The following is a 57,203-nucleotide window of genomic DNA, read 5'->3' as shown; positions in this document are numbered from 1 at the left end:
TAAAGCACGGTGCCGATAATCTTGTTGTCCTTCAGCACCAGGCGCTTGTAGACGCCGGCGCTGGCATCGCGCAGCACGATCTCCTCGCGGTCGTCACCATCGGCGAAATCACCGAGCGAATAGAGTTCGATGCCGGTGACCTTCAGCTTGGTCGGCGTGTCCGCATGCACGAAAGCCGGCGAATGGTCGTCCGAGAGATGTGCTGCGGCAATGCGGGCCATCTCGTAAAGCGGGGCGACGAGGCCGTAGACCATGCCGCCCACCTCGGCGCATTCGCCGAGCGCAAAGATATCGCCATCCGAAGTCTGCATGCCGGCATCGACGACGATGCCGCGATTGACCGCAAGGCCGGCGTCCTTCGCCAGGCCGACACTCGGACGAATGCCGACGGCCATGACGACGAGGGTTGCCGGGATGATGCGGCCGTCGTCGAGTTCGATGCCTTCGACCTTGCCATTGCCGATGATCGCCTTGGTATTGGCCTTGCAGATGACCTTGATGCCGCGTTCCTCGACCGCCTTCTGTAACAGATAGCCGGCGGCGGGATCGAGCTGGCGCTCCATCAGCGTCGGCATGACGTGCAGGACGGTGACGTCCATGCCGCGCTGGGCGAGGCCAGCTGCCGCTTCGAGGCCCAAAAGACCGCCGCCGATGACGACCGCCTTTTCGCGCGACTGGGCGGCAAGCAGCATGGCCTGCACGTCGTCGAGATCGCGATAGGTAATGACGCCGGGCAGATCCTTGCCGGGAACCGGGATGATGAAGGGCACGGAGCCGGTGGCGATCACCAGCTTGTCGTAGCTTTCGGTTACGCCGTGGTCAGAGGTGACCGTCTTGGCATCGCGGTCGATGTTGACGATCTTGTGGCCCTTGTAGAGCATGATGCCGTGCTTGATGTACCAGCCGTCACCGTGAATGATGATCTGCTCGTAGTCCTTTTCTCCCGAGAGAACCGGCGACAGCATGATGCGGTCGTAATTGACGCGCGGCTCGGCATTGAAGATCGTAACTTCATAGCGTCCGGGCGCCCGTTCGAGGAGGTGCTCCAGCATGCGCCCGGGCGCCATGCCATTGCCGATGATGACGAGTTTTTCTGTCATGTTTCCTAGTCCTTAGATCAGGTTGCAGCCACGGGCGCCGAGGCCCCCTGGCGCGACAATTGCTTGACGGACAGGTGCATCCAGACGAGCGAGATCGCGACGATTGCGAAGAGCAGCAGGAAGCAGCTGGACCAAAGGCCGGTCATGTCCTTGAGGAGGCCGAAGGCGATCGGAAGGATGAAGCCGCCGAGACCGCCCATCATCCCGACGATGCCGCCGACGGCGCCGACGCTTTCAGGGTAATAGGCCGGAATGTGCTTGTAGACGGCGGCCTTGCCGAGGCTCATGAAGAAGCCGAGCACGAAGATGACGACGATGAAGATAACAGGCGTGATGGTCGTAGCCGGCAGCGACAGGATGAGAGTGGCTACGGCCGAGACGGCCAACATCGCATACATCACGCTGCGCGCCCCCTTCTTGTCCGACAGCACGCCGCCGAAAGCGCGGAAGATGCTGCCCGGGATGGAGTAGGCGGCCGCAATCATGCCGGCAGTTTCCAGGTTGAAGCCGTAGACGCCGACCAGATAGCGCGGCAGCCACAAGGACAGGGCTACGAAGCCCCCGAAGGCGAAGAAATAGTAGAGCGAGAAACGCCAGACCTGGACGTTCTGCAGCGGCGCGAATTCCTGAGCGAGGCTCTTGGAGGCGACGCCGCGCTCGCGGCGAAGACGAAAGGCCGGATCATCTGACGTGGTGAACCAGAAGACGATGGCCATCAGCGCCAGACAGACGGCCCAGATCTCGGCAACCGCCTGCCAGCCCCAAGCGAGCAGCACGAAGGGAGCAGCGAATTTGGTCACAGCCGCGCCGACATTGCCGGCGCCGAAGATGCCGAGCGCCGTGCCCTGCTTTTCCGCCGGGAAGAAAGGCGAGACATAGGCAACGCCGACCGCGAAGGAGCCGCCGGCAAGCCCGACGCCGAGGCCGGCGATCAGCATCTGCGTATAAGTCTGGGCGTAGGAGAGCAGGAAGGTCGCCACCGCGGCGGCAAGCATGGTGAGGGTGTAAACGAGACGGCCGCCGTAACGTCCCGTCCAGATGCCGAGGACGATGCGCACAAGCGAACCGGTCAGAACAGGGGTGCCGATCAGCAATCCGAACTCCGCCTCGTTCAAGCCGAGGTCCTGTTTGATGCGGATGCCGATGATCGCAAAGATCGTCCAGACGGCGAAACAGAGCGTGAAGGCGACCGTGGAAATCCACAATGCTTTGGCTGGTTCGCCGGCGGACATGGGCTGCGCTTTCTCGATGACAGACATGGCTTCTCCGTAGCGCGACAAGGTCGTGCCGATCCATTGCTGGGGGGTTAAAAACAAAAAGCCGCTGGTCAGGCTGCGCATGCACGAGGCGCGCGAAATATCCTGATCAGCGGCTTTGCTGGTGGCGCCCGCCGTTGGACGCCGAATTCATGGTCTTCTCGGAGCGACTATTGCGCCCTCATACTGCGCTGATCGCCATTGATCTGTGCACCAGTATCCTTGCAAACTGCGTGCCAGTTTAGTGTTGTTTCTTTAAGTGACTGAATAGAAATGGAATTTCTAAAAACTGGTCGTCTGTACGTTTTTGCGGCTGCCAAAAAACGTGCAAATCTTTTGTGCGTTGCGGTGATGGTGGGCATCGAACATTGCTGGCGTTTTGTGCAGGTCGGCATGGATCAGGTCTCATCGCTGTGGGAGGCGAAGGGCAGGGCGCTTTTGACGGCAAAGCTCGCAACATAGTCCGGCAGTTCCGCCGGATCGAAGACGTGGCCGTCCATGAAGCAATCGCCTTCATCATTGCCCTCGATGCGGATGTCGGCGTCATCAGGTGCATTGGCGTCGCCGAGCGCTCTGCGATAGAGATCGGGACGGTAGGCGGAGGCGGCGGCCCGCGCCTTGTTGAGGCTGGTCTCGGCCTGTCCCCAGCGGATCATCTGGCTGTAGATCCACAGCGCATGGCTTGGTCTCGGGTAATTGGCGAAGCCGGAATGAAACTGGAAATAATCGGCGATAATGCGCCGGTTGCCCTTCGCATCGAGGTTGAATTCGCCGGCGAGAACGCGGCGAATGATGCCGACAGGGGCGGCGATATAGCGCGGATCGGCGAGGACCGCCGCCAACGCGTCGTGATTGTCCGGCATGTCGCACCAACGGGCTGCCGCGTCGAGCGCCACGATCAGCCGGGAAACGGTCTCCGGATGGCTCTCCGCCCAATCCGGCCGCATACCGATCACCTTCTCCGGGGCCGAGGGCCAGATGTCCTGTTTGGCGGCGACGATGCGGCCGACACCGCGCTCCGAGGCGACCATGTTCCACGGCGCGCCGACGCAGAAGCCATCTATCGCGCCGGCTGCCAGTGCGTCCGAGGTGAGCGGCGGCGGCACGACGACGAGCTTGACGTCCCTGTCGGGATCGATGCCGCCGGCCGCTAGCCAGTAGCGAAATTCGTAATTGTGGGAGGAGAAGGGATAGGTAACCCCGAACGTCGGCAGCGGCGCGCCGCGCGCCTTTATCGCCGCGATCGTTTGGGCCAGGGCATGGGCGTTATCCAGCGCGCTTGCCATCTCCGGCAATCGGGCGTCATCCCGCATCCTGTCGAAGAGCCGCGTCGACAGCGTGATCGCATTGCCACCGCGCCCAAGGGAAAACGGTGTGATCGTCGGCGAGGGATTGGAGCCGAGACCGAGCATGGAGGCGACCGGCATCGGCGACAGCATATGGGCGATGTCGAACTGGCGGAATGCTAGGCGGTCGCGCACATTCGCCCAGGAGACATCCTTGACGAGATCGAGCGTCAAGCCTTCCTTCTGCGCGAAGCCGAATTCCGCCGCCGCTATCAGTACCGATGCATCGACGAGCGGAATATAACCGGCCCGTAGCACCTTCGGCCCTTCACTGTTGACATGCGCGGGCGAGGGCAGCCCTCCGCTGGAACTGGCGGTGTTCGTCATCATATCCACTCCGGTTTCCTCCGGAAATTGAGGAGCCCCGCGATCACATCAAAAGTCCCGCGGCGGTGACAACGCTCTGGGCGATTTCCGACATCTTCTTCTTTTCGTTCATCGCCGTCTGGCGCAACAGGGCGAAGGCCTCTTCCTCGGACAGTCCGCGCATTTTCATCAAGATGCCCTTGGCGCGCTCGATAAGCTTGCGTTCCTCCAGCGCCGAGCGGGCATCGGCAAGCTCCCGCCGCAGCCGGCTAAAGGCATTAAAGCGGCTGACGGCCATGTCGAGGATAGGTTTGACGCGTTCCTTCTTCAATCCGTCGACGATATAGGCCGAGACGCCGGCATCGACCGCAGCCTCGATGGAGGCCGTGTCGGAGCGATCGACGAACATGGCGATCGGACGGCTGACTGTACGAGTCAGCTGGAACAGATGCTCCATCATATCGCGGTTGGGGTTCTCGATATCGATGATGATCACATCGGGCATCAGCGTTTCGATCGTTCGCGCGATGCCGTTGACCTCATGCACGACGGTGACGCGCGCATGCCCTGCCTCGCGCAGCCCTTCTTCAATGATGGAGGCGCGGATGGCATTTTCGTCGATCACCAGAATCGTCAGATCGAGATGCTTCATGATTATATTTATGACGCAGCGCAGCAATTTTGGCAAGGTTTGCGCCTCATAAATGTGCAGAAGCTATCGTGCTTAAAAATTGACCATACTGCCGCACTTTCAGGCGTCTCTACAGCGCGAGGCCGATATCGACAGCGAACTTTTCCAGCCCCATTGACGCTTGAGGAAGCGCTCCGTTTGGGCGAAAAGGCGTGGCGCTTTCGACCTCGATCTTTTCGAGTGTCGGCAGCGCCTGATCCTCGGGGCAGAAGGCAGGTTTTATTGGCCACCAGCGAATTTCATCCGATCCAACGGGCAAGGGATGACGGGCTTGCGGCGCGGGCACTGCGGGTAATTGAGGCCGTTCTCGGCGTTGCCGCAGCGCTCGTTCTCGCCGTGCTGCTCGTCATGGTGCTAGTCACTGTCTGCCTGCGCTATTTCTTCGGTACCGGCTTCATCGGCGCCGAGGATTTCGGCATCTGGCTGAATGTGGCGCTGGTCGCGCTCGGCGCGCCGCTCAGCCTCAATAGCGCCCTTGCCATGCGTCTCGACGTTTTCGTCAGGATGCTGCCGGAAGGCCTGCAGAAGCTGACGCGGATCGGCGCCGATGTCTTCACCGTGCTTTCGGCGCTGATCCTCGCTTTCGGCGGCCGCGAGATCATGACGATGCTTGGCGGCGTCTCGCCGACGCTCGGCCTGCCGGAATGGATCCGCTTCAGCTTCCTCGGTGCCGGCGGCGCGCTGATCCTCATCGTGCTGCTTCTGCAGCGAATCGCCGACCGCCGGGTCCTGCCGGTTGCTCTTTCGCTGGCCCTCGGCATCGCGCTCTATGCTGGCATCCCGCATATCTTGCTCGATCTCGACTGGCCGCCGAGCATCTTCCTCGGATTGATCGCGGCGATCGGCCTGGTACTTGCCGCACCGCTGCCGCACGCCTTTCTCGCCGCAGCCTATGCCGCCATCGCCTTCGGCAGCAGCCTGCCCGAGCCGGCGATCGTTTCTGCGACCGTCACCGGTATCTCGAAATTCCTGCTGCTCGCCATTCCTTTCTTCCTGCTCGCCGGCGGCCTGCTGACGGCATCAGGCGTCGCCAATCAGCTCGTGCGCTTTGCCGCCGCCATGGTCGGTCATCGCCGGGCCGGACTGGCGCAGACCACGCTTCTGACCAGCGTTCTCTTTTCCGGCGCTTCCGGTTCCTCGGTCGCAAATGCCGCCTTCGGCGCATCGACCTTCCAACCGGAATTGGTCAAGCACGGTTATCACCCGGCGCGGGCTGCGGCGATCATCGCCTCGACATCGGTTCTCGACAACATCATCCCGCCGTCGATTGCCTTTCTCATCCTCGCCTCGGCGACCAATCTTTCCGTCGGCGCACTGCTAGTCGGCGGCTTTTTCGCCGGCGGGCTGATGGCCATATGCCTGGCGGTCGCCATCCATCTGACCGTGCGTGAGCAGGTGCCCTTGCCGCGCGCAACCGCGAGGCAGCGCTGGCAATCGGCGGTCCAGGCGATCCCGGCCTTCGGGCTGGGTGTCATTGTCGTCGTCGGCATCCGCATCGGCATCGTCACGACGACGGAAGCGGCAGCGCTCGCCGCTTTCTATACGCTGCTGCTCGGCATCGGCGCCCGTCTCGGTATCCTCTCGCTCTATGCCATCTTCCGCCAGGCGGCGGTCGAAGCGGCGGCGATCGGTCTGCTGATCGGCACGGCCGGCCCTTTCGCCTTCCTGCTGGCGGTCGACGACGTGTCTTCGCTGATCGCCCATCTGACGACGGCGCTCGGCGGCAGCGCGCTGGCCGTCATTCTTTTGTCGAACGTCATTCTGCTCGCCGTCGGTCTCGTTCTCGACATCGGGGCCGCGATCCTGCTCTTCGGTCCGATCCTGCTGCCGGCAGCGATCGCCGCCGGCATCGATCCCATCCAGTTCGGCGTCATCATCGTCGTCAACCTGATGATCCACGGGCTGACGCCGCCGCTCGGCATGCTGATCTTCGTCGTCAGCGGCGTCACCCGCATTCCCGCCTCGGAACTCTTCCGGGCGGTGGTTCCTATCTGCTCGCTCTCCTGGTCTCGCTCGCAATCCTCTGCGCCTGGGCCATCATCGTCTAACGAACGGACAATCCATGGACAATCTCAACCGACGCAATCTCCTGAAGTTCGCAGCGCTCGCCGGAACGGCGCTCGCAGCGCCCGCTTTCGTCCGCACGGCCGCCGCCCGCACGACGACGATCACGATCGCCTCGCTGCTCGGCGACGACAAGCCGGAAACCAAGATCTGGGTGAAAATCGGCGAGCTGGTCGAAGCCAGGCTTCCAGGCCAGTTCAAGTTCAATATCGTCAGGAACGGTGCGCTCGGCGGCGAGAAGGAAGTGGCCGAGGGCGTGCGCCTCGGTTCGATCCAGGCGAGCCTCTCGACGGCCTCGTCGCTTTCCGGCTGGGCACCGGAGCTGCAGATCCTCGATCTGCCCTTCCTCTTTCGCGATGCCGACCATGTCCGCAGGACCGTCGGCGGCGATGTCGGCGCCGATCTCAAACAGAAGCTGCAGGCGCAGAATTTCGTCGTCGGCGATTTCATCAATTACGGCGCGCGCCATCTCCTGACCAAGGAACCGGTGACCCGGCCCGAGCAGCTCAAAGGCAAGCGCATCCGTGTGATCCAGAGCCCGCTGCACACCAAGCTCTGGAGCGCATTCGGCACCACGCCGATCGGCATTCCGATCACCGAGACCTATAATGCGCTCGCAACCGGCGTCGCCGACGCGATGGACCTGACCAAATCGGCCTACTCAGGTTTCAAGCTCTATGAGGTCGTGCCCGATATGACCGAGACCGGCCATATCTGGGCATCAGGCGTCATCTATTATTCCTCTGCCTTCTGGGCCGGCCTCAACGGCGATCAGAAGGCGGTATTCGAGCAGGCCTCCAGCGAAGGGGCCGCTTACTTCAACCAACTGATCGTCGACGACGAGGCGAAGTCCGTCGAGACGGCGCTTGGCCATGGCGGAAAGCTGTTGAAGCCGGAAGCCTTGGAGGAATGGCAGAAGGGCGCGCAGGGTGTCTGGGCCGATTTCGCGCCTGTCGTCGGTGGCATCGACAGGATCAAAACCGTTCAGGCGGCCTGAAGCGGGGAAGGGCGGACCGCTGACGGTCCGATAGGGGCGACTGAAAAATCGGCCTTATCATCGCTCGGATGTATCGGAAAAATAATGCCGCCGCAGGCCTGAAATCGAAAGAGCATGCCTTCGGCGATCGTGGTATATGACTTACTTAAAATCCTGGAATGGGAAGTTCTTAACCTTCGGCCGGTGCGATCCTGTTGACCGCAATCTCGCGACCGCTTCCGGCGGACGGATCCCATGGCCTCGATTTGAAACAAACAACATTAAACACAAGGCTTTGGAGGGCCGACCATGAGCTTACGCATCAACGATATTGCCCCCGATTTTACCGCCGACACCACCCAGGGACCGATCAGCTTCCATGAGTGGATCGGCAATGGCTGGGCCGTGCTGTTCTCGCATCCGAAGAATTTCACGCCGGTCTGCACGACCGAGCTCGGCGCCATGGCCGGCCTGGCGGGCGATTTTTCCAAGCGTGGCGCCAAGATCATCGGCATCTCCGTCGATCCCGTGGAAAGCCATGCCAAGTGGAAGAACGACATCAAGACCGCCACCGGCTTCGATGTCGAATATCCGCTGATCGGCGACAAGGATCTCAAGGTCGCCAAGCTCTACGATATGCTGCCGGCCGGCGCCGGCGAGAGCTCGGAAGGCCGCACGCCCGCCGACAACGCCACGGTGCGTTCGGTTTTCATCATTGGTCCCGATAAGAAGATCAAGCTGATCCTCACCTATCCGATGACGACGGGCCGGAATTTCAACGAGATCCTGCGTGCCATCGATTCCATCCAGCTGACGGCCAAGCACCAGGTGGCGACACCGGCGAACTGGAACCAGGGCGAAGACGTCATCATCACCGCCGCGGTTTCCAATGAAGACGCGATCACGCGTTTCGGCTCCTTCGATACGGTTCTGCCCTATCTCCGGAAGACCAAGCAGCCGACGGCCTGACCGCTGCTTTCAAGCCGTTCTGGAAGCCGCCGCGGCCATTGCCCCCGGCGGCTTTTTCATGCGCCATTGCCGAAATGGGGAAGCGTCGCGCCGTGAACGATGCTATCTATGATCAGCGTCGCGATGGAAGTCGAACCTGCTGAGATCCGATGAGAGGGCGAAAGCGTCAGTCCGGCATGGGGAAGAGAGCGGCGAAGGCCCTGCTTTCGCTCTGCTTTCTGTTTACCGTCATAGACACGCCAAAGGCCCAGCCGGAAGTAAGCGCTGCCGAGCCGGCCTGTCTCTATTCCGGGCCTTCTGCGTCGGGATCGGATGAGACGCTCTGCATCCGCAAGGACAGTTTCAATCGCGATCTCTGCGCCGCGATCGAGCATTTCGCCGAGGCCAATCAGTTGCCGCCGGAATATTTCGCCCGCCTCATCTGGCGCGAAAGCACCTTTCGCCCCGACGCGGTCAGTTTCAAAGGCGCGCAGGGTATTGCCCAGTTCATGCCCGGAACGGCGAAACTGCGCGGTCTTGAAGACAGCTATCAGGTGCTGGAGGCGCTCCGGAAATCGGCGCAGTATCTCGACGAATTGCGCAATCGTTTCGGCAATCTCGGCCTTGCCGCCGCCGCCTATAATGCCGGCGAAAACGGTCTTGCTTCTTACCTAGCGTCAGGAAGATTGCCTTACGAGACGCGCAGCTACGTGATGGCGATCACCGCCCATACGGTGGAGGAGTGGAAGGAAAAGCCACCGGAAACTGCGGCAGCCCCGCTCGATAAGGACAAGCCCTTTTTCGACGGCTGCGTGGCGCTTGCCGAACGCCGGACGTTGAAGGACACGCCGTGGCGTCAGGAGGGCGACTGGGCGCCCTGGGGTGTCCAGCTTGCCGCGAACGCGGATGTCGCGGTGGCCCGGCGCATGTTTCTCGATGCGGTGCAGGATCTGCCTGCGCCGCTCAATGCGGAACAGCCGCTGATCCTGCGCCAGCGCGATCGCAGCTTCGGCTTTCGCCCGCGTTATGCCGCCCGCATCGGCCGGCAGACGCGCCTGGAAGCCAACAGCCTCTGCAACCAGATCCGCACTCACGGCGGCACCTGCCTTGTTTTCAAGAATCGATAACGGGGCCGCTTTCCCATTCGCGGCGAAAACTCCGCTTGCAGGATCGCGACACGGCGCAGCATAGTCGGCGCGGATCATGCAAAGGGAGGAACGACAATGCGGGTTTTGGTCATCGGAGCGACGGGCCATGTCGGAACCTATCTCGTTCCTCGTCTGGTCGAGGCGGGGCACGACGTCGTTACCATCAGCCGCGGCGCGGCAAAGCCCTACACCGAAAATCGCGCCTGGGCCTCCGTCGACCAGCGCCAGATGGATCGGGCCGAGATGGAACGGACCGGCGAATTCGGCCCGGCCGTGCGTGAAGTGAAAGCCGATATCGTCATCGACATGATCTGCTTCACGCTCGAGAGTGCCGAGCAACTGGTGACCGCGCTATCCGGGCATGTCGGTCATTTCCTGCACACCGGCACCATCTGGACCCATGGCTACCCCCGCACCGTGCCGACACTCGAAGAGGCGCCGAAGTCTCCCTTCGGTGACTACGGCATCCAGAAGGCGGCGATCGAAACCTATATGCTGCAGCAGGCAAGGCTTCGCGGCTTTCCGGCCACCATCATTCATCCCGGCCACATCGTCGGTCGCGGATGGGCGCCGCTCAACCCTGCAGGCAATTTCAACCTGCAGGTCTTTTCGACCCTCGCCCGCGGAGACGCCCTTGCGCTGCCCAACTTCGGCCTGGAGACGGTCCATCACGTCCATGCCGATGACGTGGCGGCGATGTTCATGGATGCGATCGCCAACTGGAATGCGTCGACCGGCGAAAGCTTCCACGCGGTTTCGGAGCAGGCGCTGACGCTTCGCGGTTATGCCGAAGCCATGTCGCACTGGTTTGGGCGGGAGCCGAAACTCAGCTTCGCCCCATTCGATGTCTGGGCCGAAAGCCAGACGGCCGAAGATACGGAGGCGACATGGGAGCATATCGCCCGCAGCCCGAATTGCTCGATCGCCAAAGCCCGGCGCCTGCTCGGTTACTCCCCGAGATACACGTCTCTGCAGGCAGTGCAGGAGGCTGTGGACTGGCTGATCGGGCAGGGAAGGATCTAGACCCACTAACGGATCAGGATAGCTCTGAAATCATTGACGTTGGTACCGGTCGGGCCGGTTTCGAAGAGATCGCCGACGGCGGCAAAGCCCGAATAGCTGTCATTGCCGTCGAGCAGCCGGCGCGGATCGAGCCGGGCAGCGCGCAGGCGCTTGACCGTGCCGCCATCGGCGAAGGCACCCGCATTATCCTCGGAGCCGTCGATCCCGTCCGTGTCTGCAGCAAGGAGATGAATGCCCTCCTGTCCGTCGATTGCTAGCGCCATGGCGAGCGCGAATTCGCCGTTGCGTCCGCCCTTGCCGCCCTTGGCGCGAAGCGTCACCGTCGTTTCGCCGCCGGACAGGATGACAACCGGCTTCGAAAACGGCCTGTTCCGGCCGAGCACCTCGCGGGCGATCGCCGCATGCACCAGCGCCACGTCACGCGATTCTCCCTCGATCGCATCCGAAAGGACCGCCGGCACTATCCCCTGCGACTTCGCCAGGGCGGCGGCTGCCTCCAGCGAGACGCCGGCAGAGGCGATGATGTGATGCGCGTGGCGTCGGAAGACCGGATCGTCGGGCCGCGGCGCATCGGCCTTGGGTGAGTTCAGATGGTCGAGGGCTGCCTGCGGCAGCTGTAATCCATATTGCTTGACGATCTCAAGCGCGTCGTGCCGCGTCGAACCATCAGGCACTGTCGGCCCGGAGGCGACATGAGCCGGGTTGTCGCCGGGAATGTCGGAGACGATCAGGCTGACGACCCTTGCTCTGGTTGCTGCCGCAAGTCTCCCGCCTTTGATGGTCGAGAGATGCTTGCGCACGACGTTCATCGCCGAGATCGGCGCCCCCGAGGCGAGCAGGATTTCGTTGAGCGCAATCTCGTCTTCGAGTGTCAGCCCCACCGGCGGGGCGGGCAGCAGCGCCGAGCCGCCGCCGCAGATCAGCGCGATCACCAGATCGTCTTCCGTCAGTCCGCTCACCGTCTCCGTCAGCCGTCTTGCCGCTGCAAGTCCCGCCGGATCGGGAACAGGATGGGCAGCCTCGATGATCTCGATGTCGCGTGTGTCGCAGCCATAGCCGTAGCGCGTGACCACCAGACCCGTAAGCGGCCCGTCCCACACGCTTTCGAGCGCTCGCGCCATCTGCGCGGCACCCTTGCCGGCGCCGATCACCACGGTCTTTCCCTGCGGCCTGTCAGGCAGGTTTGCCTTGATGCCGGTCAGCGGATCGGCGGCGCGAACAGCCGCGTCGAACAGGCTTTTCAGGAAATCGCGGGGAGCGCTTATCGTCATCGGTGGTCTCTGCTGCCTGGAGTGTCGATCGTCACACCGACAGTCGACGCATCCCCGTGCCGGCGTCAAGGTCGAAGACGAAGCAGTGTGACGGTTGTCGACTGCAAATTCTGCTTCATCGAAAGGAACGGATAAGAACGATAGAAAGCATTAACCATAGTCCCGTAGACAACGAACAGGATCAAAGGAACCTGTGTTCGATGGCTACTGAAATGACCTGCCGCCCCGCCGCCCAGAGTGAAGGCGTGGTGATTGCCTTTCCCTCCGGAACCGGAACCGCCAATATCGAGCGCTGCGCCCGTGAACTCGGCCGCAGGCATGGCGCGGATGCGATTGCATTCTGGAGGGCTGAATGCCGCAGGCTCGCCGATCAGCTTCTGGCAGCCGGAATGCCGGAGAGCGACGTCGGCGAGCGGGTGCTGCAGTTTCAGCAGGATGTCCAGATCGAACTCGTCCTCAGCCATCAAAACGGGCCGCTGCCCAAGTCTCAGAACCGATAGCGGCGCTCTCGCTGAATCTGGACGGTCCCCCGGCGAATGGCATGGCAACCAGTTTGCTCCCGTTCTGTCGCTTTACCGCAGCAGCCCGGCAGATCGAAGGGCGTCTTCAATGACCTTCTGGATGCCGCCGCGATCATCCCCTATGGCAGATGAACCTGCGACGTTTTCCGGTTGCGCAGTAGCGGGTTTTACATTGCGCCGCTTTTCAAACGAGGGAACCAGGCCCCAGGACCTGGCGATTTCGACGGTCGAGGAAATTCCGATGTCAAGCATGAAGGGGCCGCTCGCCCCGTAGCCGGTGCCGACGTCGAGCGGCGTGCCGTGATCCATTCCGGCAATCGTATAGAGCTCGATCACCTCCACCCCGTGAGCGTCGGTCCAGACCCTTCGCTGATGGCGTCCGATATTTTCCACGCGCGACGGCGATACGTCGATGCCGTGGATATTTCTCCATTGGTCGACGATTGCATTTGCATTCGATGGCACGACGGTTCTGTCCGCGCTTCCCTGCCAGAGCGACAAAGTCGGCCACGGGCCTTTGTGGGTTGAGGCGTTTCTCAACCGCAGTTGCAGTTCTTTGGCGGTCGGGCCGCCATGACCGCGCATTCGGTCGAACGCCTCGGGAATGGTCGCGGCGCTGGCATAGGGCAGGCCTGCAATGATGGCGCCTCCGGCAAAAATCTCCGGATAGGTGGCAAGCATGGCGGCGGTCATGGCGCCACCGGCCGAAAGCCCGGTCACGAATACGCGCCTGCTGTCGATGCTGTGTTCCGCAACGACCTTTGCGATCATCTGGCGAATGGAAAAGACCTCGCCATGATCCCGGCCTATATCCTCCGGGTTGAACCAGTTGAAGCAGAGGTTGGGATTGTTTGCCCTTCGCTGCTCGGGAAACAACAGCGCGAAACCATAATCCTCTGCCAATCGCGACCACCCCGACCCGATGTCATAGCCGGCGGCGGTCTGAGTGCAGCCGTGCAGGACGGTGACCAGCGCCATGTTCTTTGCGCGCTTCGACGGCAGGAAGATGTAACCTCCCAAAGCACCCGGGTTTGCACCAAATGTGCCCAGGGCAATCAGATCGGGATTTTCCTGCGTGGGGCGGGGGCGAAGCGTTCCTCGCAACGCAGCAAGGCGTGCGAGCGTGTCGGACATAGATCTCATGAAAGTCTCCGCCAATCAGCAGCCGGGATGGCGGTGATGCCTGCGTAAACGCGTCAGTCGGCGGAAAGTTGCTGCGCTGCACAATATTTTCTGAGCAGGCTGGATTTCCGGTAGCGCGGGTAGGCTCGCCGGGCGAGGAACTTCGGTCCGGAAATGACGTTGATGTTGTCGATTGACAGCATTGTCGCTGCAATTAGCGAGGCTTTTCAGATGTCGAACAAACCCAACTTCTTCTCTTCCTTTGCAACCATCGTCGCCGATTTCTCGGGAAAGCCGTTCACCTTTGTCGCGGCTCTGACGCTCGTGATTGCCTGGGCGGTATCGGGACCCTTTTTCGGCTATTCTGAAACCTGGCAGCTTGTGATCAATACAACCACGACCATTATCACTTTCCTGATGGTCTTCGTGTTGCAGAACAGCCAGAACCGTGACGGCAAAGCGGTTCAGGCCAAGCTGGACGAACTCATCCTGACGAGCCAGGCCGCCAACAAGTTCGTCGGCATCGAAAAGTTGGACGAGGGTGAACTCAGAGAAATGAGCAAGACGCTTGCCGCGCAAGCCGAATGCGTCGAGGAAAAAGCGGATGAGAAATCTGCCGCGGAGGCAGCCTCCACCTGATGCATATCGCCTCGATGCGACTTTTCAGTTTGTCATCTTGTCATGGTGTTGCTGGCGCATTTCCTCGATGGCCTCGACCTCTTTCTTCTCAGCCGCAATCCAGTGATTTCCGGCCTTGCTTGATCGGATCAGTTCGTCGAGCTTGGTTTGGAGCGCCACCATGTCCCGATTTTGGGAGTGCTGCACCAGCAGAAGAATAAAAAATATGATGAGCGTCCCCATCACGTTGGTCAGCAAAAACCATTGCCGTGGGAAAGAAAAAGTGACGCCCGCCGCCGCCCATATGGCGACCAACGCGACCAGCGTGACAGGGACCACGCGATGCCCCGCCCACAAGACGGCCAAGTCGGAAATCTGTCGAAAACGCCAGCGCATACGGCTCTCCACAGCGCATAAACGAAAGAGGGAGCAGATGTTTCCCTAATCCAAGCTCAATACATTAAGTGCTGCGAACAGTTTAAAACCCGCGTTTCCGCGGGTTTTAGACGACGAGCCATTCTTATGGCCACCCTATGTTCAATTCAGTTTGACCGACGGTTCGCGGCCCCAGACACGCAGTTTGCCAAGCGCTTTAACAAAGGCCGCGACATCCCCGGCCGCTCTAAGCGCAAGCACGCCCTCATCCAGGGAATCGGCAATTCCGGCCCTTTGCATGAGGGGCAGCGCTGTTTCCACATAGCCGATGAACTTGCAGTGCACGAAGGCATCCGAAACGAAATCATGGGCCGTTGCCTCCTTTAGCAGATCACTGCTTCCCGCCGACGAGGGCAGTAGCGCGACGGCGTCGTAAAGCACCGAAGGTCCGCCGTCGATCATCTGATGCGCCTCGATCCAATTGCCGTCCGAGAGCGTCACGCCGCCAATCTTTGGCGCGATCACTTCGAATGTTGCCTTCTGCTCGGTGACCTCGGCAAGCAGCGCCTTGAAGATCGCGGCGTCGCTCCCATCGGTGACAAGAATACCGAGCTTGCGTCCTTCGAACCGCTTCGGACCGCGCTCGATAATGCTGAGCGCCGGCGACGGCTCGAGATCCTGGCGCGTCGGCATGGCGGCATCGGCAGGCTTCGGCATCGATTTGAAGCCGAGTGCGTGGCCGACCTTGCTGGCCAAAGTCTCATCGATGTTCATAAGATGCGAGACCATCCGCTCGCGAATGACCGGTGTTTCGACTTTGCTCAATTCGAAGATCAGCGCTGCTGCAATATGGCGTTGCTCCGGCGGAGTCTGACTGATGAAGAACTGCCTGGCCTGGCTGTAATGGTCGGCAAAGCTTTCCGGCCGCAACCGGACCTTGGCACCCTGCTCCTCGGCCGGCAGGTGACGATAGCCCTGAACCGGCGATTCTCGCGGTCCCTGATTCCAGGAGTTCGGCTGGTAATTGACCCGTCCGACAGGATTGCGCATCGCCATGTGGCCATCCTGCTGGAAATTGTGGAAGGGACATTTCGGCGCGTTGATCGGCAGATGGGTGAAATTCGGGCCGCCCAGACGTTTTAGCTGCGTGTCGAGATAGGAGAAGTTCCGTCCCTGCAGAAGCGGGTCGTTGCTGAAATCGATGCCGGGCGGAACGTTCTGCGTCATGAACGCGACTTGCTCGGTCTCGGCGAAAAAGTTCTCGGGCATTCGGTCGAGCACCAGACGGCCGATCGGTTTGACCGGCAGGATCTCCTCGGGAATGATCTTTGTCGGATCGAGGATGTCGAAGTCGAACGTGTCGGCGAAATCCTGATCGAAAAGCTGGACACAGAGTTCCCACTCCGGGAAGTTTCCTGACTGGATCGACTGCCAAAGGTCGCGGCGATGGAAATCCGGATCCGCACCATTGATCTTGACCGCCTCGTTCCAGGCGACGGACTGCAGGCCGAGTTTTGGTTTCCAGTGGAATTTGACGAAGGTCGATTCATCGGCCGCGTTGACGAAGCGGAAGGTGTGAACGCCAAACCCCTCCATGAAACGGAAGGAGCGCGGGATGGCGCGGTCCGACATGACCCACATGATCATATGCATGCTTTCCGGGGTGAGCGAGATGAAGTCCCAGAAATTGTCATGCGCCGACTGCGCCTGCGGAAATTGCCTGTCGGGTTCCGGCTTTACGGAATGGATGATGTCCGGAAATTTGATCGCGTCCTGAATGAAGAAGACGGGAATGTTATTGCCGACCAGATCCCAATTACCCTGCTGCGTGTAGAGCTTCACCGCGAAACCGCGCACGTCGCGCGCCAGATCGAAGGACCCCTTGCTGCCGGCGACTGTCGAAAACCGCACGAAGGCCGGCGTCTTTTCCCCGGGCCGTTGGAACAGATCGGCCCGGGTGTAGGCGGCCAGCGATTCATAGGTTTCGAAATAGCCATGGGCGCCATAACCCCGCGCATGCACGACCCGCTCGGGGATGCGCTCGTGGTCGAAATGGAAGATCTTCTCGCGAAAATGGAAGTCATCGATGAGGGCGGGGCCGCGGGCGCCGAGACGAAGCGTATTCTGATCGTCGGAAACGGGGCCGCCTTGTGCTGTGGTCAGCACCGGCATGCCGTGCTCGGCAAACTGATGCAACTCACCGCCTGCACCGCGGTGCAGTTTCTGATCATGAATCGTCGCGTTGTCCGAGGGCGAGGTCTTCGTCTTCTTGGCCATCTATCTTCTCCGGAAAGGGTGTGACCTAACCGAAGCTCAAAAATGGCGACATGTTCCGCTCGCCGCGAAATAAACTGCAACCTGGCGAAGGGTTGCGTTCAAACGTAAAATAGGGCGCGGGGCCCTTCGACCCCGCGCCCCCGGTTTCCGGCGGTTTTCAGAGCCGGCGTGCAACGATGAGATCTTCCTCTTCGTCGCGTTGCGATCCGCCAAACGCTGCGGCAGCAGAGGCGATGAAAGCCCCGATCAGAAGCGACAGCGAGCCGAGCAGGGCCGTCGTGGAGGCCGCCTTGCGTGCCTCATCGGCAGCTTTCTGGGCGGCGACCTTGGCGTCGTCGATCCGCTTCAGCACCGTATCGACGCGGGTGCGTGCATCGGCTTCGGAAAGACCCGTTCGGGACGATACGATGGTGGCAAGATAGGCCTTGTCGTCATCGGGAACCTGGCCCTGGGCAGCGCCGTTGAGGAGGATGCGGGACACCTCGGACGTTGCCGCGGCATCATTGGACGTCGCCGCGGCGCGAGCCTTGTCAGGGCGCAGCAATGCGTCGGTAAAATAGGACGTGGACAGATCCACCGGCGAGGTTGCCGACGAAGCTGCTGCCGTGCCGGCGGCCGTGGCGGTCGATCCCACGACCGATCCCGCGGCTTGTGCACCCGCGCCGGCCAGCGAGGTCAACGATGATGCGAGAAACCCGGCGACGAAGACGGTCGCCAGCGCCCAGCTTCAGGAAACCATGAGCCGTGTCACGGAAGAAAACCTCGTCCGTGTGAACAGCCGCCCATTTCGTCCGCAGCCGGCCGGTAATGTAGCCTCCGAGCGCCGAAGAGAGCCATTGCACGAGAACGAGCCAGATTGCCGCCGTCACGCCGAGTGTCCCGAGCGAACTGCTTTGCCCCGACCAGGGCGACACCATGGTCAGCCCGAGCCCGGATCCAAGCAGCAGTAGAATGAGGGTGACGCCAATGGCCGCGGCGGCGCCCCCGAAGATAGGCCCCCATGTCATGGCCGATTTGGAGGATTCAACCGGAGTGGCAACCTCTCCGGAACCTGTCATTGAAACCGACATGATCTGTTCCTATCGCATAAACAGAGCAAGAAGGATGATGATAGGCAGTGGAACACCGAGCAGCCAAAGTAGAATACCGCGACCCATGAGAGACCTCCTGTCAAAGCTGACGTTACGTTGTTGATGCCACTCAACTTTTAACCGCGGTGTTTGTTCCCGGCCCGCTTGATCATCGACGATCTTCAGACGCAGATTATAAGATTGACGAAATCTAGGGCGCTCGCGCTAACGCCAGCCGGGGAGCGCACCTATATCTTGGGTTCAAGGTGGGGAAATTCTCCCGTTACTCCCAAAGGCAGAAACTCATGGCTGCATCACAGCGTGAATCGGAGAAGCATCGATGAACAGATTTCGGGCATTTGTAGCGGCCGGAGCAATCAGTCTTGCCTTTATCACTTCCGCCTGCTCGACGGCGCCGAATTCATACGGCTCGGCGTCGGGATATCAACCGGGAGATTCCTTGAATCCGGCCTGCGCCGATGGCTTCCGACCCGGCGATGGCCGTTCGTGCAGCTATTAGAAGCGGTCGGCTCGTCCGATTATAACGGCAGCTTGCGGGCGGAGGTGCTTCGTGAGCGGTCGCGCAGGTCGGCCGGCAGGATTCGTGATCCGCTCCTGGCGTCATTCCCGTTTGATGGTTTTGGCGATAGTATATGTTTGAAGGGAGCCGAGGGCACGGTTCCCACGCTCTAACGATCAAGAAAGAACGGCCACGTGATCTCGTGGCAGCGACGTGACGTCAATCTGCCGCCCGACCCCATTCTTAATTTAATGGCGGTCGCGTCCTGCCGCAGTCTCTATACCATCAGACCGGCAACGCAAAGATGACCGGTTCGTCGCTTGTTGCTTTCGTTAAAGGCGAACGCCAGGACACAGGCCCTGAGCAATCACCATCGATAAAGGCCGGGCGCCCCGTGGGCGCACACGACCGCGGCGACGCTGATTCTCTTGCGAGGTGGATCTTTGGGCCGATTCCAACAATGTCACTGGCCGCGGGGCAACGCATCGATCAACTGGTGCACCTTGTCGGTTGCGTAGACGATATCCTCGCGCGGCAAATGCACCGTGATTTCGATCTCCTGCCATCGTCCGCCATTATTTCTAGCGTAACTCACGGCGGCCTGTAGAGATTTGAATTCAACTGCGGGCGCGCCGGCGATCCAGAACTGCACGGTACAATCGGCTTCGGAATAGTCGGAGAGTGCTTTGAGCGGGTCTAGGGCCATGTCGATGGGCTCTACACCTTTGGTGGTTCTTTGGCTACCGCACGTGAAGCGCCGCCGCTGTTTTCGAGTCGCGCAATCCGCGCCACATTGACGTGACCTCCGCTCCTCCAACACCGATGACCGGCGCGATCACCACCCCTTCCGACACTGGGGCGCGGCGGCGGGTCTTTCTGGAAATTCCACAGAGGAGAGCCGTTCATGCCAGGTTAATGCGTATTAACCGAGAACTCGGGGCCTGAAAGGATGCGCCGATGAAAAAGCTTTTTCCCGTAGTCGCAGCCACAGTCTTGACTGCATGTTTCGCTCTGCCGCTAAACGCCACGCCGATTTTCGTGCCGAAACCGGTAGCAATGCACACCGCCGACTTCGAGCAGGTCAAAGACCGTCGCCACGGCAATGGACATGCGTATGGCCACTGGAAGAAAAGCCGGTACGCTTACCGCGACTGCCGGTATTACGGCTCGTGCTACCGTCCTCGGCACTACGGCTATCGCGACTATTACGGCTATCGCGACGATTACCCCTATCGTCGTCGATCAGGCGTGACCGTGTATTTCAATTTTTAGTCGGCATCGCTCCGATCTCTTGAAGCCGTCGACCTCACCCCACAACCACAGCAGCCCGCCAAGCTCCAACTCGGCGAGCGTTTTGTGTCTGGCGCCTGAACAAAGAAAAAGGTCGGGGCGAACGCTCGCGCCGACCTTCTTTGATTGCATCAGCTCGGTGCCAGTACATCCGTGGTCACCGGCAAAAGCTATCCGATGGATCGAATTTAAGCGCCTTGTGAATTTTCGCAAGGATTAGGGGATGCTGATTTAGGGCTAAAAGTGAGAAGAAAACGCCTGTCTTCGGATTTCTCAACGAAACAGGCGATTAACTTGAAAATGGCTCCCCGGGCCGGATTCGAACCGGCGACCTGTCGATTAACAGTCGAATGCTCTACCGCTGAGCTACCAGGGATCACTGCTTGGCGCGGTGTGAGTGGGCTAATACAAATGCTTGTTCGATTTGCCAAGCAGTTTTTTCAAAAAAATGAAATGAACTTGTATTTGGGTTGTCTGTGCCCATCTCTGGGGAATGACGAACCGGAATGAGCGAGAAGAGACGAGGGGCGGCGAAAAGCCCAGGAAGCGGGCAGGGCGCTTCGGCATCGATCATGCAAGCGGCAGGCTCATGCTCGGCTCTTTCAGCATCGGTATGCCGCGCTCCCGCATCGCGCGGATGGCGATCGGCGTCGCCCTCATTCTATGCGGTTTCCTGGGCTTCCTGCCGATACTGGGCTTCTGGATGTTGCCGCTCGGCTTCCTTGTGCTCTCGCACGATCTTCCTGTCGCGCGCCGGCTCCGCCGCCGCCTAGCGGTCTGGTGGCACAGGCGTGGGAAACCGGCTGGCTGAGAGGTGAGGACATGAAGGCATTTTTTGTTGTCGCCCTGTCAGTGGCGACGATTCTCTCAGGCGTTCCCGCTGAAGCCCAGGCTGTCGACAGCCGGGGTTTTGACGCTCGCGGCATCTGCCGCCGTCCTGAAGGCTGCGTGGTCGATCACGGCCAGGGCGGCAGCTATAACGGGCCTCGCAACTACCGCAACTTCAACGGCCGCAATGAGCGTGACGGCAATAACGATCGCGACCGGAACGATCGCCGCTCTCGCAATCAGAACAGAAGCGACAATTTCGATGGCCTGACCAACCGTGTGGCGGCAGGTCTTATCGCCGTTGAGCCGGGTGTATCGCCCACGCGAACCTAATCTAGTTGGACCTGAGTTCGCTTTCTTCAAAAACGCCGTTGGGACCCTGATCGAGGCTGGTCACCATCAACAAGCTGCTGACGGCAAGGAGGAGGACGAGCTTCAGCGCGTAGGATAGGGAGACATGTCGGCTGCTCTGTGAGACGCGGGAAGGCGCGATATAATAGTTGTAGTAGAAGTATGGATCAGTCGTTTCCAGCAGGTTCTCGTAGACATGCGGCGGAATGTCCACATGCTTCATCGGTGGAGAACCCGGAAATTTAACATGAAGATCGCGGCTGTCGGCATCATAGGCCGCATGCACGTGCTTCGATTTGAGGGCAGCCCACTCCATTTGCAGCTCCTATCGCCCTCCCAGGGCCAATATGAAGCCCGCAGGACGATCGTCAAGCTAACAATTTGTTTCAAATGCGATCACTGCCGGGAAGGGCACCGCTACGATGAGGGAATTCGAGCCTGCGCTCGTGCCGGCCGGCACTGAAAAATGGACTTTTCGGCTGCCGCGGAATGGCGTTTTTCCGAAATGCCCTCTTGCGATTTCCTTACGATCATTCTAAACGCTCGCCACGGCTCAGATAACGAGCTTGTGAGGCCTCGTGGCGGAGTGGTGACGCAGAGGACTGCAAATCCTTGTACCCCGGTTCAATTCCGGGCGAGGCCTCCAACATCTCCCACCATCGCATGCCCTGCCGTCCGTCGGCATAAGATCGTCGCAGACCCCATGAGTGGTCTGCACGCTTCCGCGCCCTTATCACTTCAGGGTCGTTTCGCCGTCCAGCAGCCCGCAGCAGAAGATGCCGATGAGCGCTGCGACGATGAAAAAATCGAACAGCGTCAGATATTCGAAAATCGCAGACATGGCCTGCTCCTCCTATTTCCTCCGTTGAAGATCATAACATGAAGGGGCAGGGAATTCCACGTTTGCGTGCAGAGCCTCATTGCCTCTGTTGCGCGGAAGAAGCGCCTGCCGGATTCTTTTCGCCGGCGGCTGCCAAGCCTTGAAAGCATCGGTGGCGGGGATTAAGAGACGAGAGACAGGAACCGCTTTCAAGAGCGAGAGGACATGATGGATTTCGAAGCAGCGCGCGTAAAGATGGTCGACACCCAGGTTCGCACGACGGACGTTACCTCGCATTCCGTGCTGACGGCGTTTCTCACGGTCCCGCGTGAGGCATTCGTGCCGGAGAAGGCGAAGCTGCTGGCTTACATCGACAACGATGTCGAGATATCGGCCGCCGCACCCGGAAAGCCGGCGCGCTTCCTGATGGAGGCATCGCCGCTCGCCAAGCTGCTGCAGCTGGCCGCAATCACCAAGGATGATTTCGTCCTCGAAGTCGGTTGCGGCACCGGTTACACATCGGCGCTGCTGTCGATCATTGCCGGCTCGGTCATCGCGCTCGAATGCGACGAGGCGCTGGCCGCCGAGGCGAAGACGCAGCTCGCCGGCTACGCCAAGGTCGAGGTGGTCACCGGACCGCTCGAAAAGGGCTACGCTGCCGGCGCTCCCTATGATCTGATCTTTGTCAACGGCGCAGTGGAGGAGGTGCCCGCGGCCCTTCTCGATCAATTGCGCGATGGCGGTCGTTTGATCACGGTCGAAGGTTACGGCAATGCCGCCCGCGCCAAGGTGTTCGTCGCCGAGCGGGGCGCCGTTTCGGAAAACGTCTTCTTCAATGCCTCCGTCAAGCCCCTGCCGGGCTTCGCCAAGGCACGCGAATTCGTTTTCTGACGCCGTTTGTCGATGAATCAGCAACGGGCGCCACTGGCGCCCGTTTTTATAACAGCGCAGCAGCGTCTTCTCCGACGCCCAAAGGACGCTGCAACAGTTTGAATCCACGCATCGCCTGAAAGCCTTCACAAACATCATTTATCCTGAGACTGCCAGGTCGAAAACATGGGGTAACAAAACTGTGCATGGCCGCATTCATTTGATTCGCGATGATTTTTTTCCCGTCTGAGGTATTCTAAGGTCGCGGTGATTCGGATGACCGCTCCACATCGTCCGGTCGTTGTTTTTGGATAACGGGGATAGAAATGGCTCAGCCAAGTGTAGCGCGTGAACCGTCCATGGAAGAAATTCTGGCCTCCATCCGCCAGATCATCGAAAGCAATGAGCCCGGCGCCGGCAAGGCGATTTCCGCATCCCTGCCGCCGGTTTACGGCGCCGATGAGGATGAGAACGGTTCCGAAATCCATCTGACCGTGGATGACACTTATGCCGGCGTGGAGTTCCCCGAACCGGCCATGCGCTCCTCCGATCCGCGTTTCGTCGCCGCCAACTCGGCTGGCACTGCCCCCGAAGCTGAAGTACCGGCCCGCGCCCTGTCGCTTGCCGATGTCGCCGCCCGCGTGCGCGCCGCTTCCGAGCGCAGCGCCGTGCAGGCCGGTCAGGCATTGCGTGAAATTCCGAGCGGCTTCCGCCAGCCCGAACCGCAGCCGGCGGTTATGCCGGAGCCGCCGCGCGCGGCTGCACCGCAGCCGCAGCCGACACAGCCTGTTTTCCCTCCGGCTGCTGTAGCGCCGGTTCCGCAGGCCGTGATCGAGCCGCCGGTCGAGCCGGTATTCGCGGAGGCACCACGGGGCCAAGTCGCCGCATCGGCGCCTTCAGTCGCCGAACCCGCCGCCGCGGTTGAAACGACGTTGCCGCCTTTGGAACCCGCTCAGTCCTCGGCCGAAGCTTTCCTGCCGAGCCTTATGGATGAGGTCCAGCCGACCCTGCTTTCGGAGAATGCCGGCCTGCAGATCAGCCGCTCCTTCGAGGAGCTCGCCGCCGCGATCGACGGTGCGGAGCGCCGCTCGCTGGACGAGATCGCCGAGGATATGCTGCGTCCGATGTTGCGCGAGTGGCTTGACGATAATCTGCCGACGCTGGTCGAGCGGTTGGTGCGCGAGGAAATCGAGCGCGTGGCGCGCGGCCCGCGCCGCTGATCGGATTGCTTTTTCCTGAAAAGCCGCTCCGGTCTCCGGGGCGGCTTTTTTATTGACTTGCCCGTGCCCATCCTATTTACAAACGCCATCCTCGAACCTCGAAATTGGTCAGAAAATGCTCGACAAGACCTATGATTCTGCTGCCGTCGAACCCAAAATCGCCGCGAAATGGGATGAGGAGGACGCTTTCCGCGCCGGCGCGAACGCCAAGCCCGGCGCCGAGACCTTCACCATCGTGATCCCGCCGCCGAATGTCACCGGTTCGCTGCACATGGGCCATGCGCTGAATAACACGCTGCAGGACATCATGGTGCGCTTCGAGCGCATGCGCGGCAAAGATGTGCTCTGGCAACCCGGCATGGACCATGCCGGCATCGCCACGCAGATGGTCGTCGAGCGCAAGCTGATGGAACAGCAGCTGCCCGGCCGTCGCGAAATGGGCCGCGACGCCTTCATCGACAAGATCTGGGAGTGGAAGGCTGAATCGGGCGGCCTGATCTTCAACCAGCTGAAGCGCCTGGGCGCCTCATGCGACTGGTCGCGCGAACGCTTCACCATGGACGAAGGCCTGTCGAAGGCCGTCCTCGAAGTTTTTGTCACGCTCTACAAGGAAGGCCTGATCTACAAGGACAAGCGCCTCGTCAACTGGGACCCCAAGCTCCTGACGGCTATCTCCGACATGGAAGTCGAGCAGCACGAGGTGAAGGGCCATCTCTGGCATCTGCGCTATCCGCTCGAGCCGGGCATCACCTATCAATATCCGATCGCCTTCGATGAGGAGGGCAAGCCGACCGAATTCGAGACGCGCGACTATATCGTCGTCGCGACGACGCGGCCGGAGACGATGCTCGGCGATACCGGCATTGCCGTGAACCCCGAAGACGAGCGGTACAAATCGATCGTCGGCAAGCATGTCATTCTGCCGATCGTCGGCCGCAAGGTTCCGATCGTCGCCGATTCTTATGCCGATCCGACGGCCGGCACGGGTGCGGTGAAGATCACCCCTGCGCATGATTTCAACGACTTCGAGGTTGGCAAGCGCGCGAAGCTGCGGGCCATCAACGTCATGAACGTCGATGCCACGATTACCATCAAGGACAACGAGGACTTCCTCGAAGGCCTCGACAATCCTGCCGCACTGCATGGCGCCTGGGACCGTCTGGAAGGACAGGACCGTTTCTTTGCGCGCAAGGTCATCGTCGAGATTTTCGAAGAGGCCGGGCTCCTCGACAAGATCGAGCCGCACAAGCATATGGTGCCGCACGGAGACCGCGGCGGCGTGCCGATCGAGCCGCGGCTGACCGAACAATGGTTTGTCGACAACAAGACATTGGGACAGCCCGCGCTGGAATCCGTACGCGAGGGAAAAACCAGGTTCATTCCGAGGAACTGGGAAAACACCTATTTCAACTGGCTGGAGAACATCGAGCCGTGGTGCATTTCCCGCCAGCTCTGGTGGGGGCACCAGATTCCCGCCTGGTATGGCCCGGACGGTCAGGTCTTCGTCGAACAGACCGAGGAAGAGGCGCTGCAGGCGGCGATTCAGCATTACCTGTCGCATGAGGGGCCGATGAAGGCCTATGTCGAGGACCTGCTCGAAAACTTCAAGCCGGGCGAGATCCTGACGCGGGACGAGGACGTGCTCGACACATGGTTCTCCTCCGCGCTCTGGCCCTTCTCGACGCTCGGCTGGCCCGACCAGACGCCGGAACTCGCGCGCTATTATCCGACGAGTGTTCTGGTCACCGGTTTCGATATCATCCCGTTCTGGGTCGTTCGCATGATGCAGATGGGCCTGCATTTCATGAAGAACGAGAATGGCGATCCCGTCGAACCCTTCCACACGATCTACATTCACGCGCTGGTGCGCGACAAGAATGGGCAGAAGATGTCGAAGTCGAAGGGCAACGTCATCGATCCCCTTGAGCTGATCGACGAATACGGCGCCGATGCGCTGCGCTTCACGCTGGCGATCATGGCGGCGCAGGGCCGTGACGTAAAGCTCGATCCGGCCCGCATCGCCGGCTACCGCAATTTCGGCACCAAGCTCTGGAACGCCACGCGTTTCGCCGAGATGAACGGGGCGAAAAGCGATCGGCATTTCGTGCCGGAGGCCGCTGAACTCACCATCAACCGCTGGATCCTGACGGAACTTGCCCGTACGGAACGTGACGTTACGGAAGCACTCGAAGCCTTCCGCTTCAACGATGCCGCCGGCGCGCTCTATCGCTTCGTCTGGAACGAGGTCTGCGACTGGTATCTCGAGCTTTTGAAGCCGGTCTTCAACGGCGAGGACCAGGGCGCCAAGGCCGAGGCTCAGGCCTGCAGCGCCTATATCCTCGAAGAGATCTACAAGCTGCTGCATCCCTTCATGCCCTTCATGACCGAAGAGCTCTGGGCGCATACGGCGGGCGAAGGCAAAGAGCGCGATACGCTGGTCTGCCATGCCGAATGGCCGTCTCCCTCCTATGCCGATAACGGTGCCGCCGACGAGATCAACTGGCTGATCGACCTCGTCTCCGGCATCCGCTCGGTGCGCGCCGAAATGAACGTGCCGCCGTCAGCGACAGCGCCGCTCGTCGTCGTCAAGGCCAACAACCTGACGCGCGAAAGGCTGTTCCGCCACGACGCCGCCATCAAGCGGCTTGCGCGTGTCGAGGCGATATCGCTGGCCGACGATGCGCCGAAGGGGGCAGCTCAGATCGTCGTCGACGAGGCCACCATCTGCCTGCCGCTCGGCAATCTGATCGACCTATCCGCTGAAAAGGCTCGGCTTGAAAAGGCGATCGGAAAAATGGAAGGGGAGATCTCGCGCATCGACGGCAAGCTCTCCAACGAGAAGTTCGTCGCCAATGCCAATCCCGAGGTGGTCGAGGCCGAACGCGAGCGCCTCGAGGAACTGAAGGGGCAGATCGCCAGCTTGAAGACCGCACTCTCCAGGGTGAGCGAAGCCGGATAAGTTTCATAGCCCGTTTTGGTAAGTTATTTCAAAGACGCGCTCCGAGAAGGGCGCGTCTTTATCGTTTTGGGCACGCGTGATTCGGTCTTGAAAAGCGGCTGATTGCCGGCGCTGAGCCTGTGGATTGTGACTCCAATGGCCTCCCGCGGGCGAAAACTGTCACTGTTGTCGGATTGATACAGCTTCCACAATGTGTGGAATGAAAACCCAAAAGCCCATCTCAAAACCGGTAACTCTGGAATAAAATTTTATTAACCAGATTTTTTGACGTGTCCGTCAATTTCTTTACGTAAGTTGGCCAATGTAATGCCTGGGAATGCCGCCATGGGGCGCGTTGCCATGTCGAGCGAACACTTACTAGAGTGGCGTCACATCAATTGCTGGAGTGGGGAGACACAATGGCATCGCGTAGGTTTTCCAAGGGCGTAACGTCGCTCGTCCTTCTTTCGTCGCTTGCATCGCCGGCCTTCGCCGGCGGCCTGGAGCGCGGCGGCTACAATATCGATCAGCTGTTCGATACCTCGCCTTTCTCGTTTCAGTCGGGCGTTACCTATGTCACGCCGCAGCGCAAGCTGAAGGATGTCCGTGACACGAATACCTCCGTCTTAACGGGGGTGGCAATCTCAACACCCGCCCAAACAGTGCCGACGACACCTCGAATTACACCATTCCTTACATCGGCTTTAAGGCCGGTTTCGCCGATGCAGTCGACTGCCTTGTCGACTATTCCGAACCCTTTGGCGGGCATACCGACCCGGGTTCGAATTGGGCTGGCGCCAACAACAATATCGAGACGGAAATCAAAACCCGCAACTATGGCGGCACTTGCTCCTATCGTTTTGATATGGGCCCTGGACAGCTTCGCTTCATTGGCGGCGCTTTCTATCAGGAAGTTGAAGGTTTCAAAGAGCGTCTGGTTTCAACGCTCCCACTTTTGCTCGGCACCGGCACCGGCGTTGGCCGCCTCGATCTCGAAGACAGCGGCTGGGGCTGGCGCGCCGGTCTGGCTTACGAGATTCCGGAATATGCGATGCGCGCGAGCCTCGTCTACAACAGCCGCGTCAAGTACGACAACCTGACGGGGACTGTTGATCTCCGTCAGGTTCCAGTTGTGCCGATATATGGCGGCAAAATCACCAACGTCTTCGGCTCCGCAGAAGCACCGGATTCGCTGGAGATGAAGCTGCAAAGCGGCATCGCTCCGGATTGGCTTGCCTTCGGATCGGTCAAGTGGACGAACTGGAGTGTTCTGCAATCCGTGCCTTTCTGCCCGACGTCGACGAAGGGCGTGGCTGCCTGCACAGCGGGCGGCGCTACGGAACTCACTTCGCTCGACCTTCTCTATCGTGACGGCTGGACCATCTCCGGCGGCGTGGGCCACAAGTTCAACGATCAGTGGGCCGGCGCAGTCAGCGTCACGTGGGACCGCGGCACCAGTCAGGGTTATGGCGCACAGACCGACAGCTGGACGCTCGGTCTCGGCGCCGCCTACACGCCGACTGAACATATCGAATGGCGTTTTGCCGGAGCCGTTGGCGTATTGACGAGCGGTTCGTCCGGCACCTTCGAGTATAATGGCCAGACCTATGGCGACGATGTCTCCTATTCGTTTGGCAACGATCTGGTCGCGGCACTGTCGACGAGCCTAAAGATCAAGTTCTAATTCCCCGATGTGAAGAATTGAGGAGCCCGGCACCGCCGGGCTCTTCTTTATTCACGGCCGTTAATCATGCCATTTTCTGATCCCGTTTTGTGACGATTCCGCAACACTTTTTTACGACGATTGGCGTAAGATGGCAGCGGGGTGAAATTGTCCATTTCCCGCCACAAAGAGAGCGCAGCGCTATTGGCAGGCGAGGAGATGGGCAGGCTTACGGTGCGTGTAAATAGTAGCATGGGTCGATTTTTTTCCGGTAACACGAGATCGCGCAGGACGATTGGCGGCAGTCGTTTGATTGTGGTCGTTTCGCTTTCTGGACAAGGCTGTTCCGGCCGCCAATCCGACTTCGCGGCGGCGCCGTCGAACCGTTGGTTGTTGTCGTTTTCGGCCCGCTCGGATGCGCGGCCCGGCTTTGCCGGAGATGTCGATACCGCTTTCGTCACATTTGCTGTTTACGAATATGGTGAAGGCGGGAAGGCGGATGCCGCGCCTGCCGAAAGAGTGCCACGGAGATTGCAGTCGGACCATGCCGGGAGCCGGGTGGTTCTGAATGATGCGCTGAGAATTAGGCCTTCGAGAGAAGGCCACTGGGCTGGATGCGACGCGGGCAAAGGAGCCATGGAGCTCGCCGCGGGATCGCTCGCCTCGACGAAATACATCCGCGGAATGCACGGCGCGAGCCCTGCTGCTTCCTGCCTGCGATGAGCGAAAGAAATCGGTTGAAATGGTGACGTCCGAGTTCAAACTGTTCAAATTCATGCTGATGGGCATGTCTATGGCCGTAGCGCTGTCGCTGTCCGGCCCGGTCCGCGCATTCGACATCAAGGCGGGCGTCAGCAAGGAATCCGGCCCCTTCGATCTCTTCAAGTTCGGCTTCAAAGCCTATAAGAACGGGCAGAAGGAAGAGGCGGTCGAAGCCTATAAATACGCTGCCGAAAAGGGCCACACCGGCTCGCGCTGGGCGCTTGCCAACATGTATGCCGACGGCGACGGCGTAACGCAGGACGATTTCGAAGCCTTCAAGATTTACAGCGAGATCGCCCAGCAGGGCGTCGAGCCCGGCTCGGAAGATACCGGCTTCTTCGTCAACGCGCTGCTGTCGCTCGCCAATTATTACAAACACGGCATATCAGGCAGTCCGGTCCGGATCGACCTCACCCAGGCGCGCCAGCTTTATTTTCAGGTGGCCTCAACCTTTGGCGTCCCCGAGGCGCAGTTCCAGCTAGCGCAGATGATGCTGGCCGGCGAGGGCGGCAATGCCAGCCCGCAGCAGGCGAAGAAATGGCTGAACCAGGCCCGCAAGAGCGGTCATCCCGGCGCCATGGCGGTCTTCGGCAATATTCTTTTCGACGAAGGCCAGTCGGCCCGCGGCCTGGCGATGATGACGGCCGCACTCGACCGCTGCAAGCCCAAGGATTGCGGCTGGATGGAAGCGTTGCAGGAGCAGGCCTTTTCGGTTGCCAACGAGGCCGACCGCCGCACGGCTGTATCCCTCTCGCATAGCATCGCCAGCGGCTCCGACGACTAATGTATGTCGCCCGGAAGTGTGCAGCGGTTCCGGGATAACGACATGCATCAAAACAGAGAGCTAAAGCATGTCGCCCGGAAGTGTGCAGCGGTTCCGGGATAACGACATGCGCAAAACAAGGAGTTAAAGCGCGAGCAGCGAATCTGAAAGATCGCGACGCGCTTTAAGACAGGGAAAAATCAGGCAGCGAAATCGAAATAGGCGATCACAGGCACGTGGTCGGAAGGCTTTTCCCAGGCCCGCACATGTTTTTCGATCGCAGCCGACGTCATCCGGTCGACGGCCTCAGGCGACAGCAGCAGATGATCGATGCGGATGCCGTTGTTCTTCGGCCAGGCGCCGGCCTGATAATCCCAGAAGGAATAGAACTGCGTCGCATCCGTGGTCGCGCGCACAGCATCCGTCAGCCCGAGATTTTCCAGCCGGCGGAACGCCTCCCGCGTCTGCGGCAGAAACAGCGCATCACTTTCCCAGACTTTGGGATCGAAGCAGTCGTGCGGTTCCGGGATGACATTGTAATCGCCGGCAAGCACCAGCATCTCCTCATAGGCCAGCCGCTCGGCGGCAAAGCTCCGCAGGCGCTCCATCCAGGCGAGCTTGTAGGGATATTTCTCCGTGTCGACAGGATTGCCGTTCGGTAGGTAGATGCAGCAGACGCGCAGGATGCGTGTGTCGGGCAGCGTGAATACGGCTTCGAGGAAACGCGACTGTTCGTCCAGCGGATCGCCCGGCAGGCCGCGGTTCACTTCCGACGGCGAAGTCTTGGAGAGGATCGCCACACCATTGAAGCCCTTCTGGCCGTGTGTTTCGACGTGATAGCCGAGCGCCTCGATCTCCAGCCTGGGAAAACCTTCGTCGACCGTCTTGATCTCCTGCAGGCAGACGATATCCGGATCGGAATCCTTGAGCCATTGCGTGAGATTGTCGATGCGCGCCTTGACGCCGTTGATGTTCCAGGTCGCGATCTTCATCTCTCTGTCCTGTTCGCTTCGTGCGCTTCTTTTATCGTGGTCTTCCATAACAGGACAAGACGATAAACTGGCCGGAGGCACTTCGTCGGCCAGTTCATGAGGACAGTGCGATGCGTCTGAATATTCAGATCGAGAAGCTGGTGCCGCAGCCGCAGCTTGCCACTGCGTTCGGGTTCTTGATCTGGAAGGATTGACCGAGCAGATTGTCGACGAAGTCGATCTCCGAACCCGCCATGTAGACGAGCGAAAGGCTGTCGATCAGCACCTTGGCATCGTTCTTCTCGACGACGACGTCGTCATCGCCGGCGCTGTCGGCAAGATCGAACTTATAGGAAAAGCCCGAACAGCCGCCGCCTTCAACGGAGACGCGCAACGCGCTCTTGCCGGTCTCGGCGCCGACGATCGCAGCGATACGCTTTGCGGCGGCATCTGAAAGGGTTACACTCGTATCCGTCATGTTTCCTCCTGCCGGGGTCAAGATCCGGAGAGAATGGGTTTTGGCACTTGAATGTTCAAATGCCTGATATCAAACAAACTTATCATGATCCTCGGAAAAAGGCCATGATGCGCCGAGGTGGTTGAGAAAGCGCCTCTTTGCCGTTTCTTCGGGCTATAGGTATGAAGAGCGCAAAGCGGCGTCAATGGGCAGATGCGGCAACATGCAGGATGACGGTGAAGAATGACGATCGATACGCGTGCTTTAGGTTTCGGCAGCAGTGAAAGAGCGGTCTATGCGGCAGACCCCTGGACGAGCCACGGGAGGCTCTATCCGGAGGAAGGCAGCCCGACGCGCTCCGATTTCCAGCGCGACCGCGACCGCATCGTCCATACCACCGCCTTCCGCCGGCTGAAGCACAAGACCCAGGTCTTCATCGCCCAGGACGGCGATCATTACCGCACCCGGCTGACGCACACGATCGAGGTGGCGCAGATTGCCCGCGCGCTTGCCCGCGCCCTGAAGCTCGACGAGGATCTGGCCGAGGGCGTGGCGCTGGTGCACGATTTCGGCCATACGCCGTTCGGTCACACCGGCGAGGACGCGCTGCACGAGGTGCTGTTGCCCTATGGCGGCTTCGACCACAATGCCCAATCGCTGCGCATCGTGACCAAGCTGGAGCGGCGGTATGCCGAATTCGACGGCATCAACCTGACATGGGAAAGCCTCGAAGGCCTGGTCAAGCACAATGGTCCGCTGCTGACGCCGGATGGTGTGGGCACACGCGGCCCGGTTCCGCAGCCGATCCTCGATTATTGCGAACTGCACGATCTCGAACTGGCTACCTATGCCAGCCTCGAGGCCCAGGTCGCGGCGATCGCTGACGACATCGCCTATAACACCCACGATATCGACGACGGCCTGCGTTCCGGCTACCTGACTTTCGACATGCTGGAGGAAATCCCGTTCCTTGCCGGGCTGATGGCCGAGGTGAGGGGGCGATATCCGCACCTGGAGCCGAGCCGCTTCACCCATGAGATCATGCGGCGGCAGATCACCCGCATGGTCGAAGACGTGATCGCCGTTGCGCAGGAGCGCCTTTCGCTGCTGCGTCCGGAGAGCGCCGCCGACGTCCGCGCTGCCGACCGGGTCATCGCCACGTTCTCGGGTCGCATGGCCGAAACCGATAGCCAGATCAAGGCGATGCTCTTCAAACGCATCTATCGCAATCCCGATATCATGCGCATCCGCGCCGGCGCCGCCCAAATCGTCACCGATCTCTTTGCCGCCTATATGGCCAATCCCAAGGAGATGCAGAGCCATTACTGGGTCGATCATATCGCCGGCCTCGCCGATGCGCCGAAGGCCCGCCATGTCGGCGATTATCTGGCCGGCATGACCGACACCTATGCGATCAGCGCCCACAGGCGATTGTTTGACCACACTCCGGATTTGCGATAGGCAGCGGTCGCCCCGCCAAGGGCCGATTTGGGCCTTTGGCACAGCCTATGCATGGAAGAGTGCGATGAACCTTTTTACCGACTTCGAAGCCAGGATCAAAACCGCCCTTGAACAGATCGATCTGGTCAGGGAAAAGCGATCCGAGCTCGATTTCGGCCGCATTGCCGTCGAGCCGCCGCGTGACGCGAGCCACGGCGACGTCGCGACCAATGCCGCGATGGTGCTGGCAAAACCGCTTGGAACCAATCCCCGCGCGCTGGCCGACATCATCATCGCCAAGCTCAGGGAGGATGCCGACGTTGCCGATGTTTCGGTCGCCGGTCCTGGTTTCATCAATATCCGTCTCTCCGTCGGCTACTGGCAGCGGCTGCTCGCCGCGATGATCGGCGCCGGCACCGATTACGGCCGCTCGACGCTCGGCGAGGGCCGGAAGGTCAATGTCGAATATGTCTCGGCCAATCCGACCGGGCCGATGCATGTCGGCCATTGCCGCGGCGCCGTCGTCGGCGACGCGCTCGCCAACCTGCTCGCCTTTGCCGGCTACGGCGTCGAGAAGGAATATTACATCAACGATGCCGGCTCGCAGATCGACGTGCTCGCCCGTTCCGTCTTCCTGCGTTATCGCGAAGCGCTCGGCGAAAAGATCGGCGAAATTCCCTCGGGTCTCTATCCGGGCGACTATCTCGTACCTGTGGGACAGTCGCTTGCCGCCGATTATGGCGTGCGGCTGCACAACATGCCGGAAGACCAATGGATGCCGATCGTCAAGGACCGCACCATCGATGCGATGATGGTGATGATCCGCGAAGACTTGGCGGCGCTGAACGTCCATCACGATATCTTCTTTTCCGAGCGCACCCTGCATGCCAATGGCGCGGCCGCGATCCGCACGGCGATCAACGATCTGACCTTCAAGGGCTATGTCTACAAGGGCACCTTGCCGCCGCCGAAAGGCCAGCTGCCTGAGGATTGGGAAGACCGCGAACAGACGCTGTTCCGCTCGACCGAAGTGGGCGACGATATGGACAGGCCGCTGATCAAGTCGGACGGCTCCTACACCTATTTCGCCGCCGACGTCGCCTATTTCAAGAACAAGTTCGATCGCGGTTTCGACGAGATGATCTATGTGCTCGGCGCCGACCATGGCGGCTATGTCAAGCGTCTGGAAGCGGTTGCACGCGGTGTTTCGGATGGTAAGGCGAAGCTGACGGTGCTGCTCTGCCAGCTCGTCAAGCTCTATCGCAACGGCGAGCCGGTGAAGATGTCGAAACGCTCGGGCGATTTCGTCACGCTTCGGGACGTCGTCGAGGAAGTCGGCAGTGATTCGGTCCGGTTCATGATGCTTTACCGCAAGAATTCCGAGCCGCTCGACTTCGATTTCGCCAAAGTGACGGAGCAGTCGAAAGATAATCCGGTCTTTTACGTGCAATATGCGCATGCCCGCTGCATGTCGGTGTTCCGGCAGGCGAGGGAGGCTTTCGGCGACCTCGATGTTTCCCCTGAAGAACTCGCGCAAACCGTTGCAGGCATTGGCGATCCGGCCGAATTGCAGCTCGTCGCCAAGCTCGCCGAATTCCCGCGGATCGTCGAAGCGGCGGCCCAGTCGCAGGAGCCGCATCGGCTCGCTTTTTACCTCTACGACCTCGCTAGTTCTTTCCACGCCCACTGGAACAAAGGTAAAGATCAGCCGGAATTACGATTTGTTAATGATAAAAACCGAGAATCAACTATTGCCAGACTTGGGCTGGTGTACGCCGTCGCGTCGGTTTTGAAGTCGGGACTTGCCATTACAGGCACTGCCGCACCGGACGAAATGCGATAACGTCACCATTTCCCCACAATGCGCTGGCATCTCAGAGTTGGCGTTTGCGAGTGGGATAGGCATGGCTGATAAACAACTTGCGTATGATACGCGCGGAAAAGATGACCTGTTTGCCGACGATGATCCGTTGGCCGAACTTGCCCGTATCGTCGGCTTCGAGCCGCGTGTTGCAGCAAACACGATAACCGAGTCCGCGCGGCACGAGCCCGCCCTCGATCTCGAGGACGAGCTCGGGCGCGAGTTCGACCGTTACGATTCGCCACGTCCGCTCGCAGAGCTCGACCGGCCTGCCGAACCGATCTCCGATAACGACACGCCAGAAGATTACATCGAGCCCGTTCTCGATGTGTCTCCCGCTGCCGAGACAGCTGAGGTGGCCGAGCCGGTTTCCGTCGCCTCCGTTGAGGCTGAGGAAGAAGCTGCGCCGGCTGCAAGCAAATGGGATGCGCCCGCCGACGAGGCGGCCTGGCCGCAGCAGCTTTCCGTCGAGCCCGCTTCCGAGGCGCCGGTGCAATCGGCCTTCGGCGGCGCACGCGATCTGATCGAGGAGCTTGAGCTGTCGATCGGCTCCGCTCCGGTCTCTTCGCTGCCGCAGCCCGCCAAGGCGCCGCAATGGTCGGCCGCCAGCATCAGGCTGCCGCTTGCCAATTTCCACGCCGCCAAACGCGAGGAAACGGTTGTTTCGCCAGAGCCAGTGGCAGAAGTGCCAGCGGCAGAAGCGCCTGTGGCCGAAGCGGTCGTAGCGCCAGCGGCTGAAGCGCCGTCTGCTGATCTTGCCGCGGCAGAGCCGCAACTCGCGATCGAGCCGTCCGCCCCGGTCGTCGAGCAATTGGCCCCGGTCGTCACTGTCGAGCCGTCCGAGGAATTCGAATCCGCGTCTCCGTCCCTTGGCTTCCCCGCCGAGCACGATCGCCATGACGAGGTGATCGCGTCAGACGAAATTGCCGAGGCCGACGACTTCGTCGAAATCGAAGAGGAACTCGAAGATTTCGGATCCGACGCCGGTTTCGATCTCATCGCCGCTGCCGTCGAAGGCGAGATCCAGGCCGATGCAGCGCTGACCGAGGTCGTGCCTGAAGTTCCGCACACTGTCGGCACTTTCGATCTGGACGATCTGCTCGCCGACGTCTCGCGTTATCCGGTGCCGCAACGTCCCAATACGGCGCCCGTTTCGCCGCAGGCCGCATCGATCGAGGCTGCGCCCGTTGCTGCCGCTCCCCTTGCTGTCGCGCCTATGGTCGCCGCATTTGCCGGGCCGCAGGTGATCGCGCCAGCGCCGCTCGCCGCAGCCCCCGTTCAGCCTGCTCCTGTCGAACCGGCGCCGGTCTATGCTGCCGAAGCCGCAAGGCCGGTCGTACCGCAGCCAGCCGAGGTTATTGCACCCCAGCCCGCCGCAATGGCATATTCGCGGGCGCCGCAGCCTGTGCCGGAAGCCGACGATCCCTTCGCCGGTCATGATTTCGAGCTGGATCTTGCCGGTATCGAGCTGGAACTTGCCGATCTCGATTTCTCCGAATCCGAGCTGGCTCCGGCTGAGCCCGCGCCGCAGCCGGAGCCGCCAATCCGTGCCGCCCAGCCGGCCGCTGCCGTCTCTCCCCGATCTGCCTCCGGTCTTGCGCCTGAGCCGCAAAATCCTGCTTTCCAGCAGGCGACATCGGCCGATGCGCGGCCTGCTCCGGCCTTCGTAGAGCCCCAGGCTCCAACTCCGACTCCGGCCGTCAACTGGTCTTCGGTCGCCGACTCGACCGAAGACCTGCCGTTTGATCCGGCGATGATCTCCGATCCGGAGGATCGTCCCGAGACGGTCGAGGATATGCACGTGCCGGCGCTGCCGCCGGTCGAGCAGCCCGCGCCGGTCGCGAAAACGCAGGATTTCGATTTCGATCTCGATGCGGAGATTGCCAGCTTCTTTGAACCGGCCAAGCCGCGGGAAACGCCGGCCCCGGTTCGCGATACTGCTGCCGCAGCGGCAAAGCCGGTCAAGCCGACCATCGCCGACGGCCTCGATGATTTCGAACGGGCGCTGGAAGAAGATTTCCGCCGCAGCGTGCGCGAGCCGGTCGAGCGCCGTGAGACCTCTGAGGTCCGCATCGAATCGGCAAGCCAGGCGGCCGATTTCAGCCGTGCCCGGTCGATGCGCCGGCTGCTGGCCGGAGCCGTCGTGCTCGTGGTCTTCGCCGGTGTCGCTTTTGGTGTCTATTCCTCCGTCTGGAACGGCGAGGGGCTTGGCATCGTCGCATCCGGCGAGCCGCGCGTGATCACGGCCGACAAGGAGCCGGTCAAGGTCGTTCCGGAAAATCCCGGCGGCAAGACCGTGCCGAACCAGGACAAGGCCGTCTACGATCGTGTTGCCGGTTCTGCCGAGGAACCGAAGCAGAAGGCGCTGGTTTCTTCGGATGAGGCACCGGTCGATGTCGTCCAGCGGACGCTGACACCGGAATCGTTGCCCGAGGACGACGATAACGCCAACGCCAGTGATCAGGTCTCGCCGACCGCAGTCGGTGAGACGGAAGATCCGCGTTTGCTGCCGAACCAGGACAGCGCCGACAACGCTGCCGCCGGCGATGCCGAGAAGACGCCATCGGTTTCACCGCGCAAGGTCCGCACGATGATCGTCAAGCCTGACGGCACGCTGGTCGCCCGCGAGGAACCAGCACCCGTCGACCAGCCGGCTGCCGAGGCGACACCCTCTGTGCCGGCGACGCAGTCCGCACAGGCCGCTCAGCCGATGCCGGCCTTGACGGCCCCGGCGGCGCAATCGGCTTCACCCGTGCCGCCGGTCGCCGGAACGGCCGCAAGCTTCCCGGCGAGCGCTGAGGTTGCTTCAGCCGATGCCCGCTCCGCAACGCCTGCCGAAACCGCACCGGCTAAGCCGCCGCTTGCAGCCGACGCCGATGCGCAGGCCGCAAATCCCGCCCCGGTCGATACGCCGGTGCGCCCGGTCAAGACCACGGCGCTCACCGATACCGCTCCGGTTCCGATCGCGCGCCCGGTCGATCAGCCCGTCAACGTCGTCGGCACGGTGACCGAAAAGGGCAACGTTCGCGCTCCCGCACAGCAGCCGAAGCCCGCGCAGCCGCCGAAGACGACTGAAGTCGCTGCTGCAGCACCCGCCGCCGCCCAGCCGCAGTCGCAGGCCGCCTCCGCCGGCGGCTACGGCATCCAGATCGCCTCGCTGCCATCGCAGGACGAGGCGACCAAGTCCTATGCCAACCTGTCGAAGAAATTCGCCGGTGTGCTTGGTGGCCGCGCTCATGAAATCCGCAGGGCCGATATCGCCGGCAAGGGCACTTTCTACCGTGTCCGTATTCCGGCCGGTTCCAAGGACGAGGCCGCAGCGCTCTGCGAACAGTATCGCGCGGCGGGCGGAAGCTGCCTGATCTCCAAGTAGCATCGGTTTTCAACGAAATAACAGGAGCGGCGGGCCGGATCGGCCCGCCGCTCTTTTTGTGCATGGCGCCCGAGCTTGCTCGCATTTGGCCGGGCGCCGTCTATGATTCCGATATGACCGAATCAAAAGCGATGATCCTTGGCTGCAGCGGCCTTGCCCTCACATCCGAAGAGAAAGCCTTCTACCGGGGCGAACGGCCCTGGGGCTTCATCCTCTTCGGGCGCAATATCTCCGAAGCAGGGCAGATTGCCGATCTGGTCGCCGAACTGCGCGACAGCGTCGGCTGGCATGCGCCGGTGCTGATCGACCAGGAGGGTGGCCGCGTTCAGCGCATTCGTCCGCCGGTTTTCGCACGTTATCCCTCCGGCCAGGCGCTCGGAGATCTCTATCGCCGAGACCCGGCGCTTGGGCTGCGCGCTGCCTGGGCGATGTCGCGGCTGCACGCCTTCGACCTTTCGAGCCTCGGCATTGATGTCGATTGCCTGCCGGTGCTCGACGTGCCGGTCGAGGGCAGCAGCAGCGTCATCGGCGACCGCGCCTATGGCGACGACCCCCAGACCGTCATCGTCATGGGCCGGGCGGCTGCTGAAGGGTTGAAGGCCGGCGGCCTCTTGCCGGTGATGAAGCATATGCCCGGGCACGGCCGCGGCTTTGCGGATTCACACCTGGAACTGCCTGTCGTCACCGTCTCGCGCGATGAGCTGGAGGCTCATGATTTCCCGCCCTTTATCGCCATGAAGGACGAGCTGATGGCGATGACCTGCCACGTCGTCTTCACCGCCATCGACCCCGACAATCCGGCGACGACCTCGCGAAAGGTGATCGACGGCGTCATCCGCGAGCAAATCGGCTTTACCGGTCTGCTTCTCTCCGACGACAGCTCGATGAATGCACTTTCCGGCACGATCGGCGAACGTGCGGCGAATATTATTGCAGGCGGATGCGATATCGTGCTGCATTGCAATGGCCATATGGACGAGATGCTGGATGTCGTGGCAAATGTTCCGCCGCTCGCCGGTCAATCGCTTGCCCGTGCAAAAGCGGTGGAAGCAGGTTTTGCAGCGCCGGATGCCGCCGATGAGGCGGAATTGCGGGCGGAATTCGAGGCGATGTTTGCGATCGTGTGATCGCTGAGGAGCAGGGTGGTGATCACGGTCAAGGGCACGGAGCGTCCGCAGGCGGCAACGCCGATGGACAAGTTGTGGCAGGAGAACGGCGCCGAGCGCGCCAGCCACGAGCCGGCGCTGGTGATCGATGTCGCCGGCTTCGAAGGGCCGCTCGATCTGTTGCTCTATCTCGCCCGCAACCAGAAGGTCGATCTGTCGCGCATTTCGGTGCTGGCACTGGCCGAGCAATATCTGCAGTTCGTCGAAAGCGCCCGGCGTATCCGCATCGAGCTTGCCGCCGATTATCTCGTCATGGCAGCCTGGCTTGCCTATCTCAAGTCGCGGCTGCTGATACCCCAGCAGATCAAGGATGACGGTCCGTCGGGCGAAGAGATGGCGGCAACGCTCGCCTTCCGGCTGAAGCGCCTCGAAGCCATGCGCCAGGCCGCCGAAGGCCTCGTCAACCGCAACCGCCTCGGCCGCGACATCTTCGTGCGCGGCGCGCCCGAGCATATTCCCGACCGGCAGCAATCCGCCTACGCGGCAAGCCTCTATGATCTTTTGACCGCCTATGCGGCGCTGCGCCAGCGCAATGCCGTTACCCAGGTGACGATCGAGAGGCGCAACGTCTGGTCGCTGACCGATGCGCGTGAGTTGCTGACCCAAATGATCGGCGAGATCGGCGACTGGACGGCGATGGAGCATTATCTGCTGCGTTATCTCGCTGCGCCCGAGGAACGCGTCACGGCGATTGCCAGCGCTTTTGCCGCCTCGCTGGAGCTGGTGCGCGAGGGCAAGCTGGAAATCCGCCAGGACGGCGCCTTTCAACCGATATACATGCGCCGCGGACCAAAACACGCCACGCTGCAGGTGGTGGAACAGGAGCAGCCGGCTTGATCGATCCGAAGAGCGACGAGGATTTCGAGGACGATTTCGAAGGCAGGAGCCGCGACCTGCAGGCCGAGATCGAGGCAGAACGCATCGCCGAGGCGTTGGTTTTTGCCTCCTCGCAACCGGTGTCCGAAGGCTTCCTCGCAGAGCGCCTGCCCGAGAAGACCGATGTTCGCGCCATCATGCTGCGCTTGAAGGCACACTATGCACCGCGCGGCGTCAACCTCCTGCAGATCGAGGGTGCCTGGGCCTTCCGCACCGCCGCCGATCTCTCCTTCGTCATTCGCCGCGATGACAACGAGGTCAAGAAGCTCTCGCGCGCCGCATTGGAAGTGCTGGCGATCATTGCCTATCACCAGCCGGTGACGCGCGCCGAGATCGAGGATATCCGCGGCGTGCAGACCTCGCGCGGCACGCTCGACGTGCTGATGGAGGCGGGCTGGGTACGGTTTCGCGGTCGCCGTCGCACGCCGGGCCGGCCGGTGACATTAGGCACCACCCGCGATTTTCTCGACCATTTCGGTCTCGAGGAGCTGCGCGATCTGCCCGGTCTCGAAGAATTGAAGGGCGCTGGCCTGCTCTCGGGGCGCATTCCTGCGAATTTCAACATTCCCTCGCCATTGATGAACGACGAGCTAAGCGAGGACGAAGATCCCATTACCCAGATGGATCTCGAAGAACTTGGGTTGCTCGCCCCGCGTTCTACCTCCGAAGATTGAAGGACTTCGTCTTGCTTTTGCCATGCATGACGAAAACAATGGTGCTCACCATTTTTCGGCGGTTCGGTGGCTTGTCACAAAGGGCGATACCGTGACATTAAGCGCAGTTCAAAGGGCTTGATGTTGGAAACGCTGTCGGAAATTCTTACATCATGGGAACATCGAATAAAGGGAGTAAGTGCAAATGATGGGTTCTTTTAGCATGTGGCACTGGTTGATCGTTCTGGTCATCGTGCTGTTGTTGTTTGGCCGCGGCAAGATCCCGGAACTGATGGGCGATGTCGCCAAGGGCATCAAAAGCTTCAAGAAGGGCATGACGGACGAAGATGCGCCCGACACGGCCAAGACCGTCGATCACAAGGCCGACGAAACGAAGTAACCAAGTGCGGGAAAAAGCGCAGCCCCCGCGCTTCCCGTCCAGGAGCCTTGCATGTTCGATATTGGCTGGACCGAGCTTTTGGTCATCGCGGTCGTCCTGATCGTGGTCGTCGGTCCCAAGGATTTGCCGCCGATGCTGCGCGCTTTCGGCAAGATGACGCAGCGCGCCCGCAAGGTGGCGGGTGAATTCCGTGCGCAGTTCGACGAAGCGTTGCGCGAGGCCGAGCTTGACGATGTCCGCCAGACGCTCAGTGACGCCCAGAAGCTCAACCCGGTCAACAGCCTGCGCGAGGCGATGAACCCGCTTCGCCAGATGGGCAACGAGATCAAGGCCGACTTGCAGAAGGCGACCGCAGTCCCGGAAAACAAGACCGAGGTGCCGCCGGCTGCCGTTTCCGCGCCGACGCCGTCGATGGGCCTGCCGGAAACGCCGCCGTTGGTGCCGCCACCTGCGCCGACGCCGGAGCCCGTTGCTGCCGCGGTCGCCACGGCCGATGCGGTAGCCGCCAAGCCGAAAGCGGTGCGCAAGCCGCGGGCCAAGGCTGCGGATAAGGCGGCCTTTGCCATCGCCGCGCCCGTGGAAAACGTGCCTGCGGAAAAGCCTAAGCGCACGACTGCTGCCAGGAAGCCCGCAGCGCCGAAGACGCCGGCGCAGATGAAGAAAAAGGACGAGGCATGAGCGGTGATATCGAAGACAAGCCGCAGCCGTTGATCGAGCACTTGATGGAGCTGCGCACGCGGCTGATCTGGTCGATCGGCGCATTTTTCGTCGCCTTCATCGCATGCTTCTTTTTTGCCAAGCATCTCTTTAACTACCTGGTCATTCCCTACAAGACGGCCGTAATATGGGCGCATCTCGACGTTGAGAAGGCGCAGCTGATCTACACCGCGCCGCAGGAATTCTTCTTCACGCAGGTGAAGGTGGCGATGTTCGGCGGCCTCGTGGTTGCGTTTCCGATCATTGCAGCACAGGTCTACAAGTTCGTCGCGCCGGGCCTCTACAAGAATGAGCGCCAGGCCTTCCTGCCGTTCCTGATCGCTTCGCCGGTGCTGTTCCTGATGGGCGCGGCACTCGTCTATTTCTTCTTCACGCCAATGGTCATGTGGTTCTTCCTGTCGATGCAGCAGGCGCCGGGGCAAGACGAAGTGGCAATTTCGCTTATGCCCAAGGTCTCGGAATATCTGAGCCTGATCATGACGCTGGTCTTCTCCTTCGGCCTCGTCTTCCAGCTGCCGGTCATCACCACGCTGCTTGCCCGCGTCGGCCTGCTGACGTCGCAGTGGCTCGCCGAAAAGCGCAAGTTCGCCATCGTCCTCGCCTTCATCGTCGCCGCCGTACTGACGCCGCCCGATCCTATGTCCCAGATCGGCCTTGCGATACCGACGATCCTTCTCTACGAGATTTCCATCCATGCGGCGCGACTCGTAGAGCGCCAGCGTGCCCGGCAGGCGGTCGAAAAGGACACCGAATCCGCGGACGTTGCCAAGACGGACAGCGTCTGAGCGGCAATCCGGAAATCCTTTCACGAACGCCGTCTCATCCGGTCGAAGCCCGGTCAGGCTTTGGCCGGGTCACTTCTGTTGCAACGACCTGGAACGACGATGCTCGATATCAAATGGATCCGTGAGAATCCCGAAGCGCTCGATGCCGCCCTCGCCAAACGCGGTGCGGAGCCTCTGGCCCAAAATCTCGTTGCCCTCGATGAAAAGCGCCGCTCCGCCGTGCAGAAGGCGCAGGATTTGCTGTCCCGCCGCAACCTCGCTTCCAAGGAGATCGGCGCGGCGCTGTCGCAGAAGAACGGCGAACTCGCCGAGAAGCTGAAGGTCGAAGTCGCCGAATTGAAGGCTATGCTGCCGATGGTCGAGGAAGAGGACCGTCAACTGACGGCCGAACTTAACGACGCGCTGTCGCGCATCCCGAACATTCCCTTCGACGACGTTCCGGTCGGCAAGGATGAGCACGACAATGTCGTCACCCGCATCGTCGGTGAAAAGCCGCTCTGGAACCACACGCCGAAGGAGCACTTCGAAATCGGCGAGGCGCTCGGCTATATGGATTTCGAGCGCGCCGCCAAGCTCTCCGGTTCGCGCTTCACGGTTCTCACAGGGCCGCTCGCCAGGCTCGAGCGGGCGCTTGGCCAGTTCATGATCGATCTCCACACCCGCGAGCACGGCTATACCGAAGTCAGCTCGCCGCTGATGGTTCGCGCTGAAGCAGTGTTCGGCACCGGCAGCCTGCCGAAGTTCGAAGAGGATCTCTTCAAGACGACGGATGGCCGCTATCTCATTCCGACGGCGGAGGTGACGCTGACCAATCTGGTGCGCGAGGAAATCCTCGACCAGGAAAAGCTGCCGCTCCGCTTCACCGCTTTGACGCCGTCCTTCCGCTCGGAAGCGGGCTCGGCCGGCCGCGACACCCGCGGTATGCTGCGCCAACATCAGTTCTGGAAATGCGAGCTGGTCTCGATCACCGACGCCGAGAATGCTATCGCCGAGCATGAACGGATGACCGCCTGCGCCGAAGAAGTACTGAAGCGCCTCGGCCTGCATTTCCGCACGATGACGCTTTGCACCGGCGACATGGGCTTCGGCTCGCGCAAGACCTACGATCTCGAAGTCTGGCTGCCGGGACAGAATGCCTTCCGCGAAATCTCCTCCTGCTCGGTCTGCGGCGATTTCCAGGCCCGGCGGATGAATGCGCGCTACCGCGGCAAGGACGACAAGAACAACAGGTTCGTGCACACGCTGAACGGCTCCGGAACCGCTGTCGGCCGCTGCTTGATCGCCGTGCTTGAAAATTATTTGAACGACGATGGTTCCGTCACGATTCCGGACGTTTTGCTGCCTTATATGGGCGGATTGACCAAGATCGAACGGGCGGCCTAAGGCAATGCGCATCCTGCTTACGAATGACGACGGCATTCACGCCGAAGGCTTGGCCGCGCTGGAGCGGATCGCCCGCACGCTGTCCGACGATGTCTGGATCGTGGCGCCCGAGACCGACCAGAGCGGCCTTGCCCATTCGCTGAGCCTGTCCGAGCCTTTGCGGCTGCGCAAGATTTCCGACAAGCATTTCGCCTTGCGCGGCACGCCGACCGATTGCGTGATCATGGGCATCCGGCAGGTGATGGACATCAGGCCCGATCTCGTGCTGTCAGGCGTCAATTCGGGCTCCAACGTCGCGGACGACGTAACCTATTCCGGCACGATCGCCGGCGCCATCGAAGGCACGATGCAGGGCGTGCGCTCCTTCGCGCTGAGCCAAGCCTATCTCTATGAAGATGGTGCGCGCATTGTGCCATGGGAGGTCTGCGAGACGCATGCGCCGGCTCTTCTGGAAAAGCTGATGGTTCTGGACCTGCCGGAGGGCACGTTCCTCAATCTCAACTTCCCGAACTGCCGTCCGGGCGAGGTCGACGGCGCCGAGGTGACCATGCAGGGCAAGCTCGCCTTCAACCTGCAGGTCGATGCCCGCTCTGATGGCCGGGGCTTTCCCTATTACTGGCTGAAGTTCGGCGAACGCGCCGGCGCCTTCATCGAAGGCACCGATATTCACGCCTTGAAGCATAACAAGATTTCGGTAACGCCTTTGAAACTGGATCTGACCGATTATTCCGTAACGGACCGCGTGGCGCGGGCCTTGGGATACGGAGCACAGGTTTGACGGCAAGACTGGCCGAGAAAGAGGGCTTTGCGGCGCTCGTCCTCAGATTGCGTGCCGAAGGCATCTCCGACCTCGATCTGCTGACCGCGGTCGAGCAGACGCAGCGCTCGCTCTTCGTGCCGCCGCAATTTTCGGATGACGCCTATTCGAGCCGGACGATCCCGATCGAATGCGGCTCCTTCCTTGAAGGCATCGATTTTGTCGTCCGCATCCTGCATCACCTGAAGCTCAAACCCGGTCAGCGCGTTTTGGAAATCGGCACCGGCAGCGGCTTTACGGCCGCCGTCATGGGCCGCATGGCCGAGCGTGTTCTGTCCATCGACCGCTATAAGACGCTGACATCGGCTGCGCAGCGGCGCATGGAATCGCTTGGTCTGCGCAACGTCATCATCCGCCACGCCGACGGCAGTGCCGGCATGCAGGGCGAGGGCACCTTCGACCGCATTCTGGTGACGGCGGCATTCAATGCGATGCCGCGCTTTTATACCGATCAGCTTGTTTCCGGCGGTTCGATGATCGCGCCGCTGATGATCTCCGAGAACGAATGCCGCATGGTGCGGCTGACGAAAACCGGCAGCCGTTTCGAACGCGAGGAACTGTTCGAAGCCCCTTATCTGCCGATCGTTCCGCGCCTTGCCTCGCTGCTATAAGCTCTACGATTTTTCACCCGTAAGCTATGGTTATCAACTTCTCAAAAATATCGCACTGATTCCAGCATCTTAACTGCGTGGTAATACTAACGCGTTTTAATAGACTCACAAATGGTTGCGTTCTCAGTGGGTCGAGTCAATGCGTTTCAGTCTTTCGCCGAAGTTCGGGAAGTCGGCCGGTAATCTTCTGGTTGTGGGCCTGCTGGCAAGTGCCGCAACGGGCTGCAGTTCCGATGTGACACGGTTTGGCGGCTTGTTTTCCTCCTCAGGGCAGGATCAGATCACCACAAGTTCCATTCCGCGCAGGGGCGGCGCTCAGGCTGATCCGGTGCCGCGCGCCGATCTCGGCGGCTCCGCCGTTGCAAGTCAGTCGGGTTATGGCGGCGGCAATGGCGCACTGAACCAGCCTTACCCGCCGAACCCGAGTTATGATCCGGTCCGCACGTCGAGCGCCCGTATGGCTTCCGCGCCGGTTGCGGTGCAGCGTTCCGAGCTTGCAGCTCCGAGCGCCATTGCGCCGGTCCGGCAACGGGAAAAGGAAGTCGCGCTCGCCCAGCCTTTCCCTTCAGCGCCCCAGGCCGAAAAAAACCGATTGGTGGCCCCGACCGCGCCGAAGCTGACGCCTGATACCCTTACGACGGGCACGACGCCGAAGGTTTCCGGCTGGTCCGGGACCAATGCCCCTTCCGTGACGCTGCGTCCGGGTGAAAGCGTTGCCACGCTATCCAGGCGCTTCGGTGTTCCAGAAAAGGAAATCCTGCGGGTCAACAACTTGAAGACGGCTTCCGCCGCCATGCCCGGCCAGGCGATCCTGATCCCGACCTTCAATGGCGGCAACGCTGCCAAGGCAGCGTCGCAGGCGGCTGACCTCTCCAAGCCCGGCAAGATGCCGGAACCGGTAAGGGCGCCTGAGCAGAACGTCGCTGTCGTTCCCGGCGCCAATTCCGTTCGCGACAAGACCATGGCGAGCGCCGATGCCACCGGCAAGCTTCCGCCGGGCGCCGGCAAGGATCCGAAAGCGCCTGCCGGCACCTATGTCGTCAAGCAAGGCGATTCGCTGGCAAAGATCGCCAAGGCGACCGGCACCAAGATCGACGATCTCAAGGCCGCCAACAATCTGTCGGCCAGCTCGGTGAGGGTCGGTCAGGCGCTGAAGATCCCGAACGGCACCGCCGACAATATCAAGACAGCATCGATCCAGCCGCAGAAGGTCGATCCGAAGCCAGCTCAAACGGCGCCCGCCCAGCAGACGGCCTCCGTCGAGCCCGCACCCTACAAGGCGCCGGTCGCCACTCAGACGGTCGACGATGTCGAAAAGAAGTCCGATGTCAGCTCCGCCGCACCGGAATCGACCGGCATCGGCAAGTATCGCTGGCCGGTCCGCGGCCAGGTCATTGCTTCATACGGCGCCAACGTCAACGGCAACCGCAATGACGGCATCGACATTTCGGTGCCGCAGGGAACGCCGATCAAGGCTGCCGAAAACGGTGTTGTCATCTATGCCGGCAACGGCCTGAAGGAACTCGGCAACACTGTTCTCGTCCGTCATGACGACGGCACCGTCACCGTCTATGGCAATGCCGATACGCTGAGCGTCGCCCGAGGCCAGAAGATCCAGCGCGGCCAGACCGTCGCCGTCTCCGGCATGAGCGGCGACGTCAAGCAGCCGCAGGTCCATTTCGAGGTGCGCAAGGACGCATCCCCGGTCAACCCGATGACTTTCCTGGAATAGGTACAGCGTCCCAGGAAGCGCAAAAGCCCGGCCACCCGCCGGGCTTTTGTCATTTAAGGCATGTCGCGCAAAAGTGTGCTGCGGTTTTGCGGCAACGACGGATCTGAAAGAGCGCGACGCGCTTCAACCTCGCTCGATATGGACGCGCATGCGTCCGGCCAGATCCTGGATATACTGCCAGGCGACACGGCCGGAGCGGGCGCCGCGCGTGGTTGCCCATTCCAGTGCCTCGGCGTGCATCCTGTCGCGTTCGAGCCCGAGCTTGAAATGGTCGGCATAGCCGTCGATCATGCCGAGATAATCTTCCTGGCTGCATTTGTGGAAGCCGAGCCAGAGACCGAAGCGGTCGGATAGCGAAACCTTCTCCTCGACGGCCTCAGACGGATTGATCGCCGTCGACTGCTCGTTTTCCATCATGTGGCGAGGCAGCAGATGGCGCCGGTTCGATGTGGCGTAGAAGAGCACATTGTCCGGCCGCCCTTCGACGCCGCCGTCGAGTGCCGCCTTCAGCGACTTGTAGGCGGTGTCGTCGTGGTCGAAGGAGAGATCGTCACAAAAGACGATGACGCGGTACGGCGTGTCCTTCAGGAGGTCGAGCAGGTTGGGCAGGCTCGCTATATCCTCGCGATGGACCTCGACCAGCTTCAGCGCAGAGCCGCTTTCGCGCCTGACATCCTCGTGCACGGCCTTGACCAGAGAGGATTTTCCCATGCCGCGCGCACCCCAGAGCAGCACATTATTCGCCGCATAACCTTCGGCGAAGCGCACTGTATTCTCATGCAGGATGTCGCGCACATGATCGACGCCGCGGATGAGCTTCAGCGCCACTCGATTCGGCTTCTTCACCGGCTGCAGATGCAGGCGCGATGGCGCCCAGACGAAACAGTCGGCCGCATCCCAATCGTTGACGGCAGGCGCTGGTCCGGCAAGGCGCTCGACGGCATTCGCAAGCCGCTTCAGCTCGGCAAGAAGCGCGGTGTTGATTTCCTCGGTCATCGCAAGCTCCTGATTTCTTGCTGCGGCAATCCGCTTTATCTTTCGATGCGGGGTAGCATGGCGTTTTGCCGGCGGAAAGGTTATGAGGCAGCGGAATCGGTACTGTTTCGGGCTGTTTCTGTTGCATTCATCGAAGCGGCAATTATAGTCCGGCAACCTGAAAAATGAGGCGGAGTTCCGCCGCCAAGCCTGAGGAGTTTAGCATGTTCATCACCCCGGCATTCGCCCAGAGTGCCACCGATACCGCAACCGGTTTCGGCGGCTCCGGTTTCGAAATGATCATCCTGTTCGTGCCGCTGATGGTCGTCTGGTACTTCCTGCTGATCCGTCCGCAGCGCGCACAGGCCAAGAAGCGTGAGGAAACCCTGAAGGCGATCCGTCGCGGCGATCAGGTCGTCACCGGTGGCGGTCTCGTCGGTAAAGTCACCAAAGTTATTGACGATAAGGAAGTCGAAGTCGAGATTGCCGATGGTGTTCGTGTGCGCATCGTCCGCAGCGGTATTTCGGATGTGCGCGTCAAGGGTGAACCCGTCAAGGCCGACGCAGCGTAACAAGCGAAACGGCGGCACCGCCGGATCGGAAGATCGTCGAGAGAATGTTGCATTTTTCCCGCTGGAAAACACTTCTGATCTGGCTGGCCGCGTTTGCTGCCATCGTCCTCGCTGCGCCCAATCTGCTGAGCGAGGCACAGCGTTCCTCGCTGCCGGGCTGGCTGCGGCAGGACCGCTTAACGCTCGGTCTCGATTTGCAGGGCGGCTCGCATATTGTTCTGAAGGTCGAGCGTTCCGATATCGTCAAGGACCGCCTGGAAGAGGCGGTCGCCAATGTCCGCAACACGCTGCGCGGCGCCGGCATCCGCTATACCGGGCTGACCGGCAACGACCAGACCGTCACCGTCCGGATCACCGATCCGGCTGAGACGCAAAAGGCGGTCGATCTCCTGAAGCCTTTGACGGCGCCCGGCGGACGTGCCGGACCGGAGGTCGCGCTGCGGCAGGACGAGGACGGGCAACTCTCGCTGCAGATTTCCGACGCCGGCATTACCGCCGACGTCGCTTCCGCCCGGACTCGGTCGCTTGATATCGTTGCCCGCCGTATCGCTGGATTCGGCCATGCGAATTTCCTCGTTCGCCCCGATGGTGCCGACCGGATCGTCGTGCAGGTGCTGGGATCGGTCGATGCGGAACGGCTGAAAAACCTCCTCAACCAGCCGGCCAAGCTTTCCTTTCATCTGATCGACGCAAGCATGTCGGGGCAGGAAGCGCTGAACGGCCGCTGGCCGGCGACATCGCAGGTGCTCTATTCGCTGGACGATCCGCCGGTTCCTTATCTCGTCGATCGCACGGCTTTCGTCACGGGCAGCAACATGGTCGGTATCGAGCCGGTCGTCGATCCGCAGACCCAGGATAGCTCGATTGCCTACCGCCTCGATGCCGAAGGAACGCGGCGGCTGGCTGAGGTGACGGGGCAGAATGTCGGCAAGCACCTTGCCATCGTCTTCGACGACCAGGTGATGTCGTCACCGGCCATCGATGCGGCGATCACCGGCGGCGAGGGGGCAATTTCGGCAAACTTCTCCGAGGATGGCGTCCGCGACCTGGCGATCATGCTGCGCGCCGGTGCTCTGCCGGCGACGCTGACGAGCGTCGAGGAGCGCAGTGTCAGCCCGAGATTTGGCGCTGACTCCATCTTCTCCGGCTTCATTGCCGGCCTCGTCGCCGTCGTGCTGGTCGCGGCATTGATGATCGCGCTCTATCGCATTCTCGGCGTCATCGCCGTCGTCTCGCTCGTCTTCAACCTGATCCTCATCGTCGCGGTGCTAAGCCTAGCCGGCGCGACGCTCACCTTACCCGGGATTGCCGGCATCGTACTCATCGTCGGCATGGCGGTCGACTCGAACGTTCTGATCTACGAGCGTATCCGTGAAGAGGAAAAAACTGCCCATTCCTTTGCGGAGGCTGCCGGCCGCGGTTTCTCGCGCGCCTTCGCAACGATCGTCGATGCGAATGTGACGATCTTCATCGCCGCAATCATCCTCTTTTTCCTCGGCAGCGAATCCATCCGCGGTTTCGCGGTGACGCTGGCGGTCGGCATCCTCACGACCGTCATCACGGCTTTCACGCTGACGCGCTCGATCGTTGCCGTCTGGCTGTGGCGGCACCACCCCCGGCATCTGCCGAAAAGTGTTCTGACCCATCTTTTCGAACACGCCAATATCCGGTTCATGGGGATCCGCCGTTACGTATTTACGGCATCGGCGATCATTTCGCTGATCGCCATGGCCGCCTTTGCCACCGCCGGCCTGCGTCTCGGCATCGATTTCACCGGCGGCTCGCTGATCGAGGTGACCGCGAAGCAGGGCAATGCCGACCTCGCCGATCTCCAATCGCGCCTCAACGATCTCAATCTCGGTGAGGTCAGCGTCGAGCGCGCCGGCGGGCCGTCGAACGCACGGATCCGCATCGCCTCCCAAGGCGGCGGCGAGAATGCCGAGCAGTCCGCGGCGACGCTGGTGCGCGGCGAGCTCCAGGAGGACTATGATTTTCGCCGCGTCGAGGTCGTCGGCCCCGCCATCTCCGGCGAATTGACGTTGATGGCGACGCTCGGCGTTCTGGCAGCGCTGGCGGCGATCCTGATCTACATCTGGATCCGCTTCGAATGGCAGTTCGCGGTCGGCGCCATCGTCGCGACGCTGCATGATGTCATCATCATGCTGGGTCTCTTCGTCCTGACCGGCATGGAATTCAACCTGACGAGCGTCGCCGCCGTGCTGACCGTTGTCGGTTATTCCCTGAATGACACGGTCGTGGTCTATGACCGAATGCGCGAGAATCTGAAGCGATACAAGAAGATGCCGCTGCCGATCCTGATCGATGCGTCGATCAACCAGACGCTGTCGCGCACCATACTGACGGCGGCGACGACGCTGCTAGCCTTGCTCGCGCTCTATCTTTTCGGAGGAGAGGTCATCCGCTCCTTCACCTTTACGATGCTCTTCGGCGTCGCTCTCGGCACTTTCTCTTCGATCTATATCGCCGCTCCTGTGCTGATCGTCTTCCGGCTGCGGCCGGAAAGCCCTGACGGGGAAGAGAGCAACAAGACGGATGCTGGTGTAAAATCCGGCACGGTGGTTTGAAAACATGGCAAAAGGCATAGAAATCCGCGCCGCGCATTTTCCAGGGCGCGCGCCGATCGATACTTACGGCAATGGCGGCTTCCGTTTTGCCGATATGTCGCATCGCGGCTCGATCCTTTGCCTGCCCTCCGGCATTCACGGCTGGGACATGGACATGTCGAAACCGCTATCGCCGGAAAATTTCCGCCGTGCGCTTGATGAGGCCGATGATATCGAGGTTCTGCTCGTCGGGACCGGAACCGAGCTTCGCCGTTTGCCGGAGGCATTGAAGCAGGCGTTGAAGGCGCGCGGCATCGCCTCCGATCCGATGAGCACAGGTGCTGCGGTACGCACCTTCAATATCATGCTCGCCGAGCAGCGCGCCGTCGCCGCGGCTCTGATTGCGGTCTGACGATGGTTGAAGCGAAGACGGCGACGAACCAGGAGATCTGTCTGGCGATGCTGCGCGACAGCGATCGCGACCGCTACCTTGCCTGCCTGCTGTCGCCGGAGGACAAGCGCGGCGCGCTTGCAGCCCTCTATGCCTTCAATGCCGAGCTTGCCCGCATTCGCGATCTCGTGCACGAGCCGTTGCCCGGCGAGGTGCGGCTGCAATACTGGCGCGACCTGCTGGAAGGCAGCGCCCACGGTTCGACGGCGGCCAATCCCGTCGCTTCAGCACTTCTGACGGCGATCGAAACGCACCGCCTGCCGCGCAAGACGCTGATCGATATGATCGAGGCCCGCACCTTCGATCTCTATGACGATCCGATGGAAACGCGTCTGTCGCTCGAAGGGTATGCCGGCGAGACCGCATCGGCCCTCATTCAGCTTGCAAGCCTGGTGCTTTCGCCCGAGGAAGCCGCAGGATCGGCCGACGCCGCCGGTCATGCCGGTGTAGCCCAGGCGGTCGCCGGCCTGTTGCTGCTGATGCCGCTCTATCGCCGCCGCGGCCAGGTCTATATTCCGCTGCAGATCCTGTCCGCCACCGGTCTCAACCGCGATACCTTCCTTGCCGGCGAAGACCGGCCGCGCATTTCCGCCGCCATCGAAGCCTTTGCCGGCCTCGGTCGCGAACATCTGGCAAAGGCAAGGGCGGCAGGGCCGATCGCGCCCGCGGTCTTTCCGGCCTTCCTGCCGGCGACGCTTGCCGAACCCGTGCTTTTCAGGGCGCAGAAGCTCGGCGCCGTCCTGTTCGACCGGCCGCTGCAGCCGCCGCAATGGCGCCGCCAGCTCGGTATGGCCCTTTCGGCCGTCCGCAGAAAAATCTGACACCGGTCAAACTCGCGCAAGTCTCGCGCGTTACAAGGCTTGAACCGCTACCTTTTGAACGGAGACTCGGCGTGGGCATTATCGTCTGGTGCGTTCTATTCGCCATCGTCATCTTCTTTGCCTTCGTGGTAACGCGCATGGCTGCGCAGAACAAGGAAGACGGCCTGCATGACACGGGCCTCGCCATCATCGAGTTCGGCCGCGCATTTCCGAACGAAGCGATCCGCCAGTTGCAGGCGACGGAGAACGGCCAGGCCATTTTCGTGCGCCTGCATGACAACAAGGCCGGCTTCATGCGCAACATGTCGCGCCACTTCGCCTGTCATCTGATCGAGCCGGGCCGGGTGCGCGTCGTCAGCTCGCAAACGGGCAGGGGCCTGGTGATCGATTTCCTCGATGCGCCGCATCACAACGGCGATTTCGAATTCGCTTCCGCCAAGGAGTCCGCGGAAGTCGCGCTCTGGCTGCTCGGCAACTATATCGCCGGGCCGGATAAGGATCTGCCGTTCGACCATATTTCGGCGGCGAACAAGCACTAAATAGCGAGTTAGGCGCTTTCGGCGAGCGGCGAGTTCTGGCCCAGCCAGGCGGCGCAGTCCGTAAGCGCGCGCCGCGCGATCAACTGCCGCTTCATGATCGTTTTGTCCTTACCGCGGAAACGCTTGACGCCCTCGGGCTTGACGATCGATCCGGGCTGAAGTTCCGGAAACAGCCCGAAATTGATGTTCATCGGTTGGAACGAGCGTTTGCCCGGCTCCTCGTCGGTGACGATATGCCCACCGGTGATATGACCGAGCAGCGAGCCGAGCGCCGTCGTTGCCGGCGGCAGCGAGATCGCCTCGCCCTTGCGTTCGGCGGCGGCGAAACGCCCGGCCATCAGCCCGACGCTGGCGCTTTCCACATACCCCTCGCAGCCGGTGATCTGGCCGGCGAAACGCAGGCCGGGCCGCGATTTCAAGGTCAGCGACGGGTCGAGCAGGGTGGGGGAGTTGATATAGGTGTTGCGGTGCAGGCCGCCGAGGCGGGCGAATTCCGCATTTTCCAGGCCGGGGATCATGCGGAAGATTTCCGCCTGCGCGCCATATTTCAGCTTCGTCTGGAAGCCGACCATATTGTAGAGCGTGCCGAGCGCATTGTCCTGGCGCAGCTGCACGACGGCATAGGCCTTGACCGTCGGGTTATGCGCATTGGTCAGCCCCATCGGCTTCATCGGCCCGTGGCGCAGCGTCTCGCGGCCGCGTTCGGCCATCACCTCGATCGGCAGGCAGCCGTCGAAATAAGGCGTACCTTCCCATTCCTTGAAACCGACCGTGTCGCCCGATATCAGTGCGTCGACGAAGGCATTGTACTGCGCCTCGTCCATCGGGCAATTGATATAATCCTTGCCGGTGCCGCCGGGACCGACCTTGTCGTAGCGCGACTGATACCAGCAGATATCCATGTCGATGCTCTCGCGGTAGACGATCGGCGCGATGGCATCGAAGAAGGCGAGCGAATCCTCGCCCGTTTGCGCCTGGATGGCGCTTGCGAGCGACGGTGCGGTCAGCGGCCCGGTGGCGACGATGGCGAGATCCCAGTCACCAGGCGGCAGGCCGGTGATCTCTTCACGCACGACCGTGATCAGCGGGTGGTCGTGGATTGCCCGGGTCACGGCTTCGGAAAAGCCGTCGCGATCGACGGCGAGCGCGCCGCCGGCCGGCACCTGGTGGCGATCGGCAGTCGCCATGATCAGCGAGCCCGCCATGCGCATCTCGGCGTGGATGACGCCGACGGCATTGCTGGTCGCATCGTCGGAGCGGAAGGAGTTGGAGCAGACCAGCTCGGCAAGTCCGTCGGTCTTGTGTGCCTCCGTGCCGCGCACCCCGCGCATTTCATGCAGGATGACGGGAATACCGGAACTGGCGATTTGCCAGGCGGCTTCCGAACCGGCAAGTCCGCCGCCGACAACGTGGATGGGGGAATAGGAAGAGATCGTGTTCATTCCGGGCTGATACCATGTCGGCAGGTGCGATCCAACACCCGGGAATCAAAAACGGCGCCTTGAGGCGCCGTCTTGGAAGCATCAAGCCCGTTGTTAGCGACTGGCTATTAACGGAACGAGCGGGATGCGATGTTGCGGATGTCGTAACGGCTGACGCCGATATCGGACAGGGTCTGGTTCGAGAGGCCGCCGAGTTCGTTGAGCGTACGGCGGTAGCTGAGCCAGCTTCTTGCAATGCGGATCGGGTTCATTGTCTTTTTCCTCAAACAAATGTCCGCTGGATGGCGGGATCGCCTATCACTCTGCGGTTGATGTTTATATAGGCGAGAACCGCGCTTTTGTGCAGTGCAAATAAAAGGCGTCTGCTATGCAATTGTGCAATGTGATGCTTGCCAATTAGGCGGTGGATACTTTTTGAGCGGGCTAAGGAAACCGCTAACGGCGTGCAACCGCAGCGGCAGTGCGTAGGACAAAGAAAACGCCCGCTGTTGGTACAGCGGGCGTTTCGATCGAGGACGAACTGCTTGGGAGGATGCAGCGATCGCCTTGAACTAGCGGGCGGAAGCCTCACGGGCGACACGATGGATGTCCGAACGGTCGATGCCGAGGTCGTGCAATTCGCGGTTGCTCATGCGGCCGAGTTCGGTGACGGTCTGACGGTACTTGCGCCAGTTATTGAAAGAGCGAGAGAAGTTCATGTTAAGCCCCTTTCCGAGGGTTTGATCTGCCAGCAGCCACTGATCGGCGCTGACCTCTATTTGATGACCCGAATATATGTTGCGGCGCGAAAGAGGAAAACAGACAAGTTTTCAGATCACCTATGCGGAGTATGCAATGCTCAAAGGGTGATTGACCAAGACTTACCTTTTTTTGGTCAATGAATAGGCAGAATGATTCCGAGGAAAGCAATCTCACCGAACGGGCGTTCTCGCGTCAAAACGCTGTTCTCTCCGGCGGTTCCGCCCGTGCGTCCACCGTAATGAAGTGTTTCGCTTCGATCGATAGCCGCCCAACTGTTCACAGCCTCGTCAGGGCGGTGTGGCGGCAGTGTGGCACGATGGGGGTGCACCCAATGCTTTAATGCGTTCTTGCGCGATAAAACGCCCGCCGGGGAGGATCCGGCGGGCGCATTATGATGACTGGCAACCGGGAGGAGGAGTGTCGCCAGTCTTATCGCAGCGCGCTTGGGAGGAGGAGTGCGCGGCTGCGAATCTCGACACGGACAATCATTCCGCGGGCATCCGGCAGAACCGGGCCGGGGCGCCATCCCCGTGCTTCGATGTTATCTCTAAATAGTATGACTAATTGGATTTTTGCAGTGCAATAAATTCATGAGGGATATGCGCAGTATGCATACCTCTTCGAACATGCACTTATAATAGCGCTAATGACGTTAGCGGCCGGTTAATACTCGCCCCAATTTAGACCAATGAGGAATTTGTATATTTGTCGGGAGGACGTTTGCGAACCTCGATGCTGCGTCTATAACGACGAAAGCCGCAGCGCCGGAACGAGCGTCGCGGAAATAAGGGTGGGAGCATGTATCGCGGAAGATTGGAGCGGGATCTCTCCCTCTGGGTGGGCAAAGGCCTGCTGGGGCAGGAAACGGCAGGCACGCTTCTTGCCGAATATGACAGCCGCCCGGCAAGCTTCAGCCTTGGGCGGGTGCTAATGGCGCTGGCGGCGGTGCTGCTGGCAGCCGCCATCCTGCTGGTCGTCGCCTCCAACTGGGAGGCCATTCCGCGGCTTATCCGCGTCGGCGTGATCCTTGCCCTGATCTGGGGGGTACACCTTGCCGCCGCCCGAATGCTTGCCCGCGGTGCGTCAGCGGCGGCAAGCGGCTTGCTGATCATCGGCGCGATGAGTTTCGGCGGCGCCATCTCTCTGGTCGGACAGATGTATCATCTCTCCGGCGACGAGCAGACGGTGATGTATCTCTGGTTCGCCATCGCGACGATCTCGGCGATCCTGTTCCGCTCGGGTGCCGTGGCCGTCGTCGCGGGTTTCCTGTCCTGGGCATCCTTTGCTGTCTATCTCGAGAATTACGACACGCATTGGATAGGGCTCGATCCCTGGATGGCGCCCGTCATGGCGGCGATCGTCATCGGGCTGGTGCGGTATACTGGCGCCGAGCGGGCCCGCCATCTCGCCTATCTGCTGCTGATCGGCTGGCTTGCCTGGCTCTATACGCTTTACGAGGAGATCGCCGTGGCGCTTGCCTTCGCGATCGGCGGCATGGTGGCTTTCGTCCTGACGGCGTTGCCTACCCGGTCTGTCGCCTCCCTGGTCCGGAGCGCCGGTGCGGCCCCGGCCTTCTACAGCTTCCTCGTCGCCGCGATCGGCTTCCTGCTGCTGCATATCGAAATCGAGGACGGCTGGCGGCTGGTGGTGCTGGGCGTGGCGACGCTTGCCGCCTCGGTGCTGGCGATCGCTCTGCATGGCCGGGACAACGGCGCGGTG

Annotated in this window: 51 protein-coding genes, 2 tRNA genes and 3 pseudogenes (2 of these 56 only partly in view); 37 read left to right on the top strand and 19 right to left on the bottom strand. The window is 61.1% G+C overall.

The window, feature by feature from the left end; all coding sequences use genetic code 11:
- The 4 genes from nirB to MF410_RS09605 all read right to left on the bottom strand — a co-directional run.
- Positions 1-1,100 carry the 5' end (the start) of a nitrite reductase large subunit NirB gene (gene nirB / locus MF410_RS09620; RefSeq protein ID WP_239620338.1) on the bottom strand. Its footprint begins 1,351 nt before the window's first position, so the window shows 1,100 of its 2,451 coding nt (coding positions 1-1,100); the start codon lies at positions 1,098-1,100; its stop codon lies off the left edge, out of view.
- A gap of 17 nt (positions 1,101-1,117) precedes the next feature.
- On the bottom strand, positions 1,118-2,359 hold the full coding sequence (locus tag MF410_RS09615) for a nitrate/nitrite transporter (RefSeq protein WP_097625257.1): 1,242 nt from the start codon (positions 2,357-2,359) through the stop codon (positions 1,118-1,120).
- A 395-nt stretch (positions 2,360-2,754) separates the two neighbouring features.
- Complete coding sequence (locus tag MF410_RS09610; RefSeq protein WP_179867101.1) at positions 2,755-4,038, bottom strand: CmpA/NrtA family ABC transporter substrate-binding protein; 1,284 nt, start codon at positions 4,036-4,038, stop codon at positions 2,755-2,757.
- 34 nt (positions 4,039-4,072) lie between these two features.
- Positions 4,073-4,660 carry an ANTAR domain-containing response regulator gene (locus MF410_RS09605; protein ID WP_037073146.1) on the bottom strand — a complete coding sequence of 196 codons (588 nt, stop codon included), beginning with the start codon at positions 4,658-4,660 and terminating at the stop codon, positions 4,073-4,075.
- A gap of 261 nt (positions 4,661-4,921) precedes the next feature.
- Here MF410_RS09605 and MF410_RS09600 point away from each other — a divergent pair.
- From MF410_RS09600 to MF410_RS09580, 5 genes and pseudogenes are all read left to right on the top strand, one after another.
- Positions 4,922-6,747, top strand: a pseudogene (locus tag MF410_RS09600) (TRAP transporter large permease subunit).
- A 14-nt stretch (positions 6,748-6,761) separates the two neighbouring features.
- Positions 6,762-7,760 carry a TRAP transporter substrate-binding protein gene (locus MF410_RS09595; protein WP_097625260.1) on the top strand — a complete coding sequence of 333 codons (999 nt, stop codon included), beginning with the start codon at positions 6,762-6,764 and terminating at the stop codon, positions 7,758-7,760.
- A gap of 288 nt (positions 7,761-8,048) precedes the next feature.
- Entirely contained in the window at positions 8,049-8,708 is a 660-nt protein-coding gene (locus MF410_RS09590; RefSeq protein ID WP_049734242.1) for a peroxiredoxin, read from the top strand.
- 149 nt (positions 8,709-8,857) lie between these two features.
- On the top strand, positions 8,858-9,814 hold the full coding sequence (locus tag MF410_RS09585; RefSeq protein ID WP_097625261.1) for a lytic transglycosylase domain-containing protein: 957 nt from the start codon (positions 8,858-8,860) through the stop codon (positions 9,812-9,814).
- A 96-nt stretch (positions 9,815-9,910) separates the two neighbouring features.
- Positions 9,911-10,858 (top strand): NAD-dependent epimerase/dehydratase family protein, encoded by a 948-nt coding sequence (locus MF410_RS09580; protein WP_097625262.1) that lies wholly within the window; start codon positions 9,911-9,913, stop codon positions 10,856-10,858.
- Positions 10,859-10,863: 5 nt separating this feature from the next.
- On the opposite strand, the gene MF410_RS09575 is transcribed toward MF410_RS09580, so the two are convergent.
- On the bottom strand, positions 10,864-12,129 hold the full coding sequence (locus tag MF410_RS09575) for a glycerate kinase (protein WP_097625263.1): 1,266 nt from the start codon (positions 12,127-12,129) through the stop codon (positions 10,864-10,866).
- 200 nt (positions 12,130-12,329) lie between these two features.
- Between MF410_RS09575 and MF410_RS09570 the strand changes: the two genes are divergently transcribed.
- The gene (locus MF410_RS09570) at positions 12,330-12,629 is read left to right on the top strand and encodes a DUF6074 family protein (RefSeq protein ID WP_003586992.1); all 300 of its coding nucleotides are present in this window, start codon (positions 12,330-12,332) and stop codon (positions 12,627-12,629) included.
- A gap of 72 nt (positions 12,630-12,701) precedes the next feature.
- Here MF410_RS09570 and MF410_RS09565 read toward each other — a convergent pair whose 3' ends face one another.
- Entirely contained in the window at positions 12,702-13,793 is a 1,092-nt protein-coding gene (locus MF410_RS09565; RefSeq protein WP_097625265.1) for a PHB depolymerase family esterase, read from the bottom strand.
- A gap of 210 nt (positions 13,794-14,003) precedes the next feature.
- On the opposite strand from MF410_RS09565, the gene MF410_RS09560 reads away from it, so the two are divergent.
- Positions 14,004-14,411, top strand: coding sequence for a low affinity iron permease family protein (locus MF410_RS09560; protein WP_097625458.1), 408 nt, complete (start codon positions 14,004-14,006; stop codon positions 14,409-14,411).
- A gap of 24 nt (positions 14,412-14,435) precedes the next feature.
- Here the strand turns inward: MF410_RS09560 and MF410_RS09555 are convergent, their stop codons facing one another.
- The 3 genes and pseudogenes from MF410_RS09555 to MF410_RS09545 all read right to left on the bottom strand — a co-directional run bounded on the left by MF410_RS09555 (position 14,436) and on the right by MF410_RS09545 (position 18,112).
- Positions 14,436-14,786 carry a low affinity iron permease family protein gene (locus tag MF410_RS09555; RefSeq protein ID WP_097625266.1) on the bottom strand — a complete coding sequence of 117 codons (351 nt, stop codon included), beginning with the start codon at positions 14,784-14,786 and terminating at the stop codon, positions 14,436-14,438.
- A gap of 141 nt (positions 14,787-14,927) precedes the next feature.
- Entirely contained in the window at positions 14,928-17,042 is a 2,115-nt protein-coding gene (locus MF410_RS09550; protein WP_097625267.1) for a catalase, read from the bottom strand.
- 157 nt (positions 17,043-17,199) lie between these two features.
- Positions 17,200-18,112: pseudogene (locus MF410_RS09545) on the bottom strand (hypothetical protein).
- 340 nt (positions 18,113-18,452) lie between these two features.
- Here MF410_RS09545 and MF410_RS09540 point away from each other — a divergent pair.
- On the top strand, positions 18,453-18,632 hold the full coding sequence (locus MF410_RS09540) for a hypothetical protein (RefSeq protein ID WP_003586986.1): 180 nt from the start codon (positions 18,453-18,455) through the stop codon (positions 18,630-18,632).
- A gap of 463 nt (positions 18,633-19,095) precedes the next feature.
- On the opposite strand, the gene MF410_RS09535 is transcribed toward MF410_RS09540, so the two are convergent.
- Positions 19,096-19,338, bottom strand: coding sequence for a hypothetical protein (locus MF410_RS09535; protein WP_097625269.1), 243 nt, complete (start codon positions 19,336-19,338; stop codon positions 19,096-19,098).
- 251 nt (positions 19,339-19,589) lie between these two features.
- Here MF410_RS09535 and MF410_RS09530 point away from each other — a divergent pair, with 251 nt between their 5' ends.
- On the top strand, positions 19,590-19,904 hold the full coding sequence (locus MF410_RS09530; protein ID WP_097625270.1) for a hypothetical protein: 315 nt from the start codon (positions 19,590-19,592) through the stop codon (positions 19,902-19,904).
- Positions 19,905-20,223: 319 nt separating this feature from the next.
- On the opposite strand, the gene MF410_RS09525 is transcribed toward MF410_RS09530, so the two are convergent.
- Both MF410_RS09525 and MF410_RS09520 read right to left on the bottom strand, forming a co-directional pair.
- Positions 20,224-20,298, bottom strand: a tRNA-Asn gene (locus tag MF410_RS09525).
- Positions 20,299-20,496, bottom strand: a complete 198-nt coding sequence (locus MF410_RS09520) for a hypothetical protein (protein ID WP_165503884.1) — start codon at positions 20,494-20,496, stop codon at positions 20,299-20,301.
- Here MF410_RS09520 and MF410_RS09515 point away from each other — a divergent pair.
- On the top strand, positions 20,416-20,733 hold the full coding sequence (locus MF410_RS09515) for a hypothetical protein (protein WP_097625271.1): 318 nt from the start codon (positions 20,416-20,418) through the stop codon (positions 20,731-20,733). The two genes, MF410_RS09520 and MF410_RS09515, sit on opposite strands and share 81 nt — an antisense overlap.
- 11 nt (positions 20,734-20,744) lie before the next feature.
- The gene (locus MF410_RS09510) at positions 20,745-21,083 is read left to right on the top strand and encodes a hypothetical protein (RefSeq protein WP_097625272.1); all 339 of its coding nucleotides are present in this window, start codon (positions 20,745-20,747) and stop codon (positions 21,081-21,083) included.
- Between the two features lies 1 nt (position 21,084).
- Here MF410_RS09510 and MF410_RS09505 read toward each other — a convergent pair whose 3' ends face one another.
- Positions 21,085-21,417: a KTSC domain-containing protein gene (locus tag MF410_RS09505; RefSeq protein WP_097625273.1), complete on the bottom strand. Its 333-nt coding sequence runs from the start codon at positions 21,415-21,417 to the stop codon at positions 21,085-21,087.
- A gap of 256 nt (positions 21,418-21,673) precedes the next feature.
- Here MF410_RS09505 and MF410_RS09500 point away from each other — a divergent pair.
- From MF410_RS09500 to exoR, 7 genes and pseudogenes are all read left to right on the top strand, one after another.
- A tRNA-Cys gene (locus tag MF410_RS09500) sits at positions 21,674-21,747 on the top strand.
- A gap of 399 nt (positions 21,748-22,146) precedes the next feature.
- A complete protein-coding gene (locus MF410_RS09495) occupies positions 22,147-22,812 on the top strand; it encodes a protein-L-isoaspartate O-methyltransferase (RefSeq protein WP_179867102.1) in 666 nt (221 codons plus the stop codon).
- Between the two features lie 305 nt (positions 22,813-23,117).
- The gene (locus MF410_RS09490) at positions 23,118-24,011 is read left to right on the top strand and encodes a DUF2497 domain-containing protein (RefSeq protein WP_097625274.1); all 894 of its coding nucleotides are present in this window, start codon (positions 23,118-23,120) and stop codon (positions 24,009-24,011) included.
- Positions 24,012-24,126: 115 nt separating this feature from the next.
- Positions 24,127-26,970 (top strand): valine--tRNA ligase, encoded by a 2,844-nt coding sequence (locus tag MF410_RS09485; RefSeq protein WP_097625275.1) that lies wholly within the window; start codon positions 24,127-24,129, stop codon positions 26,968-26,970.
- Between the two features lie 398 nt (positions 26,971-27,368).
- Positions 27,369-28,633 (top strand): annotated as a pseudogene (locus MF410_RS09480) (OmpP1/FadL family transporter).
- Positions 28,634-28,864: 231 nt separating this feature from the next.
- On the top strand, positions 28,865-29,335 hold the full coding sequence (locus MF410_RS09475; RefSeq protein ID WP_097625277.1) for a hypothetical protein: 471 nt from the start codon (positions 28,865-28,867) through the stop codon (positions 29,333-29,335).
- A gap of 19 nt (positions 29,336-29,354) precedes the next feature.
- Entirely contained in the window at positions 29,355-30,158 is an 804-nt protein-coding gene (gene exoR / locus MF410_RS09470) for an exopolysaccharide production regulator ExoR (protein ID WP_097625278.1), read from the top strand.
- Positions 30,159-30,337: 179 nt separating this feature from the next.
- Here exoR and xth read toward each other — a convergent pair whose 3' ends face one another.
- Complete coding sequence (gene xth, locus MF410_RS09465) at positions 30,338-31,129, bottom strand: exodeoxyribonuclease III (RefSeq protein WP_097625279.1); 792 nt, start codon at positions 31,127-31,129, stop codon at positions 30,338-30,340.
- A 124-nt stretch (positions 31,130-31,253) separates the two neighbouring features.
- Entirely contained in the window at positions 31,254-31,586 is a 333-nt protein-coding gene (gene erpA / locus MF410_RS09460) for an iron-sulfur cluster insertion protein ErpA (protein ID WP_097625280.1), read from the bottom strand.
- Between the two features lie 222 nt (positions 31,587-31,808).
- Between erpA and MF410_RS09455 the strand changes: the two genes are divergently transcribed.
- The 13 genes from MF410_RS09455 to MF410_RS09395 all read left to right on the top strand — a co-directional run bounded on the left by MF410_RS09455 (position 31,809) and on the right by MF410_RS09395 (position 47,379).
- Positions 31,809-33,026, top strand: a complete 1,218-nt coding sequence (locus MF410_RS09455; RefSeq protein ID WP_097625281.1) for a deoxyguanosinetriphosphate triphosphohydrolase — start codon at positions 31,809-31,811, stop codon at positions 33,024-33,026.
- 64 nt (positions 33,027-33,090) lie between these two features.
- The gene (gene argS, locus MF410_RS09450) at positions 33,091-34,848 is read left to right on the top strand and encodes an arginine--tRNA ligase (protein WP_097625282.1); all 1,758 of its coding nucleotides are present in this window, start codon (positions 33,091-33,093) and stop codon (positions 34,846-34,848) included.
- Positions 34,849-34,909: 61 nt separating this feature from the next.
- Entirely contained in the window at positions 34,910-38,239 is a 3,330-nt protein-coding gene (locus MF410_RS09445; protein WP_097625283.1) for an SPOR domain-containing protein, read from the top strand.
- 113 nt (positions 38,240-38,352) lie between these two features.
- Positions 38,353-39,366: a beta-N-acetylhexosaminidase gene (nagZ, locus tag MF410_RS09440; protein WP_097625460.1), complete on the top strand. Its 1,014-nt coding sequence runs from the start codon at positions 38,353-38,355 to the stop codon at positions 39,364-39,366.
- Positions 39,367-39,384: 18 nt separating this feature from the next.
- Positions 39,385-40,242, top strand: a complete 858-nt coding sequence (locus MF410_RS09435; RefSeq protein ID WP_097625461.1) for a ScpA family protein — start codon at positions 39,385-39,387, stop codon at positions 40,240-40,242.
- Complete coding sequence (scpB, locus tag MF410_RS09430; protein ID WP_097625284.1) at positions 40,239-40,955, top strand: SMC-Scp complex subunit ScpB; 717 nt, start codon at positions 40,239-40,241, stop codon at positions 40,953-40,955. Before MF410_RS09435 ends, scpB begins: the two co-directional genes overlap by 4 nt.
- Positions 40,956-41,142: 187 nt before the next feature.
- Positions 41,143-41,334, top strand: a complete 192-nt coding sequence (locus MF410_RS09425) for a twin-arginine translocase TatA/TatE family subunit (protein WP_003538990.1) — start codon at positions 41,143-41,145, stop codon at positions 41,332-41,334.
- 51 nt (positions 41,335-41,385) lie between these two features.
- Positions 41,386-42,012: a Sec-independent protein translocase protein TatB gene (tatB, locus tag MF410_RS09420; protein WP_097625285.1), complete on the top strand. Its 627-nt coding sequence runs from the start codon at positions 41,386-41,388 to the stop codon at positions 42,010-42,012.
- Entirely contained in the window at positions 42,009-42,836 is an 828-nt protein-coding gene (gene tatC, locus MF410_RS09415) for a twin-arginine translocase subunit TatC (RefSeq protein ID WP_097625286.1), read from the top strand. The genes tatB and tatC overlap by 4 nt, the downstream gene beginning before the upstream one ends.
- Positions 42,837-42,935: 99 nt before the next feature.
- Positions 42,936-44,219, top strand: coding sequence for a serine--tRNA ligase (gene serS, locus MF410_RS09410; RefSeq protein ID WP_097625287.1), 1,284 nt, complete (start codon positions 42,936-42,938; stop codon positions 44,217-44,219).
- A gap of 4 nt (positions 44,220-44,223) precedes the next feature.
- Complete coding sequence (surE, locus tag MF410_RS09405) at positions 44,224-44,997, top strand: 5'/3'-nucleotidase SurE (protein WP_097625288.1); 774 nt, start codon at positions 44,224-44,226, stop codon at positions 44,995-44,997.
- Positions 44,994-45,647, top strand: a complete 654-nt coding sequence (locus tag MF410_RS09400) for a protein-L-isoaspartate(D-aspartate) O-methyltransferase (protein ID WP_003573541.1) — start codon at positions 44,994-44,996, stop codon at positions 45,645-45,647. The genes surE and MF410_RS09400 overlap by 4 nt, the downstream gene beginning before the upstream one ends.
- Before the next feature lie 139 nt (positions 45,648-45,786).
- Entirely contained in the window at positions 45,787-47,379 is a 1,593-nt protein-coding gene (locus MF410_RS09395) for a peptidoglycan DD-metalloendopeptidase family protein (protein ID WP_097625289.1), read from the top strand.
- Between the two features lie 123 nt (positions 47,380-47,502).
- On the opposite strand, the gene MF410_RS09390 is transcribed toward MF410_RS09395, so the two are convergent.
- Positions 47,503-48,375, bottom strand: coding sequence for an ATP-binding protein (locus MF410_RS09390; protein WP_097625290.1), 873 nt, complete (start codon positions 48,373-48,375; stop codon positions 47,503-47,505).
- A gap of 203 nt (positions 48,376-48,578) precedes the next feature.
- On the opposite strand from MF410_RS09390, the gene yajC reads away from it, so the two are divergent.
- From yajC to MF410_RS09365, 5 genes are all read left to right on the top strand, one after another.
- Positions 48,579-48,926 (top strand): preprotein translocase subunit YajC, encoded by a 348-nt coding sequence (yajC, locus tag MF410_RS09385; protein ID WP_003573534.1) that lies wholly within the window; start codon positions 48,579-48,581, stop codon positions 48,924-48,926.
- A 44-nt stretch (positions 48,927-48,970) separates the two neighbouring features.
- Complete coding sequence (gene secDF / locus MF410_RS09380) at positions 48,971-51,511, top strand: protein translocase subunit SecDF (protein WP_097625291.1); 2,541 nt, start codon at positions 48,971-48,973, stop codon at positions 51,509-51,511.
- A 4-nt stretch (positions 51,512-51,515) separates the two neighbouring features.
- Complete coding sequence (locus MF410_RS09375) at positions 51,516-51,902, top strand: Mth938-like domain-containing protein (protein WP_097625292.1); 387 nt, start codon at positions 51,516-51,518, stop codon at positions 51,900-51,902.
- 2 nt (positions 51,903-51,904) lie between these two features.
- Positions 51,905-52,762 (top strand): phytoene/squalene synthase family protein, encoded by an 858-nt coding sequence (locus tag MF410_RS09370; RefSeq protein ID WP_097625293.1) that lies wholly within the window; start codon positions 51,905-51,907, stop codon positions 52,760-52,762.
- A 71-nt stretch (positions 52,763-52,833) separates the two neighbouring features.
- Positions 52,834-53,301: a hypothetical protein gene (locus MF410_RS09365; protein ID WP_097625294.1), complete on the top strand. Its 468-nt coding sequence runs from the start codon at positions 52,834-52,836 to the stop codon at positions 53,299-53,301.
- An 8-nt stretch (positions 53,302-53,309) separates the two neighbouring features.
- On the opposite strand, the gene trmFO is transcribed toward MF410_RS09365, so the two are convergent.
- The 3 genes from trmFO to MF410_RS09350 all read right to left on the bottom strand — a co-directional run bounded on the left by trmFO (position 53,310) and on the right by MF410_RS09350 (position 55,441).
- Positions 53,310-54,743 carry a methylenetetrahydrofolate--tRNA-(uracil(54)-C(5))-methyltransferase (FADH(2)-oxidizing) TrmFO gene (trmFO, locus tag MF410_RS09360; protein ID WP_097625295.1) on the bottom strand — a complete coding sequence of 478 codons (1,434 nt, stop codon included), beginning with the start codon at positions 54,741-54,743 and terminating at the stop codon, positions 53,310-53,312.
- A gap of 107 nt (positions 54,744-54,850) precedes the next feature.
- Positions 54,851-54,994, bottom strand: a complete 144-nt coding sequence (locus tag MF410_RS09355) for a DUF1127 domain-containing protein (protein WP_003539017.1) — start codon at positions 54,992-54,994, stop codon at positions 54,851-54,853.
- A gap of 300 nt (positions 54,995-55,294) precedes the next feature.
- Positions 55,295-55,441, bottom strand: coding sequence for a DUF1127 domain-containing protein (locus MF410_RS09350; RefSeq protein ID WP_003586937.1), 147 nt, complete (start codon positions 55,439-55,441; stop codon positions 55,295-55,297).
- An 841-nt stretch (positions 55,442-56,282) separates the two neighbouring features.
- On the opposite strand from MF410_RS09350, the gene MF410_RS09345 reads away from it, so the two are divergent.
- A protein-coding gene (locus MF410_RS09345; protein ID WP_097625296.1) for a DUF2157 domain-containing protein crosses the window boundary here: on the top strand, positions 56,283-57,203 show its 5' portion. It continues 183 nt past the right edge of the window; the window shows 921 of its 1,104 coding nt (coding positions 1-921); the start codon lies at positions 56,283-56,285; its stop codon lies off the right edge, out of view.

This window comes from Rhizobium sp. C104, from assembly GCF_022354505.1.
In the GTDB taxonomy this organism is placed as follows: domain Bacteria; phylum Pseudomonadota; class Alphaproteobacteria; order Rhizobiales; family Rhizobiaceae; genus Rhizobium; species Rhizobium redzepovicii.
The sequence above is the reverse complement of the archived record's forward strand: the minus strand, read 5'-3'. Positions and strand labels throughout refer to the sequence as shown.

Bases quoted from the DNA above. Each gene is read 5' to 3' on its own strand.
- MF410_RS09615 (WP_097625257.1), bottom strand. From the start codon at position 2,359: ATGTCTGTCATCGAGAAAGCGCAGCCCATGTCCGCCGGCGAACCAGCC.
- MF410_RS09605 (WP_037073146.1), bottom strand. From the start codon at position 4,660: ATGAAGCATCTCGATCTGACGATTCTGGTGATCGACGAAAATGCCATC.
- MF410_RS09595 (WP_097625260.1), top strand. From the start codon at position 6,762: ATGGACAATCTCAACCGACGCAATCTCCTGAAGTTCGCAGCGCTCGCC.
- MF410_RS09590 (WP_049734242.1), top strand. From the start codon at position 8,049: ATGAGCTTACGCATCAACGATATTGCCCCCGATTTTACCGCCGACACC.
- MF410_RS09585 (WP_097625261.1), top strand. From the start codon at position 8,858: ATGAGAGGGCGAAAGCGTCAGTCCGGCATGGGGAAGAGAGCGGCGAAG.
- MF410_RS09580 (WP_097625262.1), top strand. From the start codon at position 9,911: ATGCGGGTTTTGGTCATCGGAGCGACGGGCCATGTCGGAACCTATCTC.
- MF410_RS09575 (WP_097625263.1), bottom strand. From the start codon at position 12,129: ATGACGATAAGCGCTCCCCGCGATTTCCTGAAAAGCCTGTTCGACGCG.
- MF410_RS09570 (WP_003586992.1), top strand. From the start codon at position 12,330: ATGGCTACTGAAATGACCTGCCGCCCCGCCGCCCAGAGTGAAGGCGTG.
- MF410_RS09565 (WP_097625265.1), bottom strand. From the start codon at position 13,793: ATGAGATCTATGTCCGACACGCTCGCACGCCTTGCTGCGTTGCGAGGA.
- MF410_RS09560 (WP_097625458.1), top strand. From the start codon at position 14,004: ATGTCGAACAAACCCAACTTCTTCTCTTCCTTTGCAACCATCGTCGCC.
- MF410_RS09555 (WP_097625266.1), bottom strand. From the start codon at position 14,786: ATGCGCTGGCGTTTTCGACAGATTTCCGACTTGGCCGTCTTGTGGGCG.
- MF410_RS09550 (WP_097625267.1), bottom strand. From the start codon at position 17,042: ATGGCCAAGAAGACGAAGACCTCGCCCTCGGACAACGCGACGATTCAT.
- MF410_RS09540 (WP_003586986.1), top strand. From the start codon at position 18,453: ATGAACAGATTTCGGGCATTTGTAGCGGCCGGAGCAATCAGTCTTGCC.
- MF410_RS09535 (WP_097625269.1), bottom strand. From the start codon at position 19,338: ATGGCCCTAGACCCGCTCAAAGCACTCTCCGACTATTCCGAAGCCGAT.
- MF410_RS09530 (WP_097625270.1), top strand. From the start codon at position 19,590: ATGAAAAAGCTTTTTCCCGTAGTCGCAGCCACAGTCTTGACTGCATGT.
- MF410_RS09515 (WP_097625271.1), top strand. From the start codon at position 20,416: ATGACGAACCGGAATGAGCGAGAAGAGACGAGGGGCGGCGAAAAGCCC.
- MF410_RS09520 (WP_165503884.1), bottom strand. From the start codon at position 20,496: ATGATCGATGCCGAAGCGCCCTGCCCGCTTCCTGGGCTTTTCGCCGCC.
- MF410_RS09510 (WP_097625272.1), top strand. From the start codon at position 20,745: ATGAAGGCATTTTTTGTTGTCGCCCTGTCAGTGGCGACGATTCTCTCA.
- MF410_RS09505 (WP_097625273.1), bottom strand. From the start codon at position 21,417: ATGGAGTGGGCTGCCCTCAAATCGAAGCACGTGCATGCGGCCTATGAT.
- MF410_RS09495 (WP_179867102.1), top strand. From the start codon at position 22,147: ATGATGGATTTCGAAGCAGCGCGCGTAAAGATGGTCGACACCCAGGTT.
- MF410_RS09490 (WP_097625274.1), top strand. From the start codon at position 23,118: ATGGCTCAGCCAAGTGTAGCGCGTGAACCGTCCATGGAAGAAATTCTG.
- MF410_RS09485 (WP_097625275.1), top strand. From the start codon at position 24,127: ATGCTCGACAAGACCTATGATTCTGCTGCCGTCGAACCCAAAATCGCC.
- MF410_RS09475 (WP_097625277.1), top strand. From the start codon at position 28,865: ATGGGTCGATTTTTTTCCGGTAACACGAGATCGCGCAGGACGATTGGC.
- exoR (WP_097625278.1), top strand. From the start codon at position 29,355: ATGGTGACGTCCGAGTTCAAACTGTTCAAATTCATGCTGATGGGCATG.
- xth (WP_097625279.1), bottom strand. From the start codon at position 31,129: ATGAAGATCGCGACCTGGAACATCAACGGCGTCAAGGCGCGCATCGAC.
- erpA (WP_097625280.1), bottom strand. From the start codon at position 31,586: ATGACGGATACGAGTGTAACCCTTTCAGATGCCGCCGCAAAGCGTATC.
- MF410_RS09455 (WP_097625281.1), top strand. From the start codon at position 31,809: ATGACGATCGATACGCGTGCTTTAGGTTTCGGCAGCAGTGAAAGAGCG.
- argS (WP_097625282.1), top strand. From the start codon at position 33,091: ATGAACCTTTTTACCGACTTCGAAGCCAGGATCAAAACCGCCCTTGAA.
- MF410_RS09445 (WP_097625283.1), top strand. From the start codon at position 34,910: ATGGCTGATAAACAACTTGCGTATGATACGCGCGGAAAAGATGACCTG.
- nagZ (WP_097625460.1), top strand. From the start codon at position 38,353: ATGACCGAATCAAAAGCGATGATCCTTGGCTGCAGCGGCCTTGCCCTC.
- MF410_RS09425 (WP_003538990.1), top strand. From the start codon at position 41,143: ATGGGTTCTTTTAGCATGTGGCACTGGTTGATCGTTCTGGTCATCGTG.
- tatB (WP_097625285.1), top strand. From the start codon at position 41,386: ATGTTCGATATTGGCTGGACCGAGCTTTTGGTCATCGCGGTCGTCCTG.
- tatC (WP_097625286.1), top strand. From the start codon at position 42,009: ATGAGCGGTGATATCGAAGACAAGCCGCAGCCGTTGATCGAGCACTTG.
- serS (WP_097625287.1), top strand. From the start codon at position 42,936: ATGCTCGATATCAAATGGATCCGTGAGAATCCCGAAGCGCTCGATGCC.
- surE (WP_097625288.1), top strand. From the start codon at position 44,224: ATGCGCATCCTGCTTACGAATGACGACGGCATTCACGCCGAAGGCTTG.
- MF410_RS09395 (WP_097625289.1), top strand. From the start codon at position 45,787: ATGCGTTTCAGTCTTTCGCCGAAGTTCGGGAAGTCGGCCGGTAATCTT.
- MF410_RS09390 (WP_097625290.1), bottom strand. From the start codon at position 48,375: ATGACCGAGGAAATCAACACCGCGCTTCTTGCCGAGCTGAAGCGGCTT.
- yajC (WP_003573534.1), top strand. From the start codon at position 48,579: ATGTTCATCACCCCGGCATTCGCCCAGAGTGCCACCGATACCGCAACC.
- secDF (WP_097625291.1), top strand. From the start codon at position 48,971: ATGTTGCATTTTTCCCGCTGGAAAACACTTCTGATCTGGCTGGCCGCG.
- MF410_RS09375 (WP_097625292.1), top strand. From the start codon at position 51,516: ATGGCAAAAGGCATAGAAATCCGCGCCGCGCATTTTCCAGGGCGCGCG.
- MF410_RS09370 (WP_097625293.1), top strand. From the start codon at position 51,905: ATGGTTGAAGCGAAGACGGCGACGAACCAGGAGATCTGTCTGGCGATG.
- trmFO (WP_097625295.1), bottom strand. From the start codon at position 54,743: ATGAACACGATCTCTTCCTATTCCCCCATCCACGTTGTCGGCGGCGGA.
- MF410_RS09355 (WP_003539017.1), bottom strand. From the start codon at position 54,994: ATGAACCCGATCCGCATTGCAAGAAGCTGGCTCAGCTACCGCCGTACG.
- MF410_RS09350 (WP_003586937.1), bottom strand. From the start codon at position 55,441: ATGAACTTCTCTCGCTCTTTCAATAACTGGCGCAAGTACCGTCAGACC.